Genomic DNA, 55,630 nt, shown 5'->3' on the forward strand with positions numbered 1-55,630 from the left:
CCCTGGCCGCCCAGTTCTGGACCGAGGTGACAGGCCCAGAGACCCTGGCGCTTCACTTCTTCCTGCAACGGGCGGACGAGCGCGTTACGGCGCTCGTTCTTCACATCGTAGGGGTGGATGCCGAGATAGCCGAGCGGCTCGACCCTTTCGTCGACGAACGACTGCATCCAGTCGAGCTTCGCCTGAAACTCGGGATCGGTCTCGAAATCCCACGCCATCCATGTCTCTCCCGCAGCCGCTTTGCGCAGCTTGCGCGAATCGAGCATACCGCTTTTGCGAAAAGCGGCAAGCGTCAGACGATCAGACGGTCGATCCCCCGTCGACCACCAGAGTCTGCCCGGTGAGCCAGCTTGCCGCCGGCGAGGAGAGGAAGACCGCCGCGCCGGCGATGTCGTCGGGCACGCCAAGCCGACCCATCGGGGTGCGTTCGATGGCAGCCTTCTCGGCGGCGGGATTTTCGTAGAGCGCCTTCGCGAAATCGGTCTTCACAAGACCTGGCGCGATGCCGTTGACGCGGATGCCGTGCTGTCCGTTCTCGACCGCGTAATTGCGCACCAACTGGATGTCGGCCGCCTTGGTGATCGTGTATGCGCCGAGGACCGTCGATCCGCGCAGGCCGCCGATCGAACTGATGACGACAATCGCACCGTCGTTCTTCGCGCGCATGTCGGGCAAGGCGAGCTGGATCAGCCAGTGGTTCGAAAGGATGTTGTTCTCGAGCGTCTTGCGGAACATCGCATCGTCGATCGTGTCGAGCGAACCGTAGTGGGGATTGGACGCGGCGTTGCAGACGAGGATGTCAATTGGCCCGAGCTCGGCATGTGTGCGCTCGACGAGGTCCTGCAGCGCCTCCTTCGACGAGATGCTCGCCGCGATCGCCACCGCGCGGCCTTCACCGTGCTTGGCGTTGATGGCCTGCGCAACGATCTCGCAGGCATCCTGTTTGCGGCTGGAAATGACCACGCGGGCTCCGCGCGCGGCAAGCTGTTCGGCGATGGCTCTGCCTATACCGCGCGATGATCCGGTAACCACGGCGACTTTGCCGGTGAGGTCGAATGGGTCGGTCATGGCATCCTCCAGCCTGTTGTAATTGCTTGGAGGATACCTTGCTTTCGAACGCGCCTTTGCGCAAGCCTCTGGGCAAGTCCTTCAGCCAGCCACGACTTCCTGCTCGATCTTGCCAAAGATCGAATGGCCGTGCGCATCGCGCATCTCGACCGAGACAGTGTCGCCCGGCTGCATGAAGCGGGTCGCCGGCTTCCCGTCCGCGATCGTCTCGATCATGCGGATTTCCGCGATGCACGAATAACCCGAGCCGCCATCGCTTACCGGCGTGCCAGGGCCACCATCCGCGCCCTTGTTGCTGACGGTGCCGGAGCCGATGATCGAACCTGCGCACAGGTTCCGGGTCTTGGCGGCGTGTGCAACGAGGTCGGCAAGGCTGAAGGTCGCCTCCTGCGCGGCGTTGGCGCGCCCGAACGGCTTGCCATTGTAATCGACCATCAGCGGCAGGTTGATGACGCTGTTCTGCCAGGCGTCTTCCAGTTCGTCCGGTGTAACGGCGACCGGCGAGAACGCGCTGGCAGGCTTGGACTGGAAGAAGCCGAAGCCCTTTTCGAGCTCACCCGGGATGAGGCCGCGCAGGGAGACGTCGTTGACCAGCATCAGCAATTTTATGTGGCCTGCCGCCTCCTCAGCCGAGACACCCATCGGCACGTCATCGACGATCGCGGCGATTTCGCCTTCCATGTCGCATCCCCAAGCCTCGTCCTTCAGCGGGATGGGATCGCGCGGCGCGAGGAAGCCGTCGCTACCGCCCTGGTACATCAGCGGGTCGTGGTAGAAGCTTTCAGGCACCTTGGCACCGCGCGCCTGGCGGACCAGCTCCACATGGTTGATGTAGGCCGAACCGTCCGCCCACTGGTAGGCGCGGGGAAGGGGCGAGGCGGCGTCGTGCTCGTGAAAACGTCCGCACGGCACCGTCCAATGCTCGACGTCGCGATAAAGCGCTTCAAGCTGCGGAGCGACCTCCGCCCAGTTGTCGAGCGCATACTGCATCGTCGGCGCGATATGCTCCGCCGAGGAATAGCGCGTGATGTCCTTGGAGACGACGACGAGCCTGCCGTCGCGGCCATGCTTGAGTGAGGCGAGTTTCATTGCGGGCTATCCGGTTGATTGTCAGGGTGGGCGCGCTGGAAGGCGGGCAGCGCGAGGCAGGCCCCCTCGATGCGCTCGATGTGCGGGTGGGCGGAAAAACCGAACGCGAACTTCCGGGCGTTATAGACCTGCGGAAGCAGAACGACCTCGAACAAGCCCGGACCATCGAACAGGAAATCGCCCGTGCCGATCTGCGCCAGGAGGCGCTCAACCGGATCGAGCGTGCGCGCCAACCAGTGTCGGTACCAGACGTCGATCTCGTCCTGCGAATGGCCGAGTTCGTTCTTCAGGTAATTGAGCACCGGCAAGTTGTTCACCGCGTGGATCTCGGTCGCGATGCCATAAGCCAGCTCGCGCGCGGTGTAGCGATCCTCGATACCGGCAGGCAGCAATGGCGGCTCGGGATAGGCTTCGTCGAGCCATTCGAGCAGCGCCATCGACTGTGCCCGGTCGCGTCCATCTGCCTCCAGCATGGGCACGCTGCCGAACGGGTTGCGCGCGGTGAACGCGGAGTCCTTCTGCTGGGAGGTGCGCAGGTCTACCGGGACAACCTCGTACTCCAGCCCCTTGAGGTTAAGCGCAATGCGCAGCCGGTAGCTGGTCGAACTGCGGAAATAGGCGTGAAGGCGCATCAAAACGCCGCAATCCCGGTGACCGCGCGGCCGAGGATCAGGGCGTGGACGTCGTGCGTGCCTTCGTAGGTGTTCACCGTTTCCAGGTTCACCATGTGGCGGATCACCTGGTATTCGCCGCTGATCCCGTTGCCGCCGTGCATGTCGCGTGCCTTGCGAGCAATGTCCAAAGCTTTGCCGACGTTGTTGCGCTTCACGATCGAGATCATCTCGGGCGCGAACTGGTGGTCGTCCATCAGACGGCCAACGCGCAAGCTCGCCTGCAAGCCGAGCGCGATCTCGCTCATCATGTCGGCCAGCTTCAACTGGTAGAGCTGCTTGGAAGCGAGGGGTACGCCGAACTGTTCGCGGTCGAGTCCGTACTGCCGCGCGGCGTGGAAGCAGAACTCGGCCGCCCCCATCGCGCCCCACGAAATGCCGTAGCGCGCGCGGTTGAGGCAGCCGAACGGGCCTTTGAGGCCGCTGACTTCGGGCAGCAGCGCGTCCGCGCCGACCTTGACCTCGTCCATCAGGATCATGCCAGTGGTCGAAGCGCGCAGGGATAGTTTGTTCTCGATCTTTGGCGCGGAAAGTCCCGCCATCCCCTTCTCGAGGACGAAGCCGCGGATCGCGCCGCCGTGCGCCTCGCTCTTGGCCCAGACCACGAACACGTCGGCGAAGGGTGCGTTGGAAATCCATGTCTTGGCGCCGGACAACGAGTAGCCGTCGCCATCCTGCTTCGCATAAGTGCGCATCCCGCCGGGATCCGAGCCGGCGTCAGGCTCGGTAAGGCCGAAGCAGCCGATGAGCTGGCCGCTGGCGAGACCGGGCAGGTACTTGCGCTTCTGTTCGTCTGATCCGTAGGCGAAGATCGGATACATCACGAGGGACGACTGGACGCTCGCCATCGAGCGGTAGCCCGAATCCACCCGCTCGATCTCGCGCGCGATGAGTCCGTATGCGACATAGCTCGCGCCCGCGCCGCCGTATTCTTCCGGCACAGTGGCACCGAGCAGCCCGGCGCTGCCCATCATGGGAAACAATTCGGGGGCGTCGGCTTCGTTAGCGAAGGCCTCGATCACCCGCGGTTGCAGTTCGGATTGGGCGAACGCGTGCGCGGCGTCGCGGATCATCCGCTCGTCTTCGGAAAGCTGCGCGTCGAGACCGAACGGGTCTTGCCAGTCGAATGGAGTCATGCTCCGGTCCTTTGCAGGACCACGCTTCGTGCGCAAGCTGCCTGAACGTGAAGGTCAGGCCTCGGCCAGCGCTTCGCGCATGACTTCAATGATCTGGTTCGGCGGGCAGGGCTTGGCCAGGGCATGAGCCTGCGGATAGCGACCGCTGACTTCGCTCGGTGAGACCTGCCCGGTGTGGAAGATCACCGGCACGTTCGCGGCCATCAGCTTCTCGGCAAGCGGGAATACCTCTCCGTCGTCCAGCCTTACGTCGAGGATCGCGAGGTCCGGCGTGCGCCGCTCGAGCGCGTCAATGGCCGAGCTGGCAGTGTCGTAGGGTCCTTCGACCTCGAATCCGGCCTCCTCGACGGTGTCGCACAGGTCGACACCGATGATGAGTTCATCTTCAGCAACGAGAACGCACTGCTGGGCCATGAAGGATCTCCGGGAGAACGAGGCCGGGAAATCGACTCCGTCCGCGCCTTAACCAACATTAGTGGCAATCGGTTCCCGTCAGGTGGCGCCGAAGCGCTGTTCGAACCCGGCCGTGTCGCCGGCTGCCAGAAACCGCGCCTGCGCGACCCAGTCGTCGCGCCGGATGCGCCCCTGGAACCGGCCGAGCTGCGCGTCGATCCGGTCGATGTCGCCATCGTCCCAGGCGGCGATCTGATCGAAGCGGGTGATGCCGAACTCGTTCAACGTAGCCGCCAGCTTCGGGCCCAGGCCCTTGATGCGGGTGAGGTCGTCGGCGTGTTCCAGCGCCTCGATCCGCGCCTCTTGCGCCGCTGCGGCAACCGCCACGCCGGCACCGCCGATCGCCTCCGGCACGGCCGGCGGAACTAAGGGAGCATCCTCTCGCACGGCGACGGGCGGCGCATCGATCAGCGCCTGATTGCGTGCGGCGCGGGCGGCGCCTTCGTCGAGGGTGTCGCGCCGGTCCACCGTCACCCGCGTCCGGCGCGTCGTGGCGATGATCCACCATAGCAGCGCGAGTGCCAGCACTGCGCCGATGAGAAGCAGCGGCCAGTTGGCCGAAATGAATTCATTGGCGGTCATGGTCGTGCCTCCGTCAGGTCATTTGCGGGCGCGCCGTCGGCATCGGGAGCGCCATGTTCGAGATTGCGGCGGAAGAGCACCCTGTCCTCGGGGCCGAAGCCGTACCGCCAGATCACCCAGCCGTAAGCAAGCAGAATGGCGGGGATGCCGAACGCGAGCTCGGCCCATTCGGGCAAGCGGGTGGCAAGCCAGCCGACGATGATGGCCGGAGCGCCCGCGATCACCAGCGCCCAGCGCCAGTTGTTGATCCTTTCTCCCAGGATCCGGGCGAGCACCCTGGACTTGACCAGGCTGGCGACGCCGAGCGAGAGCATCAGTGCGGCGGCGGCGCCTGCGGCCTTGAAGGTTTCGGGCCAGCCGAGCCGCTCGACCACGATCATCGCGCCGACCGTCACGATGGCTTGAAAACCGATCGTGCCGAGTGAAATCATCAGGTTGCGCAGGCGCGCGACGTAGATCAGCGCGGCCTCCGAAACGACTGCAGTTGCCGCCACCACTTCGGCGGAAAGCAGGAACGCGAGCGCACCGGTCCCGCCGACGAAATGCGGACCGACGAGACCCATGACAGCCTCGCCGGGAATGCCCAGCGCCAGCGCGATGCCGGCTTGCGCGGCAGTGATCCAGAAGCCCACCTGGCAGACCTGCCGGGCGATCGCGCCGTAATTGCGTTCCTTGAGGTTGCGGGTGATCACCGGCCCGAGGATCGGCTCGAAGCTGGTCTTCAGCTTTTGCGGCAGGGAGGCGACCTGTTGCGCGACATAGTAGACGCCGACCGCGGCGGGTGCGGCGAACAGGCCGAGGATGAAGATGTCGAGCCGCCGGGTACCCCACTCGATTGCGTCTGCGGTGGCCAAGGGAAGAGCGCGCAATGTCATCCGCGCCATGGCGCGGGGGCTCGGTCGCCAGCCCCGGGGCAGACCGTACGAGCGCAGGAAGGACCACAGCGCAGTGAGCAATCCGGCGTAGACCGACGCGAGGTAGGCCATCGACAGGCCCGAGGCAGGAATGACGAACCAGAGCGCTCCTGCGAGAATCGAAAGCGTCCAGGGCAGGACGATGGATCGCGAGCGGACGGTCGCGCCGATATCGAACCGGTAGGCCTGCGCTGCCAAAACGATTTCGGTCAGCGCGTAACCGGGAATCGCGAGCACGATCAGGCGATCGAGCCCGGTGTACTGACCACTGGGGAACATCGGCGCCGGAACCAGCCAGAAGAACGCCGAGGCAAGTCCGCTGGCGATTGCGGCGACGAGCATGCCATCGAACACCAGGTTCGTCGGATGAACGTCCGGCGCCTCCGCCAGTCGCTGGGCCAGCCCGCGTTTCTCCCCCATCGAGCAGATCATCGCCGTCAGTTCGATGACCACGATCGCCGATGCGTAGCGGCCAAGAGCCTCGGCTCCGTAGAGCCTTCCCGCGATGAACAGGAATGGCAGCATTCCCGCCAGGCGCACGAGGAAGCCGAGGAAGTTCGTCCGCCCGCCCTTGGCGAGCGCGGCGATATCTCCCTGGTCCCGTTCGGCGCGCGCCTGCTCGGTGGTCACGCGTCGGTTTCCGGCCCGAGTGGGCGGGCGAGCAGCTCCGCGACGATATCGCGTGCAGGTGCACCGTGAAGCAGGCGATAGACGGCCGCCGCGATCGGCATCGCCACGCCGTGGCGCGCGGCCAGCTCGGTCAGCACCGGAGCGGTGTGCGCGCCCTCGGCCACCGTGCGGCGATCGGCCATCAGCATAGCGGGATCGCCACCTTCTCCGAGCGCCTTGCCGAGGCTGAAATTGCGGCTCGCCGTCGATGAGCAGGTCAGCACCAGGTCTCCAAGGCCGCATAGGCCGGCGAGCGTGTCCCTCTGCGCCCCGAGCGCTTCGCCGAAGCGAAGCATCTCGGCGTAACCGCGCGCAATCAGGGCGGCGCGCGCGTTCTGTCCAAGGCCCAGGCCATCGACGACCCCGCAGGCGATCGCGAGCACGTTCTTGACCGCCCCGCCGATCTCCGCCCCGGTGACGTCGTCGGAGTAGTAGGGGCGGAAAGTCTCGCGCGCGATCACCGGGTGCAGCCGGTGCCATTGCTCGTCTCCGCCACTGCAGGCCAGCGTAACGGCGGTGGGCAAGCCGGCTGCGACCTCGTGCGCGAAAGTGGGGCCGGAGAGGACCGCGACCGCGCTGCCCGGGGCGGCCTCGCGCGCCACGTGGTTCATCAGCCTCCCGCTACCCGCCTCGATGCCCTTCGAGCACAGGACGAGATCGACCGGGTGGCGGGGCATTGCCTGCAGCACGGCGGCGAGATGCTGGGCGGGAGTGACTGCAAGTACCAGTCCCGCCGTCGCCACTTCGGACAGCTCTCCCGTCGCGCGAATGCCGGGCGCAAGCCTTGCAGACGGGAGAAACAGGCTGTTCGTGTGCGCCGCGTTGATCTCCTCGACCAGTTCGGGCTCGCGCGCCCACAGCACAACTTCGCGCCCGTCGCTGGCGAGCATCTGGGCAAGGGCAGTGCCCCACGCGCCCGCTCCGAGGACGGCTACGCTCATCCCTTGACCCCTGCGCCCCGCACCGGCTCCGCCGCCGGGTCGAGCGGCCAGCGCGGGCGGGCAGCGATGTCCAGTGGGTCTCCGGTCACCCCGATCGCCAAACGTTCCTGGCCGGCCCAGGCGATCATCGCCGCGTTGTCCGTGCATAGGCGCGGGGGCGGTGCTGAAAACGCGAGGCCGCGCGCATTCGCAAGCGCCTCGAGCGCACTGCGCATGGCGGCGTTGGCGGCCACTCCGCCCGCCACCACCAGCGCGCTGACGGGCTCCATAGTGTCGAGCGCAATGCGCAAGCGATCCACCACGCAGTCGATCGCAGCCTGCTGGAAGCTCGCGGCGATATCGGCATCGGCATGACGGCCGGTTTCGTGCGCGCGCAGAACCGCGCTCTTGAGGCCCGCGAAGCTGAAATGCGGCTCTCCGCTGCCGACCAGCGGGCGGGGGAGGGGAACCGCCGCAGCGTCGCCTTCGCGAGCGAGCCGTTCCACCGCGGGACCTCCTGGGAAGCCAAGGCCAAGGATCTTGGCGGTCTTGTCGAATGCTTCGCCCAGGGCGTCGTCGATCGTGGTGGCGAAGCGCCGGTAGCGGCCGACCCCTTCCACCCGCAGGATCTGGCAATGGCCGCCCGAAACAAGCAGCAGGGCATAAGGGAATTCAAGCGCCGGTTCGGCGAGGCGGGGAGAGAGCGCGTGACCTTCCAGGTGGTTGATGGCCATCAACGGGATATCGGCGGCCATCGCCAGCGCTTTCGCGGTGACGAGCCCGACCATCACGCCGCCGATCAGGCCGGGGCCCGCCGTCGCAGCGACGGCGTCGAGTGCGGCCAGCTCCATGCCGCCTTCACGAAGGACACTCTCTATCATCGGGGCGAGCCGCTCGGCGTGCGCGCGCGCGGCGATTTCCGGCACCACGCCGCCATAGGGCGCGTGCGCATCGTCCTGGCTGGCGATGGCCTGTGCGATGATGGTGCGATCATGCCCGACCAGCGCCGCTGCCGTCTCGTCGCAGCTCGATTCTATGCCAAGGACTACACCCATCGCACTTTTCCTTAGGCATTTGCATGGCTACGGCAAGCGAGCCTGATGACCCAGCCCACACCGACCGTGCCGCGCCTTCGCCTTGGAACCCGCCGTTCGCCGTTGGCGATGGCGCAAGCGCACGAGGCGCGGGCGCGCCTGTGCAAGTCGCATGGCTGGGACGAAAACGAGATCGAGCTGGTTCCGGTCCTGGCCAGCGGTGACAAGGTGCAGGACCGTCCGCTGGCCGAGATCGGCGGCAAGGCGCTGTGGACCAAGGAGCTCGATGCATGGCTTCTCGAAGGCCGGATCGACGGTGCGGTCCACTCGATGAAGGACGTGGAGACGCTCCGCCCCGACTGGCTCGCGATTGCCGCGATCCTGCCGCGAGCCGATGTGCGCGACGTGCTCATCGGCGCCTCGAGCATCCATGCCATTCCCGAATCGGCACGGGTGGGCACGAGCGCTCCCCGGCGCGCGGCGCAGATGCTGCACCGGCGGCCCGACGTGGAGGTGGTACCGATACGTGGCAACGTCGCGACCCGGCTGGCCCGGCTCGCTGCCGGAGAGGTGGACGTGACCCTGCTGGCCGCCGCCGGCCTTGAACGACTTGGCGAAAGCGGGGTCGGCCATCCGCTGGAAACGGATGACTGGCTGCCTGCTCCAGCGCAAGGCGCGATCGGCATCGAGTGCCGCACCGACGATGCGAAGACGCTCGAATGGCTCGCGGCCATCGACCATTCGCAGAGCCGGGACGAGGTGCTGGCCGAGCGTGCGCTGCTCGCCGCTCTCGGCGGCAATTGCCATTCCCCGATCGCGGTCCTTACCCGCAGCCAGGGTGGGCACCTGGCGATGACCGCGGCAATATTCAGCGGCGACGGGGCGGAAAGGATCGATGGCACGATGACTTTCTCGACCGGCGATCTCGAAGCTCCCGCTCGGCTCGCGGCGGACCTGCTTGCCCGCGCCACGCCGGGCGTGGCGGCCTTGTTCGCCGGCCCATGAACCGCCCTCTGCTGGTCCTGAGGCCAGAGCCGGGGCTTGCGCAGACCCTGGCGCTGGCAACCACGATGGGCCTGCGCGCTCTCGGTGCGCCGCTGTTCGAGATCGAGCCGGTGCCCTGGACCGCTCCAGCGGCAGAGACCTTCGACGGCATCCTGGCAGGAAGTGCGAATGCATTCCGCCACGGCGGCAGCTCACTTGCGAGCCTTGCGAAACTGCCGGTCCACGCGGTCGGTCAGCGCACTGCCGACGCGGCGCGTACGGCCGGCTTCACGGTCGCTACTGCAGGAGCAACCAACCTGCAACGCGTTCTCGATCAACTTGCCCCGCCGCTCCGGTTGCTGCGCCTCGCGGGAGAAAAGCGTGTAATGCTCGAAGCCCCGCAAGGTATCGAGATAGAGGAACGCGCCCTTTATCGCGCCCGGCCCCTTGCCCTCGGCCATGAGGCGGCGGACCTGTTGCTCGATGACGCGATCGCCCTCCTGCATTCGGGCGAGGCCGCGCGCCACTTCGCGCAGGAATGCGCCAGGCTGGGGATCGACCGGGCCGGCGTGGCCATCGCTGCGCTCGCGCCGCGCATCGCTGAAGCCGCGGGGACGGGCTGGCGAGAGGTCGCAACCGCCCAGGAACCGAGCGACCGAGCCCTTCTGGTCATGGCTGCGGACATGTGCCAAACGGGGGTGCGTAACGGGGTCGCACGATAACAGGAGCGAAAAAGCTTCGGGATCGCAGAACGGGACTTGATGGACCAGTATACTCCCGCGAGCCGGCAAGGCTCGTCGTTGAAACCAGTGCTGCTTGCCGTTCTGGCGTCGTTCCTATTGGGAGCTTCGGCGGTCGGCTATCTTGCCTGGCGTGGCTTTTTCACGCCGGCGGAACATGCGCCGCAGGGCGGAACCGGGGCGGCCTCGCCATCCTTGCTTGATTCTCCGACCCCCGAGCCGACGCCCAGCCCGAGCGAAACCGCGCGCGCCGCTGCCGTGGCGCGCGTGGAGGAAACCCAAGGCGGGATAGAGCAGCGCCTGGCCGCGGCCGAGCAGCGCATCGCGCGGCTTGACCTTCAGGCGCAGGCTGCCGGGGGGAATGCGGCACGTGCCGAAGGGCTGCTAATCGCCTTTGCCACCCGCCGCGCCCTCGAACGCGGGGCAGAGCTGGGTTACCTGGGCGATCAGTTGCGCCTCCGGTTCGGGGATGCGCAGCCGAACTCGGTCCAGACCGTTCTAGACTTCGCGAAGGATCCGGTCACTCGGGATGTGTTGCTTGCCCGGTTGGACGGTCTTCAGCCCAGCCTGCAGGCAGGCTCGGGCCGACCGACGCTGGGTCGCTTGCGCGACGAGCTGGCCGGTTTGTTCGTGATCCGCCGGGAGACCACTCCTTCTCCTCAGCCCGCCCGAAGGTTCGAACGGGCGCGGATGTTCCTTGAGACGGGCCGCGTCGACAAGGCGATCGCCGAAGTCCAGATGCTGCCAGGCTCCGACAGCGCGGCCGACTGGATCGCCAACGCGCGGCGCTTCGAACGGGCCCAGCGCGCGCTCGACTTGATCGAGACCGCGGCCGTGCAGGAACCGCGCATGCTTCGCAACGGCGCCGGCCAGCCGGTCGAGCAGCTGAGCCCTGCAGCCACGCCCGTGACGGCAGGGAACGACTAGCCTTTCAGCAGGTCGGGAAGGGTGCCGGAGACGCCGCGCGCCTCGTCCATGAACCAGCGTTTCAGCGGCGAGAGGCGCTGCACGCCGCCCATGCCAAAGCGCCTGATTGCGCTGGCCGCCTTGCCCGGAACGCCGAACAGCCAGGTAAGCCCGTCGGTCGCCACCGCCACGGACAGGCTGTCGAGTCCGCGCCAGCGTTCGTAGCGGGCGAGCAGCTGAGCGTCCCCGGGCTCGAGCCCCAGGCGCATCCCGTCAGCAAGCACCTCGACCAGGGCACCGACATCGCGCAGTCCAAGGTTGAGCCCCTGTCCCGCGATCGGGTGGATGCCGTGCGCCGCATCTCCAACGAGGGCCAGGCGGTCGGCCACGATCCGTGCGGTGTGCTGAAAGCTGAGGGGATAGGATGAACGCGGCCCCACCTTGACGACGGTGCCGAGCACTTCCCTCATGCGCTTGTTCACTTCGGCAAGAAAGGCACGGTCACCAAGCTTCAGCGTGCCGGCGGCGTCTTTCTCGTTCACGGTCCACACCAGCGCGCTGCGGTGATTGCCTGCCTCGTCGTCGCGCATCGGCAGGAGGGCGAAGGGACCGGCCGGATAGAAAATTTCCCACGCGGTGCCTTCGTGTGGCAGCTCGTGCACCAGCCCCGCGATGATCGCGCGGTGGCGATAGTCCCAGTGGGCGAGCGCGAGACCAGCTTCCTCGCGCGTCGGCGAGCGGCGGCCTTCGGCAGCGACCAGGAGGCTCCCCCGAAGCATTCGCCCATCGGCCAGCTTCGCCGCGACTCCGTGCGTCCCTCGCACACGCTCGGTCACCTCGGCACGGGGATGAAAGGCGATCAGCGGCTCACCCGCGGCTGCTTCGTACAGGGCAAGGCGCAGGCGACGGTTCTCGAACATACGTCCCAGCGAGCCTTCGTGCGGCTCGGGCACGAAATCGATCCGGCCCGGTTTGAGCTGATCGCTGACCGCGATGCGCGCGATGGGGCAGGCAAACGGCTCGAGCGCGGGAGCGATGCCGATGTTCTTGAACAGGTTCCAGCTCGCAGTCGAAATCGCAGATGCTCGTCCGTCGAAACCTTCGGCGGTCAGTTCCTCCGGGTCGGCCCGGTCGATCACGTGGCTGGAGATGCCCTTGCGAGCGGCGGCCAAAGCCAGCGTCATGCCGACGAGCCCGCCGCCAAGGATCACGAGGTCGCGCTTGTCGTCCATCGAGCGTCGCCCTAGAGCGCAAGCCACGATGCGCGCAAGGACCTTGCCTCTGCTGGCCGCGATCTGCGCGTTGATTGCCCTTCTCTTGCCGGGTCATCCCTCCGCCCAGGGCGCGCCTGATTCCCGGCCCAATCACATCGCAGCGCGGCTGCTCGCCGAAGGACCCGTTCGTCCGGGCGAGCCGCTATCGCTTGCGATTGCCTTCGATCCCGAGCCGGGCTGGCATGGCTATTGGAAAAACCCGGGTGACGCGGGTTACGGCCTGACGCTCGACTGGCATCTCCCTTCCGGGTGGAAGGCAGGCGAGCCGCAGTATCCGGTGCCGCAGCAGCTCGTCGTCGGCGGGCTGATGAATCATGTTTACGAAGGGCCGTACGCGGTGCTCGTGGAAGTGGCCGTGCCCAAGGGAGCGCGCGCGGCGCCGATCGCCGTCGATGCCCAATGGCTCGCGTGCACCGACAAGATCTGCGTGCCCGAGCAGGCGCGGCTGACCGTGGACTTGGGGCACGCCAGTCGCGATGCGCGTTTCGACCGCTGGCGCGCCGAAATACCGGCGCTGCTCGACCAGAAGGCCTCTTTTGCGATCGACGGCGACAGGTTGCGGGTGGCGATTCCATTGCCGGCCTCCCTGGACAAGCCCGCCCCGCACTTGTTCGTGGAACAGCGCGACCTGGTCCAATACGCCCAACCACAGGCCTTCTTCACCAAGGGTGACCTGCTGGTCGCCGAAGTGCCGCTGGCGGCGACGATGGTTCGCCCGGTAACGGTCGATGGCATCCTGTCGCTCGGCCATGGTGACGGGGTGCGCTTCCTCGCGGTGCCAGGAGACGTGCCGGCAGGAGGCGAGCCGCTGCCGACCGATAGTGACATCGCGAGTCCTTTGTGGCTGCTGGTTCTCGCCGCGCTCGCCGGCGGACTTTTGCTGAACGTGATGCCCTGCGTGTTCCCGATCCTGAGCCTGAAGGCGCTGAGCCTGGCGCGGGCAGGGGAAAGCGACGCCCACGCGCGGATCGAAGGCCTCGCTTACACGGCAGGCGTGGTGCTCGCGACGCTGGCGCTCGGCGCAGTGCTGCTGGCGCTCCGGGCGGCGGGCGAGATGGTCGGCTGGGCGTTCCAGCTGCAGGAGCCGGCAGTGGTGGTCGCGTTGCTCGCGCTCGCGGCGGCGATCACGGCGAACTTCGCGGGGCTGTTCGAGGTCCCGTCCTTCTCGCTCACTCGGGGCGGCGAGCCTTCGGGAGCATTCCTGACCGGCTTGCTTGCCGCTTTCGTCGCCACCCCATGCACCGGCCCATTCATGGCGGCCGCGATGGGGGCCGCCCTTTTGCTGCCCGAGGCACAGGCGATGCTGCTGTTCGGCACACTTGGACTGGGCCTCGCGCTACCGTTTCTGCTGCTCGGCTTCGTGCCCCCCCTGCGCCGGATGCTGCCGCGCCCGGGTAGATGGATGGACACCTTCCGCAAGGCGATGGCGGTGCCCATGGGCCTGACCGCTCTGGCTTTGCTGTGGTTGTGCTGGCGGATCGGCGGCGGGTGGTTCGCTGCCGGTGCCGCGCTGCTCGCGTCACTGGTCGTCGTGGCGCTCGCTGCCTGGTGGAGGTCGCGCCTCGCGGACGGCGGGCGCGGCCGCGGGTTAGCGGTGGGAGCGGCCCTTCTGGTCGCGCTGCTGGCAATCGTGCTGCCGACCCGGATGGTCCGGCCGGCAACCGCGGAGGAAGGCATCGTACCCACGCGGCCCTTTTCCGAGGCCGCACTGGCGAAGGCACGCGCTTCGGGCCAGCCGGTATTCGTGTGGTTCACCGCCGACTGGTGTCTCACCTGCAAGGTCAACGAACGCGTGGCGATCGAGCGGGAGGCAACCAGGGACGCCTTCGAGAAGGCCGGGGTGGTCGCGATGGTTGGCGACTGGACCCGTCGCGATCCGGCGATCGCCCGCTACCTCTCGCGCCAGGGAGCGGCCGGCGTGCCGCTCTACGTCTGGTATGCGCCGGGCAAGGAAGGCGAGATCCTGCCGCAGGTTCTCACTCCCGATAGCCTGGTCACGCTGGCGGAAGGACTGCCGCAGGCTGGTTCCTGACCTCTGGCGCCGAGAGACGCCGGCACAGCTCGACAAGCTGCCCGGGCTCGTTGCTTCCTTCCAGCTTCAAGGTGCCCGCGCCCGGAATGGTCAGTTCGAGCTTGCGGGTGCCAGTCAATGCTTCAAGCCGGGTGTCGGTGGGACGATACCGCCCTTGCCAGAGCCAACCCCGACCGTTGTTCACGGCATCGATCTTCAGACGTTCGACATGCCCGTTTCCGATCAGCGCCATCATTCCCTTCGCACCCGGATCGGTTTCGGCGAAACGGGTGATCTCGATCGCCCGGTTTCCGCCGGAACCCGTGCAGGCGATCGCGAGGTAGGGGGCCTGCCCGGGCTTGCCGAAGACGATCCGTCCGGGTCCCCCGCTCCCGGCCCAGATCGCCCCCGCCACGTCGGGCGATTGGGCGAGCACGCGCGGGCCCGTGCGGTCGGTGGCCAGTTCGATCCGCTGGACGTAGCCGTCGCTGGCAGGCGGGCGGCACGCCGCGAGCGAAGCCAGAAGCAGCGCGGAGAGGCGCTTCATCGGCCGGGGATGAACGCGCGCGCGTCCCGGGCAAGCTTGCTGCGGAGGGTGGGGCATGCGAGCGCCAGCGCAACGAGCGCGGGCAGGGTGCGACGGATCATGCCCGCGCTCTATTCAGCGATGACGGCCAATTCAACGGCGCGGTTTACGGAACTTGTAGAGGAAGCGGTCCGTCTTGCCGCGAATGGATTTGTCGAAGACGTTGAGCGAGTGGTCGTCGGCCGGATTGGCGAGCAAGTCGCTCTGCGCTTCGAGCTTGAATCCTGCCCGCTCGAAATCGGCGCGCACGGTGGCTGGATCGATCCGGTGCAGTTTCTCTACCAGCGCGCGGGTGTCGCCGGCGGGGCCCGCATGGTCGATCACCCCGACCACGGCTCCGGGACGCATCGCTGCATAGAGATTCCGTACGAAGGCATCGGGATCGGTGCGCGGAATGCCGTACTTTTCCGATTCCCAGTAGAGATCGTGGTATGAAAGGTTGATCAACGCGAAGTCGAACGCGTTCGCGGGGGGAGCGAAACGGTCGAACGGGTAGTGCTCAAGCGTCATGCCCGGAGAGGCGGCGACCAGCGCGTCGAGCTTCTGCTTTTCCGGGCCATCCTTGTAGAACTGGTCGGGCTCGAACGCGGCGACCGAGCCCTGCGGTCCGACTGCCGAAGCCATGATCTGTGCCCAGTATCCACTCCCGGTCAACAGATCGGCGGCGTCCATGCCCGCTTGCAGCCTGAGAAAGTTGAGCACTTCGGCGGGCTTGCGCCCTTCGTCCATCGCGCGTGCTTCCTCGGTGCGGGCCGGGTTGGCGATGGCCGAAACAAGACTGGCACCTGTTGCCGCTTCATCGGCGGTCTCTCCTGAGACCGTTGCGCAAGCGGACAACGCGCCTAGCGAGGCGGCAGCGAACGAAACGGCGGCAAGCGCGGCAAGACTCTTCATGACATGTCCCCTTGATGCATGACGATGCGCCCTATTTGGATGAATTGCACCCGCAGGGGAACCTGTGGGCCCCGCGCTCGACCAGGGGTCGTCGCACCCGGCGAACGCCTCAGGGCCTGCCCCGCATCTTCTTGTAGCGCGTCTTGCCGAACCGGTCCTTGCGCGTGCCAGGCTTGCCTTCGTTGCTGCGGCCCACGATGGGAGCCTTGTGCTCGGTATCGGGCAGGCCGAGCTCGTCCGCCTCCAGTCGCCTGATCTCGTCGCGCAGGCGGCCGGCCTCCTCGAATTCGAGGTCGGCGGCGGCGGCCCGCATCCGCTTTTCCAGGTCCTGGATGTATGCGCGCAGGTTGTGGCCGACGAGGTTGTTGCGCTCCGGGTCGCCGGTATCGACCAGCACGCTATCCTTGCTGGCAGTGTGCGCGACAATGTCCTGGATGCCGCGGATGATGGTGGTCGGCGTGATCCCGTGCTCGGCGTTGTAGGCCTGCTGCTTTTCCCGCCGGCGCTCGGTTTCCGCGATCGCGCGCTCCATGCTGCCCGTCATCCGGTCGGCGTAGAGGATGACCTTGCTATCCACGTTGCGCGCCGCGCGGCCGATCGTCTGGATCAGCGAAGTTTCGGACCGCAGGAAACCTTCCTTGTCGGCGTCCAGAATGCAAACGAGACCGCACTCGGGAATGTCGAGGCCTTCGCGCAGCAGGTTGATGCCCACGAGCACGTCGTAGACGCCCAGCCGCAGGTCGCGGATCAGCTCGATGCGCTCCAATGTCTCGACGTCGGAGTGCATGTAGCGAACCCTTAGGCCCGCCTCGTGCATGAACTCGGTCAGGTCTTCGGCCATCCGCTTGGTCAGCGTAGTGACGAGGGTGCGGTAGCCCTTCTGCGCGGTCAGCCGGCACTCGTTGATGCAATCCTGCACCTGGTCCTCGACCGGGCGGATCTCGACCGGCGGGTCGATCAGGCCGGTCGGCCGGATGACTTGTTCGGCGAACACGCCGCCGGTCTGTTCCATCTCCCAGTTGCCGGGCGTGGCGCTGACCGCGAAGGTCTGCGGGCGCATCGCGTCCCACTCGTTGAAACGCAACGGGCGGTTGTCGATGCAGCTCGGCAGGCGGAAGCCGTATTCGGCGAGGGTCAGCTTGCGGCGATGGTCTCCCTTCGCCATCGCGCCGATCTGCGGCACCGTCTGGTGGCTCTCGTCGACGAACAGCAGTGCGTTGTCGGGCAGGTATTCGAACAGCGTCGGCGGCGGCTCGCCGGGGAGCCGACCGGTGAGAAAGCGGCTGTAGTTCTCGATCCCCGCGCAGCTTCCCGTGGCGTTGATCATCTCGAGGTCGAAGTTGGTGCGCTGCTCAAGCCGCTGGGCTTCGAGCAGGCGGCCTTCGGCGTGGAGCTCCTTGAGCCGCTCCTCGAGCTCGAACTTGATCGCCTGCGTCGCCTGCTTCATCGTCGGCCCGGGCGTGACGTAGTGCGAATTGGCGTAGACGCGCACCGAGCTGAGCGACGCGCCCTTCTGGCCGGTCAACGGGTCGAACTCGCTGATTTCCTCGATCTCGTCGCCGAAGAACGACACCCGCCAGGCCATGTCCTCGTAGTGCGAGGGGAAAATCTCCAGGCTGTCGCCCCGCACGCGGAAATTGCCGCGCTGGAAGGCTGCATCGTTGCGCTTGTACTGCAGCGCGACCAGCTTGCGGATGATCTCTCGCTGGTCCTCCTGCGCGCCCTTCTTGAGGTCGAAGATCATGGCCGAGTAGGTTTCGACCGAGCCGATGCCGTAGAGGCACGAAACGGAGGCCACGATAATCACATCGTCGCGTTCGAGCAGGGCCCGGGTTGCCGAGTGGCGCATCCGGTCGATCGCCTCGTTCACCGAGCTTTCCTTCTCGATGTAGGTGTCGGACCGCGGCACGTACGCCTCGGGCTGATAATAGTCGTAGTAGCTGACGAAGTACTCGACCGCGTTGTTGGGAAAGAAGCTCTTGAACTCGCCGTAGAGCTGCGCGGCGAGGATCTTGTTGGGCGCGAGGATCAGGGCGGGGCGCTGCAGTTCCTCGATCACCTTGGCCATCGTGAAAGTCTTGCCCGAGCCGGTGACTCCCAAAAGCACCTGCGTCTGCTCGCCGTCGCGCGCCGAGGCGACGAGTTCCTTGATCGCCGTCGGCTGGTCACCCGCCGGTTCATAGTCGCTGACGATCTCGAACCGCCGGCCGCCCATCGACTTTTCGGGACGCGCGGGCTTGTGCGGAACGAATTTGTCGGAGGTATCGGGCTCTTCCAGCCCGCGACGGATTACCAGTTCGGCCATGTGCCGGGATATGGGCGCGGATGCCCTTTTGTTCCAGTCCGCGCCCTTAAATACCTGCGTTCAGACGCTCAATAGTACGAGCCTGTTTTCAGGCAGGTTTGCCACTTGCGGTACTCGCGCATCTTGCAGGTGCTGTCGGAACACAATGCGTTGCTCGAATACCAGCGCCCTTCGCACATTTTCTCGCGAGCGGTCTGCGTCTTGCCCGGCTTCGCGGAAGCGCTTGCGCGCACAGGAGCGGCGGCTGCGCTAGTGGACGAGGGACGCGCGGAGACGGCCGGCTTCACCGGGTTCACGCCGGTTCGCGCCTCGATCGCGGCGGCGATGGCGGCTTTGATTAGCGTGGTCGAGCCTACGTCGTAGGCCGAAGTGCCCCACTGGGTGGCGAGTGTCGGATCGGCGCCGCGCTCGAGCAGTGCCTTGACCATCTCGAGGTTGCCGGATTCGGCTGCGTAATGCAGCATTGTCCAGCCTTCATAGTTGCCCTGGTCGATGGGGAAGTCGCCGCGGTCGATGATCTCGAGCGCCTGCGCGTTCATCTTGTTGACGACGTAGTGATGCGCATTCTCGAAGGCGTCAGCCTGCGCGATGGCGGGCGTCGCGATCGGGGCCACCGATTGCCCGCCGATGATAACTGCAAGCGCCAGCGCGCTAGCGGCGAGAAGCTTCTTCATTTCGTGCAACCCCTGTTCGTCTGCCGGGCCTATAGCGGTAAGCAGCCGGAAACGATTGGAAGGACGCGACTTTGTGTCCGAAGTCAGTTCGCTGATGGCGCGCTTGCTCGATTGAGCTAGATTGCGCGCTGTTCTCCCGGTCCGGAAGGAAGTTGCCATGAACCATCTCCCGCTCGCGTCAGTCCTCCTGGCCACCTTCGCCCTTGCAGGTTGCGGCGGGAAGGAAGCGAAGGAACCCGTCTCGAAGGAAAGGATCATCGCCGAGGCGGGGGAACTCGCCCGGCCGCTACCGGGACAATACGAAACCAGCGTGAAGCTGCTCAGCTTCTCCGTCCCGGGCCTTTCCGAGGAGCAGGCGGACAAGGTCAAGGGCATGATGGGCGACGTCGGCGGCAAGTCCTCCGGCTATTGCCTGACGCCCGACGAAGCGAAGAAGGGGTTCGAGGAATCCGTTCGCAAGATGAGCCAGGGGCAGGGCGGGGTGAATTGCGAATTCTCCCGGTTCGATGTCGATGGCGGCAAGCTTTCCGCGGAAATGACCTGCAAGGGCCCCCAAGGCATGGAATCGATGATGAAGATCGATGGCACGGCCACGGCCCAAAGCACCGCGATGCACATGGCCATGACCCAGAAGACCTCGATGATCCCGGGCGGCGAAATGCGCATGGAGATGCAGATGGATTCGCGCCGCACGGGCGATTGCAGTTCGTGAGGGCACTGGTGAAACCGGGGCCGAGGTTCGCGCGTTGAAGCTTCACCGCGGACCATCGCGGCAGGAGATTACCGGCCCGATGGCTGCACTGCTGTCAATCGAGACTATCAGCAACGCCTGCGATAGCGTTTCGCATCGTCTCGCGCTGGCGCGCGAGCCGGCGCCGGAAGCAGCGGGCGGACCCTCGCTGCGACGTCTTGCGGGTGAGCTTTCGGCCCTGGGCGAACCTTTTCGCCGGCCCTTTCGCCCCCGCGCGCCCATCCCCCTGGCGGCTGTTTCCCGGTCCGTCATGCTCTTGCCAGGTTTCGCAACCCATCCGGTGCGGATGCGCTTCCTGGCCCGAGGATTGCGGGAAGCGGGGCATCGGGTGTTTCACTGGGGCGAGGGGTTCAACTGGGGCGCGAGCGCGGAGCGGCTCGACCGGCTCGAGGCCAGAGCGCAGGCTCTTTCGGAGCGCTGCGGCGAGCCGATCGTGCTGGTCGGCTGGAGCCTGGGCGGCCTGTTCGCACGCGAGGTCGCCAAGCGGCGGCCGCGAGCGGTGTCCAAGGTGGTGACCATGGGTTCGCCGTTTTCCTATTCGCCCCGGGCAAACAACGTGTGGCGTGCCTACCAGCTCATTACCGGCCACCCGGTCGATAAACCTCCGGTCGCCGTCGACCTGTCGGTCAAGCCCCCGGTCGAGACGGTTGCGATGTGGAGCCCCCGCGACGGAATCGTGCATCCGCGGGCCGCTCGAGGTATTGCGGGAGAGCGCGACCGGGAATTGGCGCTGCGCTGCACCCACCTCGGTTTTGCCTACGATCCCGAGGCGCTCTCTGCCGTGCTGCGCGAGCTCGATCCCGGATGACGCTTGCTGAAATGGGCGGGGGACAGGCTTCGTCGCGTATGCCAAGAGCCGCGCAAACCGACTATGCAGGGCTTTCATGAGCGGCGCGGCGCAGACTTTTGACGAGATGTACGACGCCGACGGGGCGGTGCGACCGGCTTATGCCGACTACGCTGCCTGGTTCGAAGCGCAGGAACCCGGCTGGCTGCGGCGCAAGAACCAGGAGACGGAAGGGGTTTTCCGCCGTACCGGGATCACCTTCAACGTCTATGGCGAGGATGCGGCGGAGGAACGGCTGATCCCGTTCGACATGATCCCGCGCATCGTCTCCGCAGCCGAATGGCGCCGCCTTAGCCGCGGGATCGAGCAGCGCGTGCGCGCACTCAACGCATTTATCCACGATCTCTATCACCGGCAGGAGATCATCCGCGCCGGCCGGGTGCCCGAACGACTGTTCCGCGACAACGCCGCTTGGCTGCCCAACATGGTCGGCTTTACCCCGCCGGGCGGGGTTTACACGCATGTCGTCGGCATCGATCTCGTGCGCACCGGACCGAACGATTTCTTCGTGCTGGAGGACAATGCCCGTACCCCGAGCGGCGTTTCCTACATGCTCGAGAACCGCGAGACGATGATGGGGATGTTCCCCGAACTCTTCACTCGCTCTCAGGTGGAAACGGTCAGCGATTATCCCATGCGGCTTGCCCGCAGCCTGGCCGCCTGCGCACCGCCCGGGACAATGGGCAAGCCGGTGGTGGCGGTGTTGACGCCCGGAATCTACAACTCCGCCTACTACGAACACGCATTCCTGGCCGACCAGATGGGCGCGGAACTCGTCGAAGGGTCCGATCTGCGAGTGGTCGATGGCCGGGTGGCGATGCGCACCACTTGCGGTTACGAGCCGATCGACGTGCTCTATCGCCGGGTGGATGACGAGTACCTCGATGCGCTGACGTTCAATCCGGAAAGCGTACTCGGGGTGCCCGGCCTGATGGACGTTTACCGGGCAGGGAGGATCACGATCGCCAACGCGCCGGGGACCGGGGTGGCCGACGACAAGGCGGTCTATTCGTTCATGCCGGATATCGTCGAGTTCTACACCGGCGAGAAGCCGCTGCTGCCCAATGTCGAGACCTTCCGCTGCGCAGATCCCGACAGCCTCAGATACGTTCTCGACAACCTGGCCGAACTGGTGGTCAAGGAAGTCCACGGGTCGGGAGGCTACGGAATGCTCGTTGGCCCGGCGGCCAGCAAGCGGGAGATCGCCGAATTCCGCCGCAAGCTGGTCGCGCGTCCGGAAAACTATATCGCGCAGCCGACGCTGGCGCTTTCGACCTGTCCGGTGTTCACGCGCCGCGGCCTGGCGCCGCGCCATGTCGATCTGCGTCCGTATGTGCTCGTCTCTCCCAACGGAATCGAGATCACGCCCGGCGGCCTTACGCGGGTCGCGCTCAAGAAGGGATCGCTGGTCGTCAATTCGTCGCAGGGTGGCGGGACCAAGGACACCTGGGTGCTGAAAGACTGATGCGCGGCATACCGTCATGCTAGGCCGCACCGCCAACGGGCTCTTCTGGATGTTCCGCTACCTCGAGCGGGCGGAGAACACCGCGCGCCTTCTCGAAGCCGGACTGCGGATGGCGCTGACCCGCGACCTGATCACTGCCGAAGAGGAATGGCGGTCGGTCATCCATGCCGCGGGCGAGAGCCGCGCCTACCGCGCCAAACACGGCACCTACACCGGCATCCAGGTGTGGAACCACATCCTGCGGGACAAGGACAACAGCGGCAGCGTGCTGGCGATGATGCGACAGGTGCGCACGAACGCGCGCGCCGTGCGCAATGCCATCAGCGGGGAGCTGTGGCGGGTGGTCAACGAAAGCTGGATGCAACTGGACGATGCCCTCTTGCGGCCGGTGACTCAGGGGTCGGTGGGTGACGTCATTGCGCTGGTCAAACGCGCGGGAACCCTGGCCCATGGCGCGATGGCCAATTCGATGCTGCGCGATGCGGGCTACAACTTTGCGCGTGCTGGAACACTGGTCGAGCGAGCGGACAATACAGCCCGTATTCTCGACATGAAGTATTACCTGCTGCTTCCGTCGCTCAGCTACGTCGGAACTCCGCTGGACAGCGGGCAATGGGATCACGTGCTGCGTTCAGTCTCCGGCCAGAGGGCCTACCGCTGGCTCAACGCCGGGCAGACCGACCCCCGCGGTATCGTGCAGTTCCTCGTGCTGGACGAACGCTTCCCGCGCAGCCTCGCTTACTGCCACTCGCTGCTCCAGCAGAACCTGGAATCGCTATCGAAGAACCGTAAGGAAGGACTTGAAAGCACCGGTCTCATTCGCCGCTCCGCGGCCCGCCTGGGCGATCTGACCGTGGGCCAGATCTTCGAGCAGGGACTACACGAATTCCTGGTCGAGTTCATGGGCTGCAACGCGCGGATCGCGCTCGCCATTTCCGACGATTACCGGTTCCAGCGGTAAGGAAGGGCAAGCATCCCATGCGCCTCGCTATCCGCCACGCCACCCGCTACACGTTCGACCAGCCGGTGGTCCACGCGCTCCAGCGCCTGCGCCTGACGCCCAAGGCGACGCAGGGGCAGGTCGTGCTGGACTGGTCGATGCGCCTCGAGGGTGCCCGCGAGGAACTTCAGTACGAGGACCAGCATCACAACCACGTCACCCTCATCTCGGTCGAGCCGGGGGTGGAGGAGGTCGTCATCACCTGCGAGGGCACGGTGGAGACCCGCGACCACGCGGGCGTGATCGGCTACCATTCCGGGCACCTGCCATTGTGGAGCTTCGTCGGTCAGACGGACCTCACCCGGCCCGGGTCGCGCCTTCGTCACCTGTTGCGCGGGCTGGAGGCGCCGGACCGCAGCCGCTTGGAATATCTCCACGCCCTGTCCGCCGCCATCCGCGAACAGGTGGCTTACGGAACCGGAGCTACTGGGGCCAACACCACTGCCGAACAGTCTCTAGAAGCGGGTTGCGGCGTGTGCCAGGACCACGCCCATATCTTCATCGGCGCGGCCCGGCTGACCGGGATCCCGGCGCGCTACGTTTCCGGCTACCTGATGATGAACGACCGGATCGACCAGGAAGCGACCCATGCGTGGGCGGAAGCTCATGTCGATGGGTTGGGCTGGGTGGGCTTCGACGTCTCGAACGGTATCAGCCCCGATCCCCGCTACGTCCGGCTCGCCACCGGGCGCGACTATCGCGACGCAGCGCCGGTCACCGGTATCAGCTACGGCGGGGCGAGGGAGGAACTGCACGTCGAGGTCGCTGTGGAACAACAGCAACAGGAACAGTGACGCGGACGGGGAGTTTGCCCAAACTTCCCGCCTGAGCAAGCCGAGGATCGAGATGACGTATTGCGTGGGAATGGTGCTCGACCGGGGACTGGTGATGATGAGCGACACCCGCACGAATTCGGGCGTCGACAACATCTCGGTGTTCCGCAAGATGACCTCCTGGCAGGTGCCGGGGGAGCGGATCGTCACGATCATGACGGCGGGCAACCTCGCCACGACCCAGGCGGTGATCAGCCAGCTGGAAGAGCGCACCAAGGCACCGGGCGAACGGCGGAACACCGTCTTCGATTCAACCACGATGTTCCAGGTAGCTACCGAGGTCGGGCGGCTGCTGCGCGAAACCATCGAGGAACGGCAGGCCGCCAATGGACCAGCCGGACAAGGCCGCTTCACCGCCTCTATGATTGTCGCGGGACAGATCAGGGGCATGGAGCCCCGGCTGTTCATGATTTATCCCGAAGGCAATTTCATCGAAGCGAGCTGGGACACGCCGTTCTTCCAGATTGGCGAAACCAAGTACGGTCGCCCAATCCTCATCCGTGCCTATGACCGGGAAATGAGCTTCGAGGACGCGGTCAAGCTGCTGCTGGTGAGCTTCGATTCCACCCTCAAGGCCAACCTCTCGGTCGGTCTGCCGCTCGACCTTATGGTCATCGAGCGGGACACTTTCACGGCCACCCACGAGCGACGCATCACGCATGAAGATGAGTACTACCAGGCGATATCCGCCGGGTGGAGCGAGGCACTGAAAGACGCCTTCACAGCGCTGCCCGACTACAGCTTCTATTCGCAACCTCAGGATACACCCTAGAACCCTACAGGCCGGGCAAGGGGCGAGATTTTCATCCGATCTGGTGCCGATCCGCTCGGGCGCGCCACGGCGCAATCCGCAGCTCTACTTAATGCTATCGGTCCATTTAGAAGCAATTCGAGGGTTTATCGTCTTGTTTTAGCGGGCATCCGGTCGCCTATGACCGAACGCCAGATCCTCCATTTCGTCGCCTCTGACAGTCATCTTCGCGCCGATCTTGCCCGCATCACGTTCGCCCTGGGGCACCATGCCGAGGTTTACGCGGACATTGCGGAACTTGCCGACCACCCACCATGCCGAGGCGTCATCGCGGTTTGCGATCGGGACGAAGATGAGGGTGGCGAAGGCAGTGCCGCCGATATTCTCGCTTATCTCGCCGACCGCGGGATCTGGCTGCCGCTGGTCGCGATGTCGGCTTCTCCGAGCACCGGGCGCGTGGTGGCGGCGATCAAGGCCGGCGCGCTCGATTACCTGCCCCTGCCGCTCGAACCGGCGCGGCTCGCTGCCATGCTCCGCTGCATCGGCGACGAGGCCCGCATTCATGCCGAGGCGCGCCGCCGCATGATCGAAGCGCGCAGCCGCATCGGGGTGCTTTCGACGCGCGAGCGCGAGGTCCTCGATTGGCTTGCGCGCGGGAGCAGCAACAAGTCGATCGCACGAGTGCTCGACATCAGCCCGCGCACGGTCGAGATCCATCGCGCCAACATGATGAACAAGCTGGGCGCATCGCACCCCGCGGAAGTGGTCCGCCTGCGTTTCGAAGCGCGGCTGGAATCGGCCGGCTAGCGGCAGAAGCTAGCGGGCGCTCCGGCCTCGAGGTGGAGGTGATCCTTGTGCGCGGCGTTGTAATCGGGCCCCAGCACCGTGCCGAACCGGCGGCAGGCGCTCTGGTGGACGAGCCGCAGGAACTCGCGCTCCTGCCGTGATCCGTCGCTCCAGTCACCGAGGATGCTTACACGCCGTCCGTCGGCCAGTATGAAGGCCGAAACGTCGATGGCCCGGGCGGTCGCATGCGCCGAACGACGGCTGCTACCGGCGACATCGCGGCAGGAATAGCTGCCCATGGTCTCGATGCGTACGAGCCCACTGCCGAAGACCTGGCGGGCAGCCCGGTCGACTCCGAAGCGCGCCCAAGCGGCGGCGGTCTCTGCCAGCGGGCAGGCCACAGGGCCGAGATTGGCGAGCGTGAAGCGCGCCTCGTCGCCTTGGAGCTCGCTGAGGCTGACGGTCCCGACGGTCGAGCACCCGGCACCGTAGTAACGGTCCGACACAGGCGAAAAGCCCGCCCCCGCAGCGCCGAGCGCGGCAAGGCACTGGCGCGCGTCCGAACTAACTGCCGCAGGTCGAGGAGCGCTTACCGGCGCTCTGACCGTGCTGCTGCCTTCCGGGACGAGCGGACCGCAAGCCGCCAGCGACAGGGGTAGCAGGGCAAGGGCGAAACGGCCGGCCATGATGTGCGATATTGGCGCATCATGGTTAACAGCGACCTAATCGATGGCGTGAACGGGATCTGCCTGACCCGATTCACGGGTCGAGCGACTGGTCACCACTATTGCGAGCCAGGCTGCGATGAAGCCCGGGATGATCTCGTAAACGCCTGGGCCGCCGAGGAAGCTCTGGTCCCAGCCGAGGGCGATCCAGGCGATAACCACGAGTGCTCCGGTAATCAGCCCCGCCACGGCGCCGGCACCGGTCATCCGGCGCCAGGTGAGAGCAAGCACGATCATCGGCCCGAAGGCTGCGCCGAATCCGGCCCATGCGTGGGCGACGAGGCCGAGCACCTTGCTGTCGGGGTCCGCGGCAATGGCGATCGCGGCCAGTGCCACCAGGGCCACGCTGATCCGGCCGACTTGCACCGCCTCGCGCTCGCCGGCCTGCTTGCGCAGGAACAGGCGATAGAAGTCTTCAGTAAGCGAGCTGGATGAGACCAGCAGCTGCGAGCTGATCGTGCTCATGATCGCCGCCAGCAGGGCGGCGTACAAAAAGCCGGTGACCAGCGGGTGAAACAGGAGGTTGGCGAGAAGGATGAAGATCGTCTCGGGATCGGCCAGCGTCAGGCCGTTGCGTTCGACGTAGGCGCGGCCCGCCAGCCCCAGTCCGATCGCACCCAGAAGGCAGACGCCCATCCATGCCATGCCGATATTTCTGGCGGTGGGGATTTCCTTCACGCTGCGGATCGCCATGAAGCGAACGATGATGTGCGGTTGCCCGAAATAGCCCAGGCCCCAGGTGACCGCCGAGAGCCAACCGATCGCGGTCAGGCCGTGGGACAGGCTGAGGAATCCCTCAACCGGCACCCGCGCAAGGCTTTCACCGGCGCTTCCCCCAGGCCCGAACATGACCACCAGCGGCATCAGGACGAGGGCAGCGAACATGATGCAGCCTTGGACAAAGTCGGTAAGGCTGACTGCCAGGAAGCCGCCGATCATCGTGTAGGCCAACACCACGCCGGTGGTGACCCACACGCCGGTCATGTAGTCGCCGCCGAACGCCGTGGCGAACAGCTTGCCGCCTCCGACCATTCCGGCGGCGGTATAAACGGTGAAGAACACGACGACGATCACCGCGCTCGTCAGCCGCAGCGCCACGGCGTGGGAGGGGAAGCGGTTGCCGAGATATTCCGGGATGGTCAGCGCGTCGCCCAGTTCCTCGGTCTGGCGCCGCAGGCGGGGTGCCACGACGATCCAGTTGACGAGCGCGCCGGCGAACAGGCCGATGCCGATCCACGCCTCGACGAGGCCGCTTACATAGAGCGCTCCGGGCAGACCTAGCAGCAGCCAGCCCGACATGTCCGAGGCGCCGGCCGACAGGGCGGTCACCGCCGGACCGAGACTGCGCCCGCCGAGCAGATACCCTTCGCTGTCGGCGGTGGACTTGCGCCACGCATAGATTCCGATGCCGAGCATCAGGATGAAGTATAGCGCGAGCGAAACGATGACCCCGGTTTGCATGGCCGGGGTGCTAACAGGCGCGCGGCGCCGTGTGAACCGCATGACCGGAAGGCTGGGGAGATACGGGGGGGCTAGTAGATCTTCTGGTCGAGCGGCTCGATCCGCAGGGTGACCACGTCGATTCCCGCTGGCCGGGTAGCGGCGAACAGGATGGCCTCGGCCACTTGCTCAGGCGGCAGCATCTTGTACGCTTCCATCTGGCGCCTCCGTTCCTCGGGCGGGAAGGGCTGCATGGCCGAAGCTATCGCGCCCGGCTCGATCAGGGTGAGGCGGAAGTTCGCGGGGATCAGTTCCTTGCGCAGCGTTTCCGCGAAAGACGCCACTCCGCCTTTGCCGGCGTTATAAACACTTTCCCCGACCGCCTGGATGTTTACGCTGATCGAGCCGACGAGGATGATCATGCCATCCTTCGTCCCGCTGGTCTTGCTCCGGTCGATGGGTCCCTTGGTGCAGGCGACGTAGCTGACGAGGTTGCTTTCGATGACATGTCGCCAGCCGGCGTCGTCCATCTCCATCAGCGGCCCCGATCCGACGCCGGCGCAGGCCACGAGAATGTCGAGCCCGCCCAGCCAGTTATCGACCCGGAGGTTGGTATCGATGACGTAGCGCCAATCTTCGTCCGCCATCTCGTGGATCGGCTCGGCGCCCAGCGCGGCGCACGAGACGAGGATGTCGATTCCCCCAAGGCGGCTGTCGACCTCGGCGAAGACGCGCTCCAACCCTTCTATGGTCGAGAAATCGGCGGTCAGACCGATGGCACCGGGCGCGCATTCGAGCGCTTCGCGCAAGGCTGCGGGATCTCGACCGAAGGTAAGCACCCGAGCGCCGCGACCCGCCAGCAGCCGCACGGTTTCGCGTCCGATCCCGGTCGTCCCGCCGGTTACGAGAACGCGGTTGTCCTTGAGCTTTTCATGATCGGCCAAGTTTCTGTCTTCCCAAGCGGCGGCAGCTTCGGTGGGAAGAAGATGCCGGCGGGCGAAGCGTGTCCGCGCAAACCCCTTCGCGCTGAACGGTTAATCCTTGAATTGGCTCTGCCAGCCGATTGCCTTGCAATAATCGTCCGGAACATAGGGATCGCCCGGCGTCGGATTGGCTCCATTCGGCGCCCAATGGTGCTGGTAGAGCAGCTTGCAAGTCACATAGGTGGTCGCGTGCTCTTGCGCGAAATGATCTGATTCCCGCGCATTGAGCGTGCCGATCGAGCCGCTGATCGAGGCGATATGCTGATTGAGCGCCGCAAGCCGCTCGGCAAGGACCGACACCTGCTCGGTGAGCTGGTTGAATTGAAGCTGCAGGTCGAGGTTCGAAGGCTGATGCAGCGAAGGCTGTGCCTGTACCGCCGGGGGAGGAGTTATCGTCCTCACCTGACCGTGGGCGGGAAGCGACACGGCCGCGGCGATCATGGCAAGCGGAACGGCGAGGCGACGGGACATGAGCTTCTCCTCTCGGGCCCCGGGAAGGTGCATCGAGAGGAGAGGGCAGGGCATTCGTAGTGTTCCGGACAGGTTGCGCCCGGAAAAGCTGGCTCAATCGGCTTTGCGGCGCGCCTTCTTGCGCTCGTGCGGGTCGAGGATCGCCTTGCGCAGGCGGATCGACTTGGGCGTAACCTCGACCATCTCGTCGTCGTCGATATAGGCGATCGCCTGCTCCAGCGTCATCACCTTGGGCGGTGTCAGGCGGATCGCATCGTCCTTGCCGGTCGAGCGGAAGTTGGTCAGCTGCTTCGACTTGAGCGGATTGACCTCGAGATCCTCGGGCTTGGCGTTTTCGCCAATGATCATGCCTTCGTAGATCTTGGCCTGTGGTCCGAGGAACAGGATGCCCCTCTCCTCCAGGCTGTTGAGCGCGTATCCCACCGCCTCACCGGTCGCATTGGAAATCAGCACGCCGTTGGGGCGGCCCTCGATCGCGCCCTTGTGTGGGCCGTACTTTTCGAACAGCCGGTTCATGATGCCGGTGCCGCGCGTGTCGGAGAGGAATTCACCGTGATAGCCGATGAGGCCGCGACTGGGTGCGGAGAAGGTGATGCGGGTCTTTCCAGCGCCACTGGGACGCATCTCGGTCAGCTCGGCCTTGCGGCGCTGCATCTTTTCCACGACCGTGCCCGAGTGCTCGTCGTCGACGTCGATGACGACCTGCTCGTAGGGCTCGGTCCGTTCGCCGTTCTCTTCGCGGAACAGAACGCGCGGACGGCTGATGCCGAGCTCGAAGCCTTCGCGGCGCATCGTCTCGATCAAAACTCCGAGCTGAAGCTCGCCGCGGCCGGCGACTTCAAAGCTGTCCTTGTCGGCGCTCTCGGTCACGCGGATGGCGACGTTCGTTTCAGCTTCGCGAAGAAGGCGGTCGCGGATCATGCGGCTCGTCACCTTGTCGCCCTCGCGCCCGGCAAGCGGGCTGTCGTTGACCGCAAAGCGCATCGACAGCGTCGGCGGGTCGATCGGCTGAGCATTGAGCGGCTCGGTCACGTCGGGTGAGGCGATGGTATTCGCCACCGTGGCCTTCTCGAGACCGGCCAGGGCGATGATGTCGCCGGCTTGGGCGCTGTCCACCGGCACCCGCTCCAGCCCGCGATAGGCGAGCAGCTTGGTCGCGCGGCCCACCTCGACGACTTTGCCGTCCATGTCGAGCGCGCGGATGGGGTCGTTGACGCGCACGGTCCCCGAATGGACGCGCCCGGTCAGCACGCGGCCCATGAAGTTGTCGCGATCGAGCAGGGTGGCGAGGAACTTGAAAGGACCGGTTTCGTCGACTCGCGGCGCGGGAACGTGATCGACGATCTTCTGGAACAGCGGCGTGAGAGTTCCCTCGCGGCGGTCAGGGTCCTCGCTGGCGTATCCGTTGCGCCCGGAGGCGTAAAGAACCGGGAAATCGAGCTGCTCGTCATTCGCATCGAGGCTGACGAACAGGTCGAAAACCTCGTCGAGCACTTCCTGGATGCGCTCGTCCGGACGGTCGACCTTGTTAACTACGACGATCGGCCGCAGGCCGAGCGCGAGAGCCTTTCCGGTGACGAACTTGGTCTGCGGCATCGCGCCTTCGCTCGAATCGACCAGCAGGATCACCCCGTCGACCATGCTGAGGATACGCTCCACCTCGGCACCGAAGTCGGCGTGCCCGGGGGTGTCGACGATGTTGATGCGGATGTGTTCGCTCGACCCTTCCGGCGCCCATTCGACCGAGGTCGGCTTGGCGAGGATGGTGATCCCGCGCTCCTTCTCGAGGTCGTTGGAATCCATTGCGCGCTCTTCCACGCGCTGGTTGTCGCGGAATGTGCCGGACTGGCGGAACAGTTGGTCGACGAGCGTGGTCTTGCCATGATCGACGTGGGCGATGATCGCCACGTTGCGAAGGTTCATCGAAATTGTCTCTTATAGGGGGCAGCGCGGTGCGCGGGCGGCGCGCCCCTAGCCGAGAGTGCGCCAGAACACAACCGAGACGGGCGGTTGTGTGACGCTTACGCCACAGTCCGACGAGCAACCGATGCCGTTCGACGAGCGGCCTTGAGGAAAAAAATCCCCCGATTACTGACTCCGCTGTCAGCTAAGGGTCGCCGCGCCGCGCGAATGGTTCGCGCGCGAAAGCGGTCATCCGCAATCGGACGAGGATTTTCAACTCATGACCAAGACCGTTTCCGGCTTTGCCGGCTCGGCCCGTTTCGTGCTTCTTGCCGGCGTCGCCACGCTGGCGTTCCCCGTAGCCGCCCAGGCGCAGAGCACCGATGCGCAGGATGCCCAGGCGCAGACCAATTCCGACGCCGATAACTACTCCGATGCCCAGGACGCGGGTACCGGCAACGAGATCATCGTCACCGCCACCAAGCGCGAGCAGACGCTCCAGGAAACGCCGGTTGCCGTGAGTGTGACCACCGCCGAGACGATCGAGCGCGCGCAGATTCGCGACGTCACCGACCTTGCCTCGGTCGTCCCGTCGCTCAAGGTGAGCCAGAACCAGAGCCAGTTCGCCACCCGCTACTCGATCCGTGGATTCGGAACCGACGGCAACAACCTCGGCCTCGAGCCGTCGGTCGCGATGTTCGTCGACGGCGTCTATCGCAGCCGCGCGGTCGCGCAGATCAGCGACCTTCCGGACATCCAGCGCGTCGAAGTGCTGCGTGGCCCCCAATCGACCCTGTTCGGCAAGAACGCGAGCGCCGGCGTCATCTCGATCGTCACTCGCGAGCCGAGCTTCGATTTCGGCGGCAGCGTCGAGGCGAGCTACGGCAATTATGATGCGATGGTGGTGAAGGGCTACCTGACCGGGCCGATCACCGACACCGTCGCCGCATCGATCGCGGGCGGTTACAACCGCCGCGACGGTTACCTGACCAACGCCTACAACGGCGACGACGTCAACGATCGCAATCGCTATTTCGTGCGCGGCCAGTTGCTGCTGGAGCCTTCGGACACCTTCAAGTTCCGCGTGATCGGCGACTACGACGCGATCAACGAAAAGTGCTGCGGCGTGCTCAACGTCCAGCCGTCGGCGGCGACCCTGGCGATCCGCGCCGTGGGCGGCGACGTCAACGACTATCGCACCCCGTTCGCAGACGTGATCTATTCGGACGTCGTGCCCGACAGCAAGGTGCGCAACTGGGGCGTTTCGGGCCAGGGCGACCTGGAACTCGGCGCGCTGACGCTCACCTCGATTACCGCCTATCGCCAGACCAAGCTGAACGCCGATCAGGACGTGGACTTCACCAGCGCCCGTTCGGCGACCGGTGCGAACGTCGGCCAGGCCAAGCTCAAGACGTTCACCCAGGAACTGCGCCTGGCCAGCGATTTCGACGGCCCGGTGAACTTCCTCGTTGGCGGCTACTACTTCAATGAGGACGTCAACACCGCCGACCAGATCGTCTATGGCGAGGACTTCCGCGAATACGCCAACATCCTGATCGGCGGTCCCGCGGTCGTTACGAGCCCGCCGAACGACTTCGCGGTCGACAGCCTCGAAGGCACGATCAGCGCGCTTACCGGCCAGAACTACATCAACAAGTTCTTCCAGCCGGGCCAGGGCTTCTTCAACCGGATGACCCAGAAGGACGAAGCGTTCTCGATCTTCGGCAACGTGGACTTCGAAGTAACCGACGGGCTGACCATCACGCTCGGCGCGAACTACACCGACGACCGCAAGAAGGTCGTGACCGATTCCGTCAGCACCGACGTGTTCTCGGGCCTCGACCTGACGGCGATCGGCCGCACTGCGATCTATCAGCAGGGTCTCGCCACGCAGGTTGGCACGCTGCTCGGCCTCGGCCGCCTCGCTACGGGCGCCGAGATCCAGGCGTTTGCAGGCGCCAATCCGGCCGCCTTCGCCGCCGTGAACACGGGTGTGCAGGCTTTCGCGGCAGCGAACGCGCGCAACCCGGCGGTCAACCCTCTGCTCGCCTTGCGACCGCTGCAGTTCCTGCCGCCGTTCCAAAATTGCCCGAACGCGGTGGAGGACTGCCGCACTCACGACAGCGACTGGAGCTACACCGCCCGCATCGCGTACGAGATCAGCCCGACGCTGAACATGTACGCATCGTACGCAACGGGGTTCAAAGCCTCGTCGTTCAACCTCAGCCGCGACAGCCGTCCAACTGAGGCCGACGCGGCGGCGCTGCGCCAGCAGGGCCTTGCAGTTACCAATCTCGCCGCCGGGTCGCGTTTCGCGGAGCCGGAAGATTCGACGGTCTACGAACTGGGCCTGAAGGGGAACTGGGGCTTGGCCGCGGCCAACCTCACGTTCTTCCAGCAGTCGATCAAGAACTTCCAAACCAACACCTTTACCGGCACGGGCTTCATCTTCTCGAACGCTGATGAGCAGTCCACCTTCGGCGTCGAGTTTGACGGCTATGTTCGTCCGATCAAGCCGCTGACTCTGTCGCTGGCGATGACGTATCTCGATCCGAAGTACGACAGCTTCGTCAATTCACCGTTCGGCGACCTGTCGGGCGAGTCGATTGTCACGATCCCCAAGCTGTCGGCGGTGTTCGGCGCGCAGTGGGACCAGGAACTGGGCAACGGCGACAACCTGATCCTGCGCAGCGACTTCAGCTACTCGGCGCCGGTGCAGGTGGTGCAGGGGCTTCCAGGCTTCATCGTCATCAACCCCGACGGCTCGCGCGATTTCGGCCCGGCCTTGGCCGCTGCCCGTCCGTTCCGCGCGGAAGTAAACGACCTCAACGCGTCGATCACCTACGCGATGCAGAACGGTCTCGAAGTCAGCCTGTGGGGCCGCAACCTGCTGGACGACCGCAACATCACCACGGTGTTCGATTCGGTTGCGCAGAAGGGATCGATCTCGGGCTACAGCAACCAGCCGCGCACTTACGGTGTGTCGGCGCGGTTCAAGTTCTGATCGAACGCGGTCGCGTTCTTGCAGAAACGTCGAAGGGCCCCGTTCGCGGGGCCCTTTTTCGTTGCGCGTTCAACGGCTTTGTGATGCGTTCCGCTTCGGGGAAATCGCAACAGGGGGAAACTCGCGATGAATTGGATGATCCTGCCGTTCAAGCGCTACGCTGAATTCAGCGGTCGCTCGCGGCGCATGGAATACTGGATGTTCACGTTGCTCAACGTGATTGTTGTGACGGTGCTGATGTTCGCCACCGGCGGCCTGGGTGCGATGACCAACCTCGAAGCGGGCGGCGATCCGAGCGCGGGGATGATGGCGCTGTTCGGCGGAGCGGGCCTGCTTATCCTGGTTTACGGCCTCGCGGTCCTGCTGCCGAGCATCGCCGTGACGATCCGTCGCCTGCATGATCGCGACATGAGCGGCTGGTGGTATCTCGGCGCTATCATCGGCAGCATGATCCCGGTCGTCGGCTTCCTGGTATCGATCGCGTTCCTGGTCATCCTGGCGCTGCCTGGCACGCCCGGTCCGAACCGTTTCGGTCCCGATCCGAAAGGTATTGGCGAGGCCGAGACTTTCGCCTGATCCGCGGCGGGCGCTGCGCCGGGCCTAGAGCTCGCGCAGCGCCTGCGCCGGTTTGGCGCGCAGCAGGGGAAGGGCTCCGGCGAGCGCGAAACCGACCACCAGCGCCAGGCCTCCGCCGAGGACTGCGAGGACCGCGTCCCACGCCGGCAGCCACTCGAAATCGAACAGCTGGGTGACCACGCCCCACGCGGCGGCCAGCCCGAGCGCGAGCGCGACAAGAGCAAGAACCGCCGCAAGCGCGCCATACTCGACGAGCGCGAGCACCATCACCTGCCGCCTGCTTGCACCCAGTACGCGCAGGATAACGGTGTCGTAGATTCGCTGGGCGCGCGCGGCCGCGATCGCCCCCAGCAGCACCGCCAACCCCGCCAGCACCGCGACCGATGCCGCGGCCAGGGTAGCGAGGCCCACCTGATCGAGCAGATCGCGTGCTTGGACAAGCACCGGACCGGTTTCGATCACGCTCGATGAAGGGAAGGCCTCCACCAGCTTTCTCAGCAGTTCGCCCTTCGCCGCGCCATCGGGCAGCTCGATCGTCGCAGCCATGTTGTGAGGGGCGCCTGCGAGAGTGTTCGGACTGAAGACGAGCACATAGTTGAAGCCCATCGTCTGCCAGTCAATCCGCCGCAACGAAGCGACCCGCGCCTGCCGCTCGACCCCGAGTACGCCTATGGTGAGGTAGTCGCCTACCTCCAGCCCGATGGCCTTTGCGAGATCCTCGTCGACCGAGACCAGCGGCTCGCCCGTGTAGTTCTTCGGCCACCATTGGCCCGCCGTCAGCGTGTTGCCCGGCGGCACCGCGTCGGCATAAGTGAGACCACGCTCGCCGCGCAGAGCCCAGGCACCGTCTGGGAGATCGTCACCGAGGTCGGCCACGCGCGTCATCCGGTCCCGGGGCCCGTACGCAAGGATCGCCCCGCGCAGCGCCGGCACCGCCCGGACCTGTGAACCGGGCGCTGCCCTCTCCACCAGCGCGGTGAACGGGCGCACCCCGTCTTTCGGGAGATCCAATACGAAGTAGTCGGGAGCCTGGGCCGGAACGCGCTTGGCGATGGTGCCGTCGATGCTCGTCTGCACCGCCGCGAGCAGAACGAAGGCGGACAGGCCGAAACCCAGCGCAGTCACCAGCGTGCCGGTAGCGGCCCCGGGGCGGTGGAGGTTGGCCAGCGCCGCGCGCCAGAGCGGGTCGCGCGGACGCGGGAGCCGCGAGGCCAGGCGCCGGATGCCGAAACCGAGCGCGGCGAGCAACGCGAGCGCGAGGGCCGCTCCGCCAAGAAAACCGGCCGTGAGCAGGGGCTGTTTCGCCGTCGAGAGCGCAAGCGCGGCGATAGCGGCCAGGCCGAGCACGACCGGCACGAGGGCCGTCCGATCGGCTCCCAGGGGCGATACGCGCTCCCTCATCAACGCCATCGCCGGAAAGCGGCGCGCCCGCAGCAAGGGTGGGGCGGCGAACACCAGCGCAACCAGCAGGCCGTAGGCGAGTGCCGTCAGCAGCGCGCCGGGCGCGAAGACGATCCCGTCCCCGACCGGCAGCAGCCCGGAAAGTGCACGGGCAAGCAGCGGGGTGATGGCAACTCCCGCGCCGATCCCTGCGAGGCTGCCGACCAGCGCTGCCGCGCCGATCTCCAGCGCATAGATCCGGGCAATGTCGCTGCTCGTCGCGCCCAGCACCTTCAGCGTCGCGATCCCCTGTCGCCGCGCATCGAGGTAGGAGGACACCCCTCCGCCAATGCCGATTCCCGCGATCACCAGCGCCGCCAGCCCGACGAGCGTGAGGAATTCCCCCATCCGCCCGACGAAACGGTCCACTCCAGGGGCGCCGTTGTCGCGCGTGCGAATCTCGAAACCGGCGGCGGGAAAGCGTTTCTTGAGCGCAGCCTCTGCCGCCTGTGGATCGGTGCCATTAGCGAGCGCGAGGTTGGTCTTCGAACGGTACATCGCCCCCGGCGCGGTCAGTCCGGCGCTTTCAGGCACCCCGGCGCGCACGATCACGGTGGGTCCAAGCTGAAATCCTTCGCCCAGCCGATCGGGTTCGTTGCCGATGAGCCCGCCGACCTCGAGCCGCTTGGTGCCGAGCACAAAGCTGTCGCCGACCCGCAATCCCAGGCGGTCGGCCGCCCCTTGCGCTACCCACGCCTGCCCCGCCGGCGGAGCGCCGACCGTCCGCCCGTCTTGCAGTGTCGCGCGGCCGTAGAGCGGCCATCGCCCGTCCACTGCCTTCAGTTCCACTGGCGCGGCGGCACTTGCGGTGCTGGCCATTGCCTGCATCCGCGTTCCTCCGGAGACCCTGCCGAGCGCGCGGAGTGCCGCCAGTTCTTCGGCCGTTGGCGCGCGTTGCCACAGAGAAACCTGCAGGTCCGCCCCCAGGAACTCGCGCCCGCGATCGGCAAGCTGGCGTTCAATCGTGCCGGTAAGGGTGCCGATCGCGGCAAGAGCGCCGGTGCCGAGGAACAGGCAGACGAGAAGCAGCCGCAGTCCGCGAAAACGCGCGCTGAGATCGCGGCGCGCGATCCGCCATGCCATCGCCCAGCTCACGTTGCAGGGCTTCGCGCGGTGTCGCTCGCAATACGGCCGTCCGCCAGGCTCACCACGCGGTCGCAGCGCGCCGCGAGCTGGGCGTCGTGCGTGATGACGAGCAACGTAGCCCCCGTTTCGGCACGGCGGTCGAACAGCAGGTCGACGATCGTTTGCCCGGTGGCGGCATCGAGGTTTCCGGTCGGCTCGTCGGCGAAGATCAGGGCGGGCCGCGGAGCGGTGGCGCGCGCAATGGCGACGCGCTGTTGTTCGCCGCCCGACAGCTGCGCTGGATAATGGCCGAGCCGGTGGCCGAGGCCCACGGCCGCAAGTTCCGCGCAAGCCCGCTGTCGCGCGTCAGCCATACCCGCCAGCTCCATCGGCGTGGCGACGTTCTCCTCGGCGGTCATCGTGGGCAGCAGGTGGAATGCCTGGAGGACGATCCCTATGCGGCCACGTCGGGCCTGCGCCAGCCCATCTTCGCTCATGCCGGAAAAGTCCGCTCCGGCGACTTCGAGCGTTCCCCCGCTGGCACGTTCCAGGCCGGTCAGCACCGCCATCAGGCTTGACTTGCCCGATCCGGATGGCCCGAGCAGCGCGACGACCTCGCCGGCCGCGACATCGAGGTCGATGCCCTTGAGGATTTCGACCGGTGCGGCAGCGCTGCCGAGGGTGAGGGTGAGGTTGCGGGCGGAAATCGCCGGGGAAGGGCTTGTCACCAGCTTGCGATGGCATAGCTGGTCGGGGGCGGCAATACGGCCGAAAGGGAGACAGACCGATGCGGATAGTCCAGTGGGTGGCGATCGGGTCGCTTGCGCTGGTTGCCGGGTGCGATAGCGCCGCCCCACCGCCCGCTGCCGGTCCCTCGGCTGAGACAATTGCTTCGGCGGCGCCGGTCCAGGGGCCGCAGATCGACGTGCTTGCCGTTGGAGATTCGCTTTTCGCCGGATACGGGCTTGCTTCGCCTGCCCAGAGTTATCCGGCCCGGCTGGAGCAGGCTCTGCGCCAGGAAGGTCTCAACGTCCGGATCGTCAACGCCGGCGTGTCCGGGGACACCACCGCTGCAGGTCGGCAGCGGCTCGCGTTCACGCTCGACAGTCAGCCCGTCAAGCCCGATCTCGTCCTGCTCGAACTCGGCGGCAACGATCTGCTGCGGGGCCTGCCGCCGGAGCAGACCCGAGCGAACCTCGATGCCATGCTGTCCGAACTTGACAAGCGGACGATCCCGGTCGCCCTGATGGGCTTGCAGGCGCCGCCGAACTACGGCGCGAAATGGCAGGCGCAGTATGATGCGATCTTCCCCGAGCTGGCGCGAAAGCATGGCGCGGCGCTGGTTCCCTTCGTTACCGCGAAGGTCTTCGCCGATGCCAGGATGCTGCAGGCCGACCGCATCCATCCAACCGCGCAGGGCGTGGAAGAGCTGGTGCGCGCCACTTCGGCATCGGTACGCGACGCCCTGCCCGAAGGTGAATGAATGCAGCTGAGCGCTTCGGCCATAGTCGTCGCCGCGCGCCCCCACGGAGAGACCGCGTCGATAGCGCGGGTGCTGACGGAAGATTACGGTCTTGTCGCTGGCTACGTCGCGGGCGGGCGCGGGCGTCAACTGCGCCCGGTGCTCATCCCCGGAAACCTCGTCGCCGCGGAACTCAGCGCGCGGAGCGATGCGCAGCTCCCCTTCCTGAAGCTGGAGCTGGTCGCAAGCCGCGGTCCCTGGCTTAACGAGCCGCTGCCCGCTGCGGCGATCGCCTGGGTCACCACGCTGACAGCCGCGGTTTTGCCGGAGCGCAATCCATACCCGAGTGTTTACAGCGCGTTGTCGGCCACTCTTGATGCGATCTGTCACGCTCCTTCGGCGCGTGGATGGTTGCGGGCGGTGGTTCTCTACGAGGCGCTGCTGCTTCGCGAACTCGGTTATGGCGGGGGCGCTCCCGACCAAGACGATCTTGGCGACCTGCTGGAATTGTTTGCCCGGCAGGCGGCCCCGCTGGAGCGCTACCTCCTTGCCGACCGGAAGGGCGATGCTATGGCCTCGCGCGTCATGCTGGGCGAGCGACTGGAGAAGCTGAAGCCATGAAAGTCGCGCTGCTGCCCGGCGACGGGATCGGCCCCGAGGTAATCCGCGAGGCGGTCCGTGTGCTGGAGGCGCTCGAGCTGCCCGGCCTGACTTTGTTCGAAGGCGATGTCGGCGCCGCAGCCTATCGCCGGCATGGCCACCCGCTGCCCGCCGAGACGCTGGAAATGGCCTGGGCGGCCGATGCGATCCTGTTCGGCGCGGTCGGTGATCCCTCGTTCGACGGTCTTGAGCGCGCGTTGCGGCCCGAGCAAGCGATCCTCGGCCTGCGCAGCGAGCTTGGCCTGTTCGCCAATCTCCGCCCCGCGAGGACTTTCGCCGGGCTCGAGGACATGAGCGCCCTGCGCCCCGAGATCGCGGCGCGGATCGATCTCCTCATCGTGCGCGAGCTCAACGGGGACGTCTATTTCGGCGACAAGGCGCTCGAAATGCTTCCCGATGGCCGGCGGCGGGGGTGGGACATGATGAGCTATGCCGAGGACGAGGTGCGCCGCATCGCCCACGTCGCCTTTCGCGCCGCGCAAGGGCGCAAGGGCCGGCTGTGCAGCGTTGACAAGGCCAACGTTCTCGAAACCAGCCAGCTGTGGCGCGACGTGGTAGGCGAAGTGGCGGGCGACTACCCCGGCGTCGCGCTCGAGCACATGTACGTCGATAACGCCGCGATGCAGCTGGTGCGCGATCCCGGCCGGTTCGACGTGATCGTGACCGGAAACCTGTTCGGCGACATTCTTTCGGATCAGGCTTCGATGTGCGTCGGCTCGATCGGGCTGCTCGCCAGTGCCGCGCTCGGCGATCGGCAAACCGCGTTCGGAACTTTCGGTCTCTACGAACCCATCCATGGCAGTGCGCCTGACATAGCGGGACAGGGCAAGGCCAATCCGATGGCGACGATCCTTTCGGCCGCGATGATGCTGCGCCACTCGTTCGCCCGCGAGGTCGAGGCGGCGCGGATCGAGGCGGCGGTGGCCCGCTCGCTGGCGGAAGGCGTGCGCGGCGGAGATCTTGGTGGCAGCGCGGGCACCGCCGCGATCGGCGACGCGATCCTCCAGCGGCTCTGACCATGCTCGAACTGGCGATCGTTCTCCCGACGCTCAATGAGCGCGACAATCTCGCGCCGCTCGTGAAACGGATCGAGACGGCGCTCGGGCCCCAGGGCTGGGAAGTGATCGTGGTGGACGACAACAGCGCGGACGGCACCGCCGACGAAGCGCGCGCCCTCGCGCTGACCGACCGCCGGGTGCGGGCGATCCAGCGGATCGGGCGCCGCGGCCTCGCCAGCGCGGCTATCGAGGGAATGTGCGCCACCGCCGCGCCGTTCGTCGCGGTGATGGATGCCGACCACCAGCACGATCCGGCGCTCCTGCCCGCCATGCTCGCGGCGGTGCGCGAAGGGGAGTGCGACATCGCTGTCGCCAGCCGCTTCGTCGAGGGCGGCAGCGCGGCTGGGCTGTCGAGCGCCGCGCGGGAGAGGGGCTCTCTCTTTGCCAACCGTATTGCGCGCAAGGTCACCGGGGTCGAACTGACCGATCCCATGAGCGGCTACTTCATGCTTCGGGCGGAAGCCGCGCGGGCCGCCGCTCCGCGTCTGTCGGGCATTGGCTTCAAGATCCTGCTCGACCTGCTCGCCACCGCCGAGCCGCCATTGCGCGTGAGGGAATTCCCGCTCGCCTTTGCAGCGCGCGCTACCGGAGAAAGCAAGCTGGACCGTACCGTCGTGTTCGAATTCCTGGTCGGCCTCTACGACAAGTGGCTGGGCCGGATCATCCCCACTCGCTTCGCGCTGTTCGGCACCATAGGGGCGGCGGGGGTGGTGGTCCACATGGCGGTGCTGTGGTTGTTCTTCCGCCTCGCCGGTCCCGGGTTTTCAGCCCATCCGGTGACCGGGTTCGAGATCGGCCAGACGATCGCCGCCCTGGTGGCGATGACGTTCAACTTCACGCTCAACAACTCGCTCACTTATGCCGACCAGCGGCTGCGCGGCGTTGGCGGAATGCTTCGCGGATGGTTCAAGTTCGCGATGACCTGCTCCGTCGGCCTGCTCGCCAATATCGGCGTGGCGGCGGTGCTCGTGAGGATGGGGGTGCATACCTACCCCGCGGCGCTGGCGGGCATCGTCATCGGATCGGTGTGGAATTACGCCCTGTCCAGCCGGTTCGTGTGGGGCAAATACTAGCGCCAGCTATCGACCCACATCCAATGCTCGAACGCGCGCTGTCCCTGCAGGGGGGAGGCGTCGAGTATCGGGAAAAACCACGCGAAGACGCCGACCGAGCCGGCGAGCACCAGCCAGGATAGCCAGCCCCAGCCTCGCGACCGCAGGGCATCAAGGGCCAGCGCCAGCGCGGCAAGCAGCGCCATGCTGGGCAGAAAGTAGTGATAGTAAAACTGGATCGGCTTGGCCGCGACGATCCACATCGCCAGGCTGGCGGCAAAGACTAGGAACGCCGCCAGTGCATCGGCACGCTTGCGGGCAAACCCCGCCCATGCGCACCATGCCAGTGCGGGAAGCCCCAGGAGCATTGTCAGCGGGTTGCCGATCAGAAGCACGCCGCGCTGGGCGCCGTCCACGGGTTCGTAGAGATACCAGATCGCGCGCCGATTGATGATCCAGTCGGTCCACACGCTCTGATAGGGATGCGGCTTGACCACGCTCTCCTGCATCGAGAGCATCATCTGGTGGATGCCGATCAACCCCCGGCGGCCCGCTTCCGCCGGATCGACGAGAAATGCCGGAAGATAGGTCAGGGCGTAAACCGCCAGCGGCACGATCCCCAACCATATTGCGGCCTCCCCCAGCCGAATGCCGGGAACCGGAGGGCCCCGTCGGCCGATGAGCCCGCGCCAGCCGCAGGCGTGCAGCCGCGCGGCCAGGAAAGCGAGGCCCGGGAGCGGCGCCAGCGGGATCGCGTTCCACTTTGTCCCGAGGGCCAGTCCAAGAGCCACTCCGGCGATCGCCAGACTGCGGCGTCCATGCTCAGGCTCTCGCACGGCCGCGGCGCACTGCCAGAATACGACCGTGACGAGCGCGACCATGAACACGTCGAGCATCGCAATGCGCGCATGGACGAACAGGATGAACCCGCTCGTCAGCAACACGCCATAGGCCAGGGTGGCGAAGCGGCTGAGCGAGGCGAACCACAGCGCCCGCATCGCGGCCCACACCGTCAGCGTGCCGGCGAGCGCGCTCGGAAGTCGCCAGGCCCAGGGATGATCGCCGAACAGGCCGATGCCGGCGGCGATGATCACCTTGCCGAACATGGGGTGTTCGCGGTTGAGCCAGTCCGTGCCCGCCAGCAGCGCCCGCGCAGCCGGCAGGTAGTGGATCTCGTCGAAATAGGGTTTCGACGGGATCCCCAGCCTCAAGCAAACCAGCGCGAGGAAAGCGAACGCCACCGCCGCGCACCAGCCGGCCGGGTCACGCAGGTGATGCGGTGGAGAATTCATCGGCCGGCGCGCATAGCTGCGACGCGCGCGCAGGGGAAGGGGGAGCAGCAGGCTACCGTGGGTCGAACCTACCAAGGCGCTTTTATACAATACTGTTGCAACCGGGGTATTTAAGGGCAATCATGTGAATTCGATTATAAGGGGAGAGTTCCTGATGACCATTCGCAAGTTTCCGATCTTATTTGCGGGAGCGGTTCTTGCCGTTTCGCCTTTGGCAGCGCAGGCTGCTCCGGTCGATCGTGCCAGCGCGCCTTCTGCGCAGGAAAGCGAACTTCGTAGCAGCAGCCTGCTATGGATTTTCGCCGCAATCCTCATCATCGTCGGGGGAGTTCTCCTTCTGGACGACAACAACAAGCCGGTCAGCCCCTGATCGGGCGGCCGTAGCAGCGAAAATTCACGAGACGGGGCCTTCACCGGCCCCGTTTTTCGTAAGCCCTCCCAGTTTGCCATTGAAACTGTCTCGCCCACCCTCCTAGAGCGCGAGCGATGAAGAAGACGACCGGTATGGATCGTGCCGCGACGCGGCACTGGCGCCCCGCCACCCGCGCGGTCCGCGGCGGCACGTGGCGCAGCGAGCATGGGGAGACGAGCGAAGCGGTCTTCCTGAGCTCGGGCTTCTCATACGACGATGCCGAGACGGTAGCCGCCCGCTTCACCGGCGAGGCTACGGGGATGACGTATTCGCGTCTCCAGAACCCCACCGTGGCCATGCTCGAAGAGCGGATCGCCCTGCTCGAGGGCGCGGAGGCGTGCCGCGTCCAGGCGAGCGGCATGGCGGCCATGACCGCGGCGCTGCTCTGCCAGCTTTCGGTTGGCGATCACGTGGTGGCGGCCCGCGCCGCGTTCGGTTCGTGCCGCTGGCTGGTCGATCACCTCTGCCCGCGCTTCGGGATCGAGGCGACGGTTATCGACAGCGCGGTGGACGAGGAGTGGGAGCGGGCGATCCGGCCCAACACCAAAGTCTTCTTTTTCGAAACGCCGGCCAATCCCACGCTGGACGTGGTCAACATGCAGTATGTCTGCGACCTCGCGCGGGCGCATGGCATCGTCACCGTGGTCGACAACGCCTTCGCCACCCCGGTGCTCCAGCGCCCGCTGGAATTCGGAGCGGACGCGGTCGCCTATTCGGCCACCAAGCTGATGGACGGGCAGGGCAGGGTGCTCGCCGGTGCCGTGTGCGGTTCCAGCCAGTTCATCGAAGAAAAGCTGCTGCCGTTCCAGCGCAACACCGGGCCCAATCTCAGCCCGTTCAGCGCCTGGGTGGTGCACAAGGGCCTCGAGACGCTCCACTTGCGCGCCCGCGCTCAGAGCGAGAGTGCTCTCGCGCTCGGCCGTTTCATCGAGCCGCGCGTGGCCCGAATGCTCCATCCCGGCCTGCCAAGCCATCCCCGTCACGAACTGGCGATGCGCCAGATGGACGCCGCCGGCCCTATTTTCGCATTCGAGGTTCCTGGCGGACGGGAGCAAGCCTTCGCGCTTCTCAACGCGCTGGAACTGGTCGATATCTCGAACAACATCGGCGATACGCGCAGCCTTTTGTGCCACCCCGCCAGCAGCACTCACGCCAACCTGGGCGCCGAGGCGCGCGAGGCGATGGGGGTGTCCGAAGGCTTGCTGCGGATCAACGTCGGCCTTGAAGACATCGCAGACCTTACCGAGGATATTGACCGCGCGCTGGCCAAGGCAGGGTTGTGAACGTCCAGCCGTGCCCCTTGCGCCGGAGCAGTGGAGGGCTACTTTGGCGGTTACGATGAAACAACTGTTCCAGCATGCCGCGATCACTGACGGGATCACCGTTCGCGTGGCGGTGAACTATCTTCCCGAACAATCGCGCCCGCAGGACGGCAAGTGGTTCTGGGTCTATCACATCCGGATCGAGAACGGTTCGGACGATCGGGTGCAGCTGGTAAGCCGGCACTGGCGGATCACCGACGCGCGCGGAATGGTCAACATCGTCGACGGGGAAGGGGTCGTGGGCGAACAGCCGATCATCGAGCCGGGGCAGAGCCACGACTACGTTTCGGGTTGCCCGCTGACTACGCCGCACGGGACGATGGAAGGTTTCTACACCTTTCACCGGTCCCGCTCGGGCCCGCTCGAAGTGCGCATCCCGTTTTTCCCGTTGGCCGCCCCCGCCGAAGCGAGCCGTTGACGCGCGTCCTCGCGCGCTTTCGGTGCCGCTTGAGCGAGCATTGTTCCGCCGCTAGATGCCGGTCTAGATGAAGCGTACCCACCTTCCCCTCAATGCCTTGCGCGTATTCGATGCCGCGGCGCGTCACCAGTCGTTCACCCGCGCGGCCGACGAGCTGGCGGTTACGCCCGCAGCAGTCGGCCAGCAGATTCGCGCGCTGGAGGATCACCTCGGCACGGTGCTGTTCCGCCGCACGAGCAAGGGGCTTGAGCTGACGGACGAGGCTGGTGCGGGACTGGATGCCCTGCGTGAAGGCTTTCTCAAGTTCGAAGAGGCGGTCCAGGCCATGCAGGCGGGACAGGCAAGCGATCGCTATACGATCGCCGCCCCCCGCGAATTCTACGCGCAATGGCTGAGCCATCGCCTGGCCGCCTTTTGCGAGGCCAATCCCGGTATCCGCCTGCAACTGATAGCCGACGAGAACGCCGACTTTACCGAAACGAACCTCGACGTTGCTATCCGGCTCGTCGATGGGCCGGGCGATCTCGAGGGCGTTGAGCTTGCGCCGGCGCGCCGCGTGGTCGTCGCTGCCCCTGGCGCGCCCGACCAGTGGATCGCGTGGCCCGGTGCGCCGTTGCCCGACGATGTCGAGCCGATGGTCCAGGTCGCCAACCCCGGTCAGGCGCTCTCCAGCGCGATTGCCGGCCTCGGCAAGGCGATGCTCCCGCTGCTGCTGGTGGAAGAGGCGGTGGAAAGCGGACGCCTGGAAATCCTCGAGGGGCCTGACGAGGGACGGCGCGCTTACTGGCTGGTGGCACCCTTGCCCCAGTGGCGGCAGAAAAAGGTCAAGGCGCTGGTCGCCTTCCTGACGCAGGGCTGACGCAGCCCTCTTCACCCTGGCTGGAAACAGCCTTCTTCACAGACGTTGAAGCCGGGCGATCTTGTCCAGGAGCAGGCAAAATGTCCGAAGAGCAGGAACAGCGCGCGGCGCGGTTGGGGAACCTCGGAAAATACTCGTACGCCTGGCTGACACTGGCGTTCTTCCTCGTCTCGCTCGCGCTTCATTGGTATTTCGGATGGCAGGCTTTCGTCGACGATTCCCACACGCATGGGGAAACGCCGAAGCTGGCCGAATATCTTCACGAAATGGGGCGCGACACGTTCGAGAACTGGCAGTCGGAATTCCTCCAGCTTCTCTGGCAGGTGGTTGGCCTCGCCTATTTTCTCTACATCGGCTCACCGTCCTCGAAGGAAGGCGACGACCGCATGGAAGCCAAGATCGATGCGCTCATTCGCCTCAAAGCCGGGGAAGACGCCGATGCGCTGATCGACGACATAGACCGGCGCTTTCTGCGACACGGCGGTCACGCCAAGCCTTTCGACGCGCAAGCCAGGAAATAGCGGGCGCCCGCTCCGGGCAATCGGTCTCTAGGACCCGGGCGAAGGGGCGGCGGACTCCGCAGACTGCTCGAAAGCCGCGAATACGTCCTTCAGTCCCTCTGGCTCGGCTCGCGATCGAAGCGCTTCCAGGGCGCCCGAAACAGGCAGGTGGAACTCCAGCGCTGCGCCGTCACGTCCGACCATGCGGGCGCCCAGCGAGGTGATGAACTCGATCGCGCTCCTGTTCTCCGCCAAGGTATAGGCTGCGAATTCGGTCAGCCCTTGTGCTTCGGCGTCGAGCAGGATCGTCGCGGTCAGCAGCTTGCCGAGCCCGAGCCCGTGCCACGCGTCTACGATCGCGACCGAGAATTCGGCGCAGCCGTCCTGCTCTTTCGAACGGTAGGCGTGGACCGCCCCGGCGGCCGGCTGGCCCGGGGCATCCATTGCGATCGCGCCCCAGGCGATGTGGCGATAGCCGTCTGCCGCGATCAGCCTGTCGATCACGGAATCGGGCGGTGTGTTCAGTCCGGTGAAGAAGCGCAGGTAGCGCGAACGGGGCGACATCTTCGCGATCCCGGCGCGCATCCGTGCCTCGTCCTCCGGCTCGATCGTGCGGATGCAGACGGCGCTGCCATCTTCCAGCCGGGTATGGATCGGGCCGGGCGCGGCCTGGCGGCGATCGTTGGACATGTCTTTCCTCGTGGCGACCCGGGGCGGCTGACCTGATGGTTAGCACTTCGGTCCGGTGGACGGAACCGTCGCACCGTGCGCTCATTTTCGCATTTGAGCCAAAGGGACGCACCATGCACTGCATTATCCAGTGTGACCTCGGGATCACCGCGCCATGAGCCCCGTTTCCCTGGCAGTCCGGCAGACGGAGACTGCACTCGAAAACGCGCGCATCATCGCCAGGGCGCGCCACGGCGATCTGACCGTGGAGGCTTCCACGAGCGGCTCGGACCTTTGGGTGATGATCGCGCGCAAGGGGGAAGAGGGCGGCCTGATGTGGCGCGTTGCGCTGCTGAGCGACGCGGCCAAGGTGCGCAAGCTGCAACCGGAAGGCCAGGAACTGATGGTCCTGGAATCCACAAGCCCGGCCGGCCGCCACCGGATCTCGATCGAGACGGATCCTTCCGAGCACGCGTTGTTCGTCCTGACCACGCGCTTCCGGCCCAACGGCAAGCTGCACATTCCGTTCATGCCGCGGGACCTGATTGCGGTAGGTCCTCCCTCGCGTCCCGATCGGCCACGGGGCCGGATCGAGGCGCGCCAACGGCGCCTGAATACCGGCCTGTGCTATTTCAGCCTGGAAGAGCCCGATCTCGGCAAGGTCCTCTATCTCCAGGACCTGACCCGGCTGAACCCCTATTTCCGTGCCACCGGCACCAAGCCCGAAAACGCCGTCGGCGGCGAATGGCCCGAAGTCGGATACCTGCCGCCGACCAATCCGCTCGATCCCTCGTCCGCCCTGCCAGGGGGACGCGAGACGGTGATCAGCCGCGCTTACCTGCTGATCCGCCGCTTTGCCGAGAAGGAGGAAACCAGCTCGGCCTGGCAGTTTCTCGACATGCTCGGCGCGATCTATCGGCGGCTAGACTTCCAACCGCTCGAATACCGAAACTGGGTGGAGCGATCCGAGCGCACTCTGGAGGATCTGTCGCGCAGTCCGAAAGCGCGCACGCGCCACCGGGACCATGTCTATTTCCACCCCTATACCGCCTCGGAGAACCCGGATTCGATGGTCCAGCTATCGATCTTGGGGGCGGTCCACGAATGGAGCCGGTGGACGGGGCGCAAGCACCCTCTCGAACGGGAGAACGCCAGCGGCCTGCGGGGCTTCTACGACGAGAAGCTGGGCGCGCTCAGGCGCTACCTGCCGGACGTTTCTTCCGACAAGGACGCCGACGCGGTGGACAGCTGGTATCTCTACCACCCCATGCGCAACCTCGGCGATCTCGCACTGGATGGCGACGAAGACGCGCGGGAGCTGTTCTTCGACGTCATCGACTACGGCATCAAGGCCGCGCACCACTTCAACTACAAGTGGCCGATCCAGTACAAGATCGACACTTTCGAGGTGATCACCGACGTTGCCGAGGCGGATGACCTTGGCCAGACGGACGTCGGCGGGATGTACGCCTGGGTCATGCTGCAGGCCTTCCAGCTTTCGCACGAGCCGCGCTTTCTCGAAGAGGCGCGGACCGCGATCGATGCGGCCGACGGGATGCGCTTCGACCTCAACTACCAGGCCAACCTCACCGCCTGGGGCGCGACCGCCTGCATCGAGCTGTGGCGCATCACCGGCGAAAAGCACTACCTGGCGCAAAGCTACGTCTATCTCGCCAGCTTCTTTCACAATTGCGAGATCTGGGAGAGCAGGATCGGCCTGGCCGAACACTATTCCAATTTCCTCGGCGCCACCTGCCTGCAGGACGCGCCCTACATGGCGGTCTATGAATGCTTCGACAGCTTCGCAGCGTTCGAGCGCTACCTCGACCTGGCCGGACCGGACCTGATCCCGTCGGCCAGACTGCTGGTGAGCGAATACTGCCGCTACGCGCTCGACCGGGCATGGTACTTCTATCCCGACGCCCTTCCGCCCGAAGCGCTGGCTTCGGCAAACCGCAACGGCCACATCGACCGCGAGCTCTCCTTCCCGGTGGAGGACCTCTATCCCGACGGGCAGCAGGCCGGGCAGGTCGGCCAGGAAATCTACGGCGCAGGCGCGGCCATGGTCTTCGCCACCCGCACCTTCCACCGGATCGAGGGGGCGCCGTTCCTCCTCCACACCGACCGCTTCCTGCGCGCTCTCGTCCGCATCGATGAGCGCGCGGCCACCTTCGCGCTGGACGGACCGGCGGGCTTGGGCGCGTTTATCTCGCTGGTCCCCGAAGGGAAGGGCCGCCCAAGGATCGCAGCCAAGCTGCGCGACGCCGACGGCACCTTGCTATCCCCTGGAGAGGTCGTACCCGGGCTGCTGTGCCGCTTCGATGTGCCGGCGCAAGGCGTCTACACGCTGCACTGGTAGGCTGCGTCGGCTGCGGGCCGGAGCAAGAATTACCCCCTTCAGGCGCGCCTGCGCGGGGGGCTTTTTGCCCGAGCCGTAGGCGAGGCCCGCGGCTCCGTGCGCGCCCGCTTGTGGCGGCGCTGGGCAGGGGGCGGAGCCGTGGCGGCTGGCTCCATCGCGCTGGCCGGCTCCTACGCCTTCTGTCGCACTACGCGCTGGTGAGGTTTCCTGAAGAAGCGGTCCAGCACCATGTCCCACTGCACCATGGCGAGCTTCCAGACCACCGATGGCGCGGGGTCTGCGCCAAAGCGGATGCGCAGCTCGTCGAACCTCTCGCCGGGCAGAAGGCGTTGGCGGATATTGGCGATCGCCGCCTTGGCCGCCGCCACCCGCCGGTCGGCCTCGGTTCGGTCGATCTCTCTCGCCTCGACCGCCTCCAGGGTTGGGCACTTGTAGGTGCGACAGGTGGTTAGCCGCTTTTCGTAAATCTGGCAGACGGAACCGCACAGGTTTCCGCATGGGAGAAGAAAGAATCGCTCGCCATCATTGCGCTGCACTATCGTAAAGCCGAGCTCGCCGGCTTCCGGTTCTTCATGGGGGAAGATCGGACCCTGGTCGAACAAGGACCCCTCGCAGCAGATGCCGCAACTAACGCAAAGATCGCTGCCGGCGCCTGAGTCTTCGTCCATGCGAAAACAATACAGGGCGGAGCAAGACTCGATATATACCGAAGGATAGGTTCCAGTTCTTGCTGATCCTAAGTAATTCGACCCCAAAAGAAACCGCTCGCCGGCGGCTGAAAAATTAGCCTTCGCTTACGCGCTTTCGGTCCGGACCAAAGTCGTGTCCGATTCCTGTCCCTGCGCGTTCTCCTCCAGCACCCGGCTGGGGATCGCTTCGTAAACCGGATGACCGGGAACGAGATCGCGGATGTCCACCCTGTGCTCGCCCCGGATCTGCAGCAGCATGCACAGGACTCCTTCCGGGCTTTTGGATACGTAATTGACGAGGCTGTCGGACTGGCCCGAGAGCACCCGCTCGAGCGCGCAATCCTCGACCCGCTGCAGCCCCCACGCGTGCGCCTCGTCCCACGCGGCCGCGAACCCTTCCGCCCCGGGCCGCGCGCGCAGCTTGTAGAGCGCCTCCATCGATTTCCCGATCGACCGCGCCGCCTGGTTGACGATCCCCGTCGCCGCGAGCGTCGCGACGAAGTGCCGCTGCAGTTCGGGTGTGATCGAGTTCCGCCGCGGACGCTTGTGGAGGTAGGGCGCGAACGCGAGCAGCGGGTCGTCGTCGGAAGGCAGCGGGGAGGGCGAATAGGCCGCGGCCGAGGTCGCCTGGCGCGGCGTGGCACGGGTGGGGAGGGGGCGATGACGAGAGTCCAGAGGGTGCGAGGTAGTCACGGTCCGCAGACACATTGCAGATTCAAGGTGTGTAGGAAAACGATCACAGCCCGGTGAGGAATTCGCGGACCCGGAGCGGCGCTCCGCATGACAGCGCTTGAGACGGCACTGTATTTCAGGATGGCGCCTAAGTTGCGCAGGTTCACAAGGTATCTTGAGCATAAACGAAATTATCTTAAGTTACCTTTCGGAAGGGGGAACCACGGATGGCTGGCAAGCGCACGGCGACCGAAAAAAGCCCGTCGGACTTCAACATCTACGCCCGATCGGGGATCGCGCAGGGGTCGAAGACCTGGAGCTCGACACAGGTGCATTCATCGGGGGGAGGAGGTTACGTGGGTCCGCAGGGCGGCGACGTGCAGGCTGCCAAGGTCACCAGCAGCAACACGACGCACCATGCCTTCTTCCTCGTCGAGGATGGCGGGAAGGAAATCGAGATATCGTTGGCGGGCGTTCCATTCAGCGTTCGCGATGGACACCGTGTGACCGCGGTCTATGCCGGACACCAGCAAGACGAATGGCAGTGGCTCACGCACCTGCATAATCATCACACTGAGCAGTCTGCGAAGGTGCCAACCGCCTACCGAAAGATCATCGGCAACCCGAACGTGTGGATATTCTTCGGGGCCATGGCGCTTGCCGTAACACTCGGCATTCTTGCCGAGTCCTGGATGCTCTTTGTCCTGATCATCGCAGCCTACGCCGGATTCACGCTCCTGGTGGAATCTCCCAAACTGAGAGTGCTTGCAGAGGAGCTCGACACACGTGCGCAGCGCCTGATCGACGAGCGAGCCGCTGAGACCCAAATAGCGCCTGTCGCATGACCGGGCCAGCTCCGTCGGCTGTCATGCCGGTCGCGTCGATCGACGATGTTAACGTGTTCACGAAGTCGGGCGTGGTCATTGACCGACAGGCCGATTCCGAAACCTCGGTCTATGGATCGGTATCGGGAGGCCGCGGTAGAATAAGCTCATCCACGACCGAATACCTGACGCTGTTTCTGCGCGATGACGAAGGAAACGAGTTCAGCGTTGTGCTGCAGGACTTTTCCATTCCTGTGCGGGCAGGCAATCGTCTGACGATCCTTTTTGCCGGGACCAGGAGCAGCCGCGCCGGCCGGGCGGCGGGCATTCTCAACCACGATACAGGGGTTGAGAGCATTTGCACGGCCACGATAGAAGGATTGGCCCCGCGCTCGAAGGCTGGCTGCTTGCTGCTGGTTGTCGTTCCGATCCTGGCGTTTTTGGCTCTCGGGACTGCGTCCCGGTTTGCATTGGGCATTCTGGGCGATGACTCCCCCATCGCCCTTCTCCTTGCCGTAGCCTGGCTCGCCTCGCCCTTCGTTGCCTTTGTCGTGATGCTTCGCCGGGGCCGGCGCGAAACGCGCGTTGCGGGGGAGTTGAGGGCGCAGATCAGGAACTTGATACAGCAGAGGCTCGATGCGGCGAGAACGGCGCCGCCGCGTAGTTTGGGTTCATAACGGTCAGCGAAAGGACACTGCATGCTCAACGCCGCGAATATTCGCCCCTATCCGCTCATGCTCGCCGCTCTGGTCCTGACTGCATGCACTCAAGGCGACGCCAATGCGGACACGGGCAATCTGGCAGCGAACGACTCCGTGCAGGATACCGGATCGCTGGCGTCGTCGCCTTCGACTGCAGCGCCTGGCGCCGCCCGTCTGCCTGCTGCGGCGCTCGCTGCGTGGGAAGGTTATGCCCGTGAGCAATGTCGTGCCATTGGCGAGCGCTTCAGCTCCGTCCGCTTTACACCGCTGTCAGGCACGGCAGCGCCCGACAGGCCCGATCGTGGAGGCTTTGTTGCTACCGACTTCAATGGTGACGGGAAGCCCGACTTCGTTGTCGTAACGAGTGGTCAGGGCTGCAGCGGAGAGGGGCCGGGGCCCGGAGCGACCGACTTCGTAATATCCAGGTCAGATGGATATCGTGCCGTCGAAGGTTTTGCCGGTGCGCTCGAACCCCAGATGGTCAAGCAGCGCGATGGCAAGGATTTCGTCGAGTTTCCGGGTGGATACTTCGGGAATTGCGGGGAAGTGGCAGTTTCCGTGTGGGGTTGGAGCGGGCAGGAGATGGAAGTCGTTGAACGCCGCGACAGCAAGGGCCAGCGCGTTGACAAGGAGGGCTGCGCCCTTGCCGCACAGTCGAAGGGGGCCGCTGGAAGCAAGCCTCCACTGCCGTTCGAACCGGGTTACTGGGCCGGGGGCGTGAGTTGCACGGAGGCTATTGAGGAAGCGGCGGAGCTACCTCCGGACGAAGCAAGCCTCCATTACCTGACCGCGACCGGGGGTTACATCGGTCGGTTCGAGATACAGCGCTTTCAGGCTCTCGGCGGCAACCGCTACCGGCTGATCGGACGAGAACACGACGAGAATGGATCGACGCCGAGCACGATGGATATAACCGTTGGCAGCCGGAAAAGCTTTACCGATAGCCGGTATGGCGGTCGCTATACGTACTGTCCGACTTCCACGGTTTCGCGCACTGTTCGTTCGTATTACGAGAACCGCTAGCCCGGCGCGTCTCTTGACCCTTCGCCCGAATCCAACTAAGGGCGCCCCATCCAGGGCAGGCTTCGTCTCGAAGTGAGGCTCGCCTCGGGCAGATAGAGCTGAACATTGGCGGTGTCGTCCCGGGCCTGGCGCTAGGGGGATCCCATCAAAGTAGTACTTTGATGGGGCCCGGTTGCGCGAAGGCTCTTTTCTATTGAGGCGCGGCCCATCGCGGGGCGCTTCGGGGCGGCCGTCAAAGTAACCCGGTGTCCGTGGACGCGGGTGGAGTGTTTCAGGCTCGTGCGATGCATCTCGCTTCGCGGCTCTCGCACGAGAGTCCGCCGGCCGCGCGCATGGTCCTTTCTCCCTTCATCCATTGCCTGGCACTCCCATACGGTGAAGAGAGAAACGTCTTAATGCCGACGATCAACCAGCTGGTCCGCAAGGGCCGCGAACCGCAGAAGGCCAAGTCCAAGGTCCCTGCGATGGATGCCAACCCGCAGAAGCGCGGCGTGTGCACCCGCGTCTACACGACGACCCCGAAGAAGCCGAACTCGGCGCTGCGCAAGGTCGCCAAGGTGCGCCTCACCAACCAGCGCGAGGTCATCACCTACATCCCGGTGCTGATCCGCGGCGGCCGCGTGCGCGACCTTCCGGGCGTGCGCTACCACGTGCTGCGCGGCGTCCTCGACACGCAGGGCGTGAAGGACCGCAAGCAGAGCCGCTCGAAGTACGGCGCCAAGCGTCCGAAGTAAGGGTTTAGCGCGGCGCTAGCCCGGCTCCGGACCGATCCGCCTGCCGGCTACCTGCGAAGGTAGTCCTTGGGTGGCCGGGAGGGGGAGCGGGCCGGAGCCGCAGGACGTCCACGGAGGTGGACGGCCACTCCGAAGGAGTTAGAAAACATGTCACGTCGTCGTCGTCCCGAGAAGCGGGAAATCCTGCCTGATCCCAAGTTCGGTGATCAGGTCCTGTCGAAGTTCATGAACAACCTGATGTATGACGGGAAGAAGTCCGTCGCCGAGAGCATCGTCTATGGTGCGCTCGAGACGGTCGAGACCCGTGCCAAGGCCGATCCGATCGCGGTGTTCCACAGCGCGCTCGACAATGTGAAGCCGCAGATCGAGGTCCGTTCGCGGCGCGTCGGCGGTGCCACCTACCAGGTGCCGGTCGAGGTCCGTCCCGAGCGTGCCCAGGCGCTCGCCATCCGCTGGCTCATCACCGCCGCCCGCGGCCGTGCGGAAACCACCATGGCCGCGCGTCTTTCCGGCGAGCTGATGGATGCCGCCAACAACCGCGGCAACGCGGTCAAGAAGCGCGAGGACACGCACCGCATGGCCGATGCGAACCGCGCCTTCTCGCACTACCGTTGGTAATCACTATATGGGGGCCGGCTCTCGGCTGAGGGCCGCCCCCGCTACTCCCTGAGGAATTTTTCCATGGCCCGCAGCCATCCCATCGAGCGCTACCGCAATTTCGGAATCATGGCGCACATCGACGCCGGCAAGACCACCACGACCGAGCGGATCCTCTACTACACCGGCAAGTCCTACAAGATCGGCGAAGTCCATGACGGCGCCGCCACGATGGACTGGATGGAGCAGGAGCAGGAGCGCGGCATCACCATCACGTCGGCCGCGACGACCACCTTCTGGCAGGCCGAAGACGGCCAGGGCCCCGAGCACCGCCTGAACATCATCGACACCCCCGGGCACGTCGACTTCACCATCGAAGTCGAACGCTCCCTCCGCGTCCTGGACGGCGCAGTAGCCGCGTTCGACGGCGTCGCCGGCGTGGAACCCCAGTCCGAAACCGTCTGGCGCCAGGCTGAAAAGTACGGCGTGCCGCGGATGTGCTACATCAATAAACTGGACCGCACGGGCGCTGACTTCTACTACTGCGTTCAGACGATCATCGATCGTCTCGGTGCGGTTCCGGCCGTCCTTTATCTGCCTATCGGCACAGAAGGTGGCTTCAAGGGTCTGGTCGACCTCGTCAATGATCGTGCGATCATCTGGCAGGACGAGAGCCTCGGAGCGAAGTTCGATTACACCGAAATCCCCGCCGACATGGCCGACAAGGCCGCCGAATATCGTGAACGCCTAATCGAACTCGCTGTCGAACAGGACGACGACGTGATGGAGAAGTATCTGGAAGGCGAACTTCCTGATGCTGCCACGCTCAAGAAGCTGATCCGGAAGGGCACCTTGAACCACAAGTTCGTGCCGGTGATGTGCGGCTCTTCGTTCAAGAACAAGGGTGTGCAGCCGCTGCTGGACGCAGTTGTCGACTACCTGCCGAGCCCTATCGACGTTCCCGCGATCAAGGGCGTCAAGCCGGGCACGGACGAGGAGGACACCCGTCCTTCGTCGGACGAGGCACCGTTCTCTGCACTTGCGTTCAAGATCATGAACGATCCGTTCGTCGGCTCGCTCACCTTCACCCGCATCTATTCGGGCAAGCTGACCAAGGGTTCGTACCTGAACTCGGTTAAGGACAAGAAGGAAAAGATCGGTCGCATGCTGCTGATGCACTCCAACAATCGCGAGGACATCGAGGAAGCGTATGCAGGCGACATCGTTGCACTGGCGGGCCTGAAGGAAACCACCACGGGCGACACGCTGTGCGATCCGGCCAAGCCGATCATTCTCGAGCGCATGGAATTCCCGGAGCCGGTCATCGAACTCTCGGTCGAGCCCAAGACAAAGGCCGACCAGGAGAAGATGGGCGTCG

At 65.7% G+C, this 55,630-nt stretch carries 55 protein-coding genes (2 of these 55 cut by a window edge); 29 read left to right on the plus strand and 26 right to left on the minus strand.

The window, feature by feature from the left end:
• The 10 genes from IEW58_RS03595 to tsaD all read right to left on the minus strand — a co-directional run.
• A protein-coding gene (locus IEW58_RS03595) for an acyl-CoA dehydrogenase family protein (protein WP_229658419.1) crosses the window boundary here: on the minus strand, positions 1 to 266 show its beginning. Its footprint begins 1,090 nt before the window's first position; only the first 266 of its 1,356 coding nucleotides appear in the window; the start codon lies at positions 264 to 266; the stop codon falls past the left edge of the window.
• Positions 267 to 300: 34 nt separating this feature from the next.
• A complete protein-coding gene (locus tag IEW58_RS03600) occupies positions 301 to 1,068 on the minus strand; it encodes an SDR family NAD(P)-dependent oxidoreductase (protein WP_188643866.1) in 768 nt (255 codons plus the stop codon).
• Between the two features lie 81 nt (positions 1,069 to 1,149).
• Positions 1,150 to 2,157 (minus strand): fumarylacetoacetate hydrolase family protein, encoded by a 1,008-nt coding sequence (locus IEW58_RS03605; protein ID WP_188643867.1) that lies wholly within the window; start codon positions 2,155 to 2,157, stop codon positions 1,150 to 1,152.
• Complete coding sequence (gene maiA, locus IEW58_RS03610; RefSeq protein ID WP_188643868.1) at positions 2,154 to 2,789, minus strand: maleylacetoacetate isomerase; 636 nt, start codon at positions 2,787 to 2,789, stop codon at positions 2,154 to 2,156. Before maiA ends, IEW58_RS03605 begins: the two co-directional genes overlap by 4 nt.
• Positions 2,789 to 3,964 carry an acyl-CoA dehydrogenase gene (locus IEW58_RS03615; protein WP_188643869.1) on the minus strand — a complete coding sequence of 392 codons (1,176 nt, stop codon included), beginning with the start codon at positions 3,962 to 3,964 and terminating at the stop codon, positions 2,789 to 2,791. The genes maiA and IEW58_RS03615 overlap by 1 nt, the downstream gene beginning before the upstream one ends.
• A gap of 54 nt (positions 3,965 to 4,018) precedes the next feature.
• Complete coding sequence (locus IEW58_RS03620) at positions 4,019 to 4,378, minus strand: response regulator (protein ID WP_188643870.1); 360 nt, start codon at positions 4,376 to 4,378, stop codon at positions 4,019 to 4,021.
• Between the two features lie 78 nt (positions 4,379 to 4,456).
• Positions 4,457 to 4,999, minus strand: coding sequence for a helix-hairpin-helix domain-containing protein (locus IEW58_RS03625; protein ID WP_188643871.1), 543 nt, complete (start codon positions 4,997 to 4,999; stop codon positions 4,457 to 4,459).
• Positions 4,996 to 6,543, minus strand: coding sequence for a lipopolysaccharide biosynthesis protein (locus IEW58_RS03630; protein ID WP_229658420.1), 1,548 nt, complete (start codon positions 6,541 to 6,543; stop codon positions 4,996 to 4,998). Before IEW58_RS03630 ends, IEW58_RS03625 begins: the two co-directional genes overlap by 4 nt.
• Positions 6,540 to 7,523 (minus strand): NAD(P)H-dependent glycerol-3-phosphate dehydrogenase, encoded by a 984-nt coding sequence (locus IEW58_RS03635; RefSeq protein WP_188643872.1) that lies wholly within the window; start codon positions 7,521 to 7,523, stop codon positions 6,540 to 6,542. The genes IEW58_RS03630 and IEW58_RS03635 overlap by 4 nt, the downstream gene beginning before the upstream one ends.
• Positions 7,520 to 8,557: a tRNA (adenosine(37)-N6)-threonylcarbamoyltransferase complex transferase subunit TsaD gene (tsaD, locus tag IEW58_RS03640; protein WP_188643873.1), complete on the minus strand. Its 1,038-nt coding sequence runs from the start codon at positions 8,555 to 8,557 to the stop codon at positions 7,520 to 7,522. Before tsaD ends, IEW58_RS03635 begins: the two co-directional genes overlap by 4 nt.
• 108 nt (positions 8,558 to 8,665) lie before the next feature.
• Here tsaD and hemC point away from each other — a divergent pair, with 108 nt between their 5' ends.
• The 3 genes from hemC to IEW58_RS03655 are packed head-to-tail and all read left to right on the plus strand — an operon-like array spanning position 8,666 to position 11,187.
• On the plus strand, positions 8,666 to 9,541 hold the full coding sequence (gene hemC / locus IEW58_RS03645; RefSeq protein ID WP_229658618.1) for a hydroxymethylbilane synthase: 876 nt from the start codon (positions 8,666 to 8,668) through the stop codon (positions 9,539 to 9,541).
• Complete coding sequence (locus IEW58_RS03650) at positions 9,538 to 10,242, plus strand: uroporphyrinogen-III synthase (RefSeq protein WP_188643875.1); 705 nt, start codon at positions 9,538 to 9,540, stop codon at positions 10,240 to 10,242. Before hemC ends, IEW58_RS03650 begins: the two co-directional genes overlap by 4 nt.
• Before the next feature lie 39 nt (positions 10,243 to 10,281).
• Positions 10,282 to 11,187: an MICOS complex subunit MIC60 gene (locus IEW58_RS03655; RefSeq protein ID WP_188643876.1), complete on the plus strand. Its 906-nt coding sequence runs from the start codon at positions 10,282 to 10,284 to the stop codon at positions 11,185 to 11,187.
• Here IEW58_RS03655 and IEW58_RS03660 read toward each other — a convergent pair.
• Positions 11,184 to 12,398, minus strand: a complete 1,215-nt coding sequence (locus tag IEW58_RS03660) for a UbiH/UbiF/VisC/COQ6 family ubiquinone biosynthesis hydroxylase (RefSeq protein ID WP_188643877.1) — start codon at positions 12,396 to 12,398, stop codon at positions 11,184 to 11,186. The two genes, IEW58_RS03655 and IEW58_RS03660, sit on opposite strands and share 4 nt — an antisense overlap.
• Before the next feature lie 28 nt (positions 12,399 to 12,426).
• On the opposite strand from IEW58_RS03660, the gene IEW58_RS03665 reads away from it, so the two are divergent.
• Complete coding sequence (locus IEW58_RS03665) at positions 12,427 to 14,472, plus strand: protein-disulfide reductase DsbD family protein (protein WP_188643878.1); 2,046 nt, start codon at positions 12,427 to 12,429, stop codon at positions 14,470 to 14,472.
• Here the strand turns inward: IEW58_RS03665 and IEW58_RS03670 are convergent.
• From IEW58_RS03670 to IEW58_RS03685, 4 genes are all read right to left on the minus strand, one after another.
• Positions 14,435 to 14,998 (minus strand): hypothetical protein, encoded by a 564-nt coding sequence (locus IEW58_RS03670; RefSeq protein ID WP_188643879.1) that lies wholly within the window; start codon positions 14,996 to 14,998, stop codon positions 14,435 to 14,437. The two genes, IEW58_RS03665 and IEW58_RS03670, sit on opposite strands and share 38 nt — an antisense overlap.
• Before the next feature lie 132 nt (positions 14,999 to 15,130).
• A complete protein-coding gene (locus IEW58_RS03675) occupies positions 15,131 to 15,931 on the minus strand; it encodes a class I SAM-dependent methyltransferase (RefSeq protein ID WP_188643880.1) in 801 nt (266 codons plus the stop codon).
• 109 nt (positions 15,932 to 16,040) lie between these two features.
• Positions 16,041 to 18,236: an excinuclease ABC subunit UvrB gene (gene uvrB / locus IEW58_RS03680; RefSeq protein WP_188643881.1), complete on the minus strand. Its 2,196-nt coding sequence runs from the start codon at positions 18,234 to 18,236 to the stop codon at positions 16,041 to 16,043.
• 68 nt (positions 18,237 to 18,304) lie between these two features.
• Entirely contained in the window at positions 18,305 to 18,910 is a 606-nt protein-coding gene (locus IEW58_RS03685) for an ankyrin repeat domain-containing protein (protein ID WP_188643882.1), read from the minus strand.
• 157 nt (positions 18,911 to 19,067) lie between these two features.
• Here IEW58_RS03685 and IEW58_RS03690 point away from each other — a divergent pair, with 157 nt between their 5' ends.
• From IEW58_RS03690 to IEW58_RS03720, 7 genes are all read left to right on the plus strand, one after another.
• On the plus strand, positions 19,068 to 19,622 hold the full coding sequence (locus IEW58_RS03690) for a DUF3617 domain-containing protein (protein ID WP_188643883.1): 555 nt from the start codon (positions 19,068 to 19,070) through the stop codon (positions 19,620 to 19,622).
• A gap of 79 nt (positions 19,623 to 19,701) precedes the next feature.
• Positions 19,702 to 20,469 (plus strand): esterase/lipase family protein, encoded by a 768-nt coding sequence (locus IEW58_RS03695; protein WP_188643884.1) that lies wholly within the window; start codon positions 19,702 to 19,704, stop codon positions 20,467 to 20,469.
• 76 nt (positions 20,470 to 20,545) lie between these two features.
• Complete coding sequence (locus IEW58_RS03700; RefSeq protein ID WP_188643885.1) at positions 20,546 to 21,973, plus strand: circularly permuted type 2 ATP-grasp protein; 1,428 nt, start codon at positions 20,546 to 20,548, stop codon at positions 21,971 to 21,973.
• 16 nt (positions 21,974 to 21,989) lie between these two features.
• Positions 21,990 to 22,934 carry an alpha-E domain-containing protein gene (locus IEW58_RS03705; protein WP_188643886.1) on the plus strand — a complete coding sequence of 315 codons (945 nt, stop codon included), beginning with the start codon at positions 21,990 to 21,992 and terminating at the stop codon, positions 22,932 to 22,934.
• A 17-nt stretch (positions 22,935 to 22,951) separates the two neighbouring features.
• Complete coding sequence (locus tag IEW58_RS03710) at positions 22,952 to 23,767, plus strand: transglutaminase family protein (protein ID WP_188643887.1); 816 nt, start codon at positions 22,952 to 22,954, stop codon at positions 23,765 to 23,767.
• Between the two features lie 52 nt (positions 23,768 to 23,819).
• Positions 23,820 to 24,578, plus strand: coding sequence for a proteasome-type protease (locus IEW58_RS03715; RefSeq protein ID WP_188643888.1), 759 nt, complete (start codon positions 23,820 to 23,822; stop codon positions 24,576 to 24,578).
• 159 nt (positions 24,579 to 24,737) lie between these two features.
• Complete coding sequence (locus IEW58_RS03720; protein ID WP_188643889.1) at positions 24,738 to 25,364, plus strand: response regulator transcription factor; 627 nt, start codon at positions 24,738 to 24,740, stop codon at positions 25,362 to 25,364.
• On the opposite strand, the gene IEW58_RS03725 is transcribed toward IEW58_RS03720, so the two are convergent.
• From IEW58_RS03725 to typA, 5 genes are all read right to left on the minus strand, one after another.
• Positions 25,361 to 26,029: an extensin family protein gene (locus IEW58_RS03725; protein ID WP_188643890.1), complete on the minus strand. Its 669-nt coding sequence runs from the start codon at positions 26,027 to 26,029 to the stop codon at positions 25,361 to 25,363. The two genes, IEW58_RS03720 and IEW58_RS03725, sit on opposite strands and share 4 nt — an antisense overlap.
• Positions 26,030 to 26,065: 36 nt before the next feature.
• The gene (gene putP / locus IEW58_RS03730) at positions 26,066 to 27,529 is read right to left on the minus strand and encodes a sodium/proline symporter PutP (RefSeq protein WP_188643891.1); all 1,464 of its coding nucleotides are present in this window, start codon (positions 27,527 to 27,529) and stop codon (positions 26,066 to 26,068) included.
• Between the two features lie 71 nt (positions 27,530 to 27,600).
• Positions 27,601 to 28,452 carry an SDR family oxidoreductase gene (locus IEW58_RS03735; protein ID WP_188643892.1) on the minus strand — a complete coding sequence of 284 codons (852 nt, stop codon included), beginning with the start codon at positions 28,450 to 28,452 and terminating at the stop codon, positions 27,601 to 27,603.
• Between the two features lie 90 nt (positions 28,453 to 28,542).
• The gene (locus IEW58_RS03740; RefSeq protein WP_188643893.1) at positions 28,543 to 28,962 is read right to left on the minus strand and encodes a hypothetical protein; all 420 of its coding nucleotides are present in this window, start codon (positions 28,960 to 28,962) and stop codon (positions 28,543 to 28,545) included.
• A 93-nt stretch (positions 28,963 to 29,055) separates the two neighbouring features.
• Positions 29,056 to 30,885 carry a translational GTPase TypA gene (gene typA / locus IEW58_RS03745; RefSeq protein ID WP_188643894.1) on the minus strand — a complete coding sequence of 610 codons (1,830 nt, stop codon included), beginning with the start codon at positions 30,883 to 30,885 and terminating at the stop codon, positions 29,056 to 29,058.
• A gap of 259 nt (positions 30,886 to 31,144) precedes the next feature.
• Here typA and IEW58_RS03750 point away from each other — a divergent pair, with 259 nt between their 5' ends.
• Positions 31,145 to 33,868 carry a TonB-dependent receptor gene (locus IEW58_RS03750; RefSeq protein WP_188643895.1) on the plus strand — a complete coding sequence of 908 codons (2,724 nt, stop codon included), beginning with the start codon at positions 31,145 to 31,147 and terminating at the stop codon, positions 33,866 to 33,868.
• A gap of 126 nt (positions 33,869 to 33,994) precedes the next feature.
• On the plus strand, positions 33,995 to 34,444 hold the full coding sequence (locus tag IEW58_RS03755; protein ID WP_188643896.1) for a DUF805 domain-containing protein: 450 nt from the start codon (positions 33,995 to 33,997) through the stop codon (positions 34,442 to 34,444).
• A gap of 24 nt (positions 34,445 to 34,468) precedes the next feature.
• On the opposite strand, the gene IEW58_RS03760 is transcribed toward IEW58_RS03755, so the two are convergent.
• Positions 34,469 to 36,967: an ABC transporter permease gene (locus tag IEW58_RS03760; protein ID WP_188643897.1), complete on the minus strand. Its 2,499-nt coding sequence runs from the start codon at positions 36,965 to 36,967 to the stop codon at positions 34,469 to 34,471.
• An 8-nt stretch (positions 36,968 to 36,975) separates the two neighbouring features.
• Entirely contained in the window at positions 36,976 to 37,677 is a 702-nt protein-coding gene (locus tag IEW58_RS03765) for an ABC transporter ATP-binding protein (RefSeq protein ID WP_188643898.1), read from the minus strand.
• A 59-nt stretch (positions 37,678 to 37,736) separates the two neighbouring features.
• On the opposite strand from IEW58_RS03765, the gene IEW58_RS03770 reads away from it, so the two are divergent.
• The 4 genes from IEW58_RS03770 to IEW58_RS03785 are packed head-to-tail and all read left to right on the plus strand — an operon-like array spanning position 37,737 to position 41,202.
• On the plus strand, positions 37,737 to 38,432 hold the full coding sequence (locus tag IEW58_RS03770) for an arylesterase (protein WP_188643899.1): 696 nt from the start codon (positions 37,737 to 37,739) through the stop codon (positions 38,430 to 38,432).
• Entirely contained in the window at positions 38,433 to 39,032 is a 600-nt protein-coding gene (gene recO / locus IEW58_RS03775; protein ID WP_188643900.1) for a DNA repair protein RecO, read from the plus strand.
• Positions 39,029 to 40,087 carry a 3-isopropylmalate dehydrogenase gene (leuB, locus tag IEW58_RS03780; RefSeq protein ID WP_188643901.1) on the plus strand — a complete coding sequence of 353 codons (1,059 nt, stop codon included), beginning with the start codon at positions 39,029 to 39,031 and terminating at the stop codon, positions 40,085 to 40,087. The genes recO and leuB overlap by 4 nt, the downstream gene beginning before the upstream one ends.
• Before the next feature lie 2 nt (positions 40,088 to 40,089).
• Positions 40,090 to 41,202 carry a glycosyltransferase gene (locus IEW58_RS03785; RefSeq protein ID WP_188643902.1) on the plus strand — a complete coding sequence of 371 codons (1,113 nt, stop codon included), beginning with the start codon at positions 40,090 to 40,092 and terminating at the stop codon, positions 41,200 to 41,202.
• Here the strand turns inward: IEW58_RS03785 and IEW58_RS03790 are convergent.
• Positions 41,199 to 42,473 carry a glycosyltransferase family 39 protein gene (locus tag IEW58_RS03790; protein ID WP_188643903.1) on the minus strand — a complete coding sequence of 425 codons (1,275 nt, stop codon included), beginning with the start codon at positions 42,471 to 42,473 and terminating at the stop codon, positions 41,199 to 41,201. The genes IEW58_RS03785 and IEW58_RS03790 overlap by 4 nt on opposite strands.
• Positions 42,474 to 42,627: 154 nt before the next feature.
• Between IEW58_RS03790 and IEW58_RS03795 the strand changes: the two genes are divergently transcribed.
• The 5 genes from IEW58_RS03795 to IEW58_RS03815 all read left to right on the plus strand — a co-directional run bounded on the left by IEW58_RS03795 (position 42,628) and on the right by IEW58_RS03815 (position 46,005).
• Positions 42,628 to 42,843, plus strand: a complete 216-nt coding sequence (locus IEW58_RS03795; protein ID WP_188643904.1) for a hypothetical protein — start codon at positions 42,628 to 42,630, stop codon at positions 42,841 to 42,843.
• A 116-nt stretch (positions 42,844 to 42,959) separates the two neighbouring features.
• Entirely contained in the window at positions 42,960 to 44,168 is a 1,209-nt protein-coding gene (locus IEW58_RS03800) for a trans-sulfuration enzyme family protein (protein ID WP_188643905.1), read from the plus strand.
• Between the two features lie 55 nt (positions 44,169 to 44,223).
• Positions 44,224 to 44,625 (plus strand): Co2+/Mg2+ efflux facilitator ApaG/CorD, encoded by a 402-nt coding sequence (apaG, locus tag IEW58_RS03805; protein ID WP_188643906.1) that lies wholly within the window; start codon positions 44,224 to 44,226, stop codon positions 44,623 to 44,625.
• 67 nt (positions 44,626 to 44,692) lie between these two features.
• Positions 44,693 to 45,484, plus strand: a complete 792-nt coding sequence (locus tag IEW58_RS03810) for a LysR family transcriptional regulator (RefSeq protein WP_188643907.1) — start codon at positions 44,693 to 44,695, stop codon at positions 45,482 to 45,484.
• An 80-nt stretch (positions 45,485 to 45,564) separates the two neighbouring features.
• Positions 45,565 to 46,005: a DUF6766 family protein gene (locus tag IEW58_RS03815; protein ID WP_188643908.1), complete on the plus strand. Its 441-nt coding sequence runs from the start codon at positions 45,565 to 45,567 to the stop codon at positions 46,003 to 46,005.
• Between the two features lie 27 nt (positions 46,006 to 46,032).
• On the opposite strand, the gene IEW58_RS03820 is transcribed toward IEW58_RS03815, so the two are convergent.
• Positions 46,033 to 46,674 (minus strand): GNAT family N-acetyltransferase, encoded by a 642-nt coding sequence (locus IEW58_RS03820; RefSeq protein ID WP_229658421.1) that lies wholly within the window; start codon positions 46,672 to 46,674, stop codon positions 46,033 to 46,035.
• A gap of 154 nt (positions 46,675 to 46,828) precedes the next feature.
• On the opposite strand from IEW58_RS03820, the gene IEW58_RS03825 reads away from it, so the two are divergent.
• The gene (locus tag IEW58_RS03825; RefSeq protein ID WP_188643909.1) at positions 46,829 to 49,012 is read left to right on the plus strand and encodes a hypothetical protein; all 2,184 of its coding nucleotides are present in this window, start codon (positions 46,829 to 46,831) and stop codon (positions 49,010 to 49,012) included.
• A gap of 170 nt (positions 49,013 to 49,182) precedes the next feature.
• Here IEW58_RS03825 and IEW58_RS03830 read toward each other — a convergent pair whose 3' ends face one another.
• Positions 49,183 to 49,680 carry a hypothetical protein gene (locus IEW58_RS03830; RefSeq protein ID WP_188643910.1) on the minus strand — a complete coding sequence of 166 codons (498 nt, stop codon included), beginning with the start codon at positions 49,678 to 49,680 and terminating at the stop codon, positions 49,183 to 49,185.
• Between the two features lie 126 nt (positions 49,681 to 49,806).
• A complete protein-coding gene (locus IEW58_RS03835; protein WP_188643911.1) occupies positions 49,807 to 50,394 on the minus strand; it encodes a hypothetical protein in 588 nt (195 codons plus the stop codon).
• A 206-nt stretch (positions 50,395 to 50,600) separates the two neighbouring features.
• On the opposite strand from IEW58_RS03835, the gene IEW58_RS03840 reads away from it, so the two are divergent.
• The 6 genes from IEW58_RS03840 to fusA all read left to right on the plus strand — a co-directional run.
• A complete protein-coding gene (locus tag IEW58_RS03840; RefSeq protein WP_188643912.1) occupies positions 50,601 to 51,218 on the plus strand; it encodes a hypothetical protein in 618 nt (205 codons plus the stop codon).
• Positions 51,215 to 51,874, plus strand: a complete 660-nt coding sequence (locus IEW58_RS03845) for a hypothetical protein (protein WP_188643913.1) — start codon at positions 51,215 to 51,217, stop codon at positions 51,872 to 51,874. Before IEW58_RS03840 ends, IEW58_RS03845 begins: the two co-directional genes overlap by 4 nt.
• Before the next feature lie 21 nt (positions 51,875 to 51,895).
• Positions 51,896 to 52,921: a VCBS repeat-containing protein gene (locus IEW58_RS03850; protein WP_188643914.1), complete on the plus strand. Its 1,026-nt coding sequence runs from the start codon at positions 51,896 to 51,898 to the stop codon at positions 52,919 to 52,921.
• 395 nt (positions 52,922 to 53,316) lie between these two features.
• Positions 53,317 to 53,655: a 30S ribosomal protein S12 gene (gene rpsL, locus IEW58_RS03855; RefSeq protein ID WP_188645657.1), complete on the plus strand. Its 339-nt coding sequence runs from the start codon at positions 53,317 to 53,319 to the stop codon at positions 53,653 to 53,655.
• 147 nt (positions 53,656 to 53,802) lie between these two features.
• Positions 53,803 to 54,273 (plus strand): 30S ribosomal protein S7, encoded by a 471-nt coding sequence (rpsG, locus tag IEW58_RS03860; RefSeq protein WP_188643915.1) that lies wholly within the window; start codon positions 53,803 to 53,805, stop codon positions 54,271 to 54,273.
• Between the two features lie 63 nt (positions 54,274 to 54,336).
• Positions 54,337 to 55,630, plus strand: the 5' portion of a protein-coding gene (fusA, locus tag IEW58_RS03865; protein ID WP_188643916.1) for an elongation factor G. The gene runs 800 nt beyond the window's last position; the window shows 1,294 of its 2,094 coding nt (coding positions 1-1,294); its start codon is at positions 54,337 to 54,339; its stop codon lies off the right edge, out of view.

The organism is Tsuneonella deserti, assembly GCF_014644315.1.
Classification (GTDB): domain Bacteria; phylum Pseudomonadota; class Alphaproteobacteria; order Sphingomonadales; family Sphingomonadaceae; genus Tsuneonella; species Tsuneonella deserti.

Coding starts and splice junctions, on each gene's coding strand:
- IEW58_RS03690 (WP_188643883.1), top strand. CDS start 19,068: ATGAACCATCTCCCGCTCGCGTCAGTCCTCCTGGCCACCTTCGCCCTT.
- typA (WP_188643894.1), bottom strand. CDS start 30,885: ATGAACCTTCGCAACGTGGCGATCATCGCCCACGTCGATCATGGCAAG.
- tsaD (WP_188643873.1), bottom strand. CDS start 8,557: ATGGGTGTAGTCCTTGGCATAGAATCGAGCTGCGACGAGACGGCAGCG.
- IEW58_RS03800 (WP_188643905.1), top strand. CDS start 42,960: ATGAAGAAGACGACCGGTATGGATCGTGCCGCGACGCGGCACTGGCGC.
- IEW58_RS03850 (WP_188643914.1), top strand. CDS start 51,896: ATGCTCAACGCCGCGAATATTCGCCCCTATCCGCTCATGCTCGCCGCT.
- IEW58_RS03810 (WP_188643907.1), top strand. CDS start 44,693: ATGAAGCGTACCCACCTTCCCCTCAATGCCTTGCGCGTATTCGATGCC.
- IEW58_RS03695 (WP_188643884.1), top strand. CDS start 19,702: ATGGCTGCACTGCTGTCAATCGAGACTATCAGCAACGCCTGCGATAGC.
- IEW58_RS03740 (WP_188643893.1), bottom strand. CDS start 28,962: ATGTCCCGTCGCCTCGCCGTTCCGCTTGCCATGATCGCCGCGGCCGTG.
- IEW58_RS03770 (WP_188643899.1), top strand. CDS start 37,737: ATGCGGATAGTCCAGTGGGTGGCGATCGGGTCGCTTGCGCTGGTTGCC.
- IEW58_RS03620 (WP_188643870.1), bottom strand. CDS start 4,378: ATGGCCCAGCAGTGCGTTCTCGTTGCTGAAGATGAACTCATCATCGGT.
- IEW58_RS03815 (WP_188643908.1), top strand. CDS start 45,565: ATGTCCGAAGAGCAGGAACAGCGCGCGGCGCGGTTGGGGAACCTCGGA.
- IEW58_RS03820 (WP_229658421.1), bottom strand. CDS start 46,674: ATGTCCAACGATCGCCGCCAGGCCGCGCCCGGCCCGATCCATACCCGG.
- IEW58_RS03750 (WP_188643895.1), top strand. CDS start 31,145: ATGACCAAGACCGTTTCCGGCTTTGCCGGCTCGGCCCGTTTCGTGCTT.
- rpsG (WP_188643915.1), top strand. CDS start 53,803: ATGTCACGTCGTCGTCGTCCCGAGAAGCGGGAAATCCTGCCTGATCCC.
- IEW58_RS03660 (WP_188643877.1), bottom strand. CDS start 12,398: ATGGACGACAAGCGCGACCTCGTGATCCTTGGCGGCGGGCTCGTCGGC.
- IEW58_RS03685 (WP_188643882.1), bottom strand. CDS start 18,910: ATGAAGAAGCTTCTCGCCGCTAGCGCGCTGGCGCTTGCAGTTATCATC.
- IEW58_RS03785 (WP_188643902.1), top strand. CDS start 40,090: ATGCTCGAACTGGCGATCGTTCTCCCGACGCTCAATGAGCGCGACAAT.
- putP (WP_188643891.1), bottom strand. CDS start 27,529: ATGCAAACCGGGGTCATCGTTTCGCTCGCGCTATACTTCATCCTGATG.
- IEW58_RS03670 (WP_188643879.1), bottom strand. CDS start 14,998: ATGAAGCGCCTCTCCGCGCTGCTTCTGGCTTCGCTCGCGGCGTGCCGC.
- IEW58_RS03710 (WP_188643887.1), top strand. CDS start 22,952: ATGCGCCTCGCTATCCGCCACGCCACCCGCTACACGTTCGACCAGCCG.
- IEW58_RS03605 (WP_188643867.1), bottom strand. CDS start 2,157: ATGAAACTCGCCTCACTCAAGCATGGCCGCGACGGCAGGCTCGTCGTC.
- maiA (WP_188643868.1), bottom strand. CDS start 2,789: ATGCGCCTTCACGCCTATTTCCGCAGTTCGACCAGCTACCGGCTGCGC.
- IEW58_RS03840 (WP_188643912.1), top strand. CDS start 50,601: ATGGCTGGCAAGCGCACGGCGACCGAAAAAAGCCCGTCGGACTTCAAC.
- IEW58_RS03760 (WP_188643897.1), bottom strand. CDS start 36,967: ATGGCATGGCGGATCGCGCGCCGCGATCTCAGCGCGCGTTTTCGCGGA.
- IEW58_RS03600 (WP_188643866.1), bottom strand. CDS start 1,068: ATGACCGACCCATTCGACCTCACCGGCAAAGTCGCCGTGGTTACCGGA.
- IEW58_RS03720 (WP_188643889.1), top strand. CDS start 24,738: ATGACCGAACGCCAGATCCTCCATTTCGTCGCCTCTGACAGTCATCTT.
- IEW58_RS03725 (WP_188643890.1), bottom strand. CDS start 26,029: ATGGCCGGCCGTTTCGCCCTTGCCCTGCTACCCCTGTCGCTGGCGGCT.
- IEW58_RS03790 (WP_188643903.1), bottom strand. CDS start 42,473: ATGAATTCTCCACCGCATCACCTGCGTGACCCGGCCGGCTGGTGCGCG.
- IEW58_RS03615 (WP_188643869.1), bottom strand. CDS start 3,964: ATGACTCCATTCGACTGGCAAGACCCGTTCGGTCTCGACGCGCAGCTT.
- IEW58_RS03675 (WP_188643880.1), bottom strand. CDS start 15,931: ATGAAGAGTCTTGCCGCGCTTGCCGCCGTTTCGTTCGCTGCCGCCTCG.
- rpsL (WP_188645657.1), top strand. CDS start 53,317: ATGCCGACGATCAACCAGCTGGTCCGCAAGGGCCGCGAACCGCAGAAG.
- IEW58_RS03845 (WP_188643913.1), top strand. CDS start 51,215: ATGACCGGGCCAGCTCCGTCGGCTGTCATGCCGGTCGCGTCGATCGAC.
- IEW58_RS03655 (WP_188643876.1), top strand. CDS start 10,282: ATGGACCAGTATACTCCCGCGAGCCGGCAAGGCTCGTCGTTGAAACCA.
- IEW58_RS03665 (WP_188643878.1), top strand. CDS start 12,427: ATGCGCGCAAGGACCTTGCCTCTGCTGGCCGCGATCTGCGCGTTGATT.
- leuB (WP_188643901.1), top strand. CDS start 39,029: ATGAAAGTCGCGCTGCTGCCCGGCGACGGGATCGGCCCCGAGGTAATC.
- IEW58_RS03635 (WP_188643872.1), bottom strand. CDS start 7,523: ATGAGCGTAGCCGTCCTCGGAGCGGGCGCGTGGGGCACTGCCCTTGCC.
- recO (WP_188643900.1), top strand. CDS start 38,433: ATGCAGCTGAGCGCTTCGGCCATAGTCGTCGCCGCGCGCCCCCACGGA.
- IEW58_RS03830 (WP_188643910.1), bottom strand. CDS start 49,680: ATGGACGAAGACTCAGGCGCCGGCAGCGATCTTTGCGTTAGTTGCGGC.
- IEW58_RS03755 (WP_188643896.1), top strand. CDS start 33,995: ATGAATTGGATGATCCTGCCGTTCAAGCGCTACGCTGAATTCAGCGGT.
- apaG (WP_188643906.1), top strand. CDS start 44,224: ATGAAACAACTGTTCCAGCATGCCGCGATCACTGACGGGATCACCGTT.
- IEW58_RS03715 (WP_188643888.1), top strand. CDS start 23,820: ATGACGTATTGCGTGGGAATGGTGCTCGACCGGGGACTGGTGATGATG.
- IEW58_RS03795 (WP_188643904.1), top strand. CDS start 42,628: ATGACCATTCGCAAGTTTCCGATCTTATTTGCGGGAGCGGTTCTTGCC.
- uvrB (WP_188643881.1), bottom strand. CDS start 18,236: ATGGCCGAACTGGTAATCCGTCGCGGGCTGGAAGAGCCCGATACCTCC.
- hemC (WP_229658618.1), top strand. CDS start 8,666: ATGGCGCAAGCGCACGAGGCGCGGGCGCGCCTGTGCAAGTCGCATGGC.
- IEW58_RS03700 (WP_188643885.1), top strand. CDS start 20,546: ATGAGCGGCGCGGCGCAGACTTTTGACGAGATGTACGACGCCGACGGG.
- IEW58_RS03625 (WP_188643871.1), bottom strand. CDS start 4,999: ATGACCGCCAATGAATTCATTTCGGCCAACTGGCCGCTGCTTCTCATC.
- IEW58_RS03650 (WP_188643875.1), top strand. CDS start 9,538: ATGAACCGCCCTCTGCTGGTCCTGAGGCCAGAGCCGGGGCTTGCGCAG.
- IEW58_RS03825 (WP_188643909.1), top strand. CDS start 46,829: ATGAGCCCCGTTTCCCTGGCAGTCCGGCAGACGGAGACTGCACTCGAA.
- IEW58_RS03705 (WP_188643886.1), top strand. CDS start 21,990: ATGCTAGGCCGCACCGCCAACGGGCTCTTCTGGATGTTCCGCTACCTC.